Annotated in this window: 50 protein-coding genes and 2 pseudogenes (2 of these 52 only partly in view); 26 read left to right on the forward strand and 26 right to left on the reverse strand. The window is 61.9% G+C overall.

Going from position 1 to position 57,671, the window contains the following annotated elements; translation table 11 throughout:
* Positions 1-303, reverse strand: partial view of a LysR family transcriptional regulator gene (locus tag QIW53_RS04995; RefSeq protein WP_371048553.1) — the 5' portion only. Its footprint begins 570 nt before the window's first position; only the first 303 of its 873 coding nucleotides appear in the window; it begins with the start codon at positions 301-303; its stop codon lies off the left edge, out of view.
* Between the two features lie 99 nt (positions 304-402).
* Here QIW53_RS04995 and gstA point away from each other — a divergent pair, with 99 nt between their 5' ends.
* Positions 403-1,005, forward strand: a complete 603-nt coding sequence (gene gstA, locus QIW53_RS05000; RefSeq protein ID WP_371048554.1) for a glutathione transferase GstA — start codon at positions 403-405, stop codon at positions 1,003-1,005.
* 91 nt (positions 1,006-1,096) lie between these two features.
* Here the strand turns inward: gstA and QIW53_RS05005 are convergent, their stop codons facing one another.
* From QIW53_RS05005 to QIW53_RS05020, 4 genes are all read right to left on the reverse strand, one after another.
* Entirely contained in the window at positions 1,097-2,110 is a 1,014-nt protein-coding gene (locus QIW53_RS05005; protein WP_371048555.1) for an ABC transporter substrate-binding protein, read from the reverse strand.
* Positions 2,107-2,634 (reverse strand): sigma-70 family RNA polymerase sigma factor, encoded by a 528-nt coding sequence (locus QIW53_RS05010; RefSeq protein WP_371048556.1) that lies wholly within the window; start codon positions 2,632-2,634, stop codon positions 2,107-2,109. The genes QIW53_RS05005 and QIW53_RS05010 overlap by 4 nt, the downstream gene beginning before the upstream one ends.
* 221 nt (positions 2,635-2,855) lie before the next feature.
* Complete coding sequence (locus QIW53_RS05015) at positions 2,856-3,647, reverse strand: phosphate/phosphite/phosphonate ABC transporter substrate-binding protein (RefSeq protein WP_371048557.1); 792 nt, start codon at positions 3,645-3,647, stop codon at positions 2,856-2,858.
* Between the two features lie 49 nt (positions 3,648-3,696).
* On the reverse strand, positions 3,697-4,638 hold the full coding sequence (locus tag QIW53_RS05020; protein ID WP_371048558.1) for a fatty acid desaturase: 942 nt from the start codon (positions 4,636-4,638) through the stop codon (positions 3,697-3,699).
* 343 nt (positions 4,639-4,981) lie between these two features.
* Here QIW53_RS05020 and QIW53_RS05025 point away from each other — a divergent pair, with 343 nt between their 5' ends.
* Positions 4,982-5,404 carry a GNAT family N-acetyltransferase gene (locus tag QIW53_RS05025; RefSeq protein ID WP_371048559.1) on the forward strand — a complete coding sequence of 141 codons (423 nt, stop codon included), beginning with the start codon at positions 4,982-4,984 and terminating at the stop codon, positions 5,402-5,404.
* Between the two features lie 47 nt (positions 5,405-5,451).
* On the opposite strand, the gene def is transcribed toward QIW53_RS05025, so the two are convergent.
* The 3 genes from def to QIW53_RS05040 form a co-directional block, all read right to left on the reverse strand.
* On the reverse strand, positions 5,452-5,991 hold the full coding sequence (def, locus tag QIW53_RS05030; protein ID WP_192305660.1) for a peptide deformylase: 540 nt from the start codon (positions 5,989-5,991) through the stop codon (positions 5,452-5,454).
* On the reverse strand, positions 5,988-6,944 hold the full coding sequence (locus QIW53_RS05035) for a YihY/virulence factor BrkB family protein (protein WP_201193405.1): 957 nt from the start codon (positions 6,942-6,944) through the stop codon (positions 5,988-5,990). Before QIW53_RS05035 ends, def begins: the two co-directional genes overlap by 4 nt.
* Before the next feature lie 163 nt (positions 6,945-7,107).
* On the reverse strand, positions 7,108-7,299 hold the full coding sequence (locus QIW53_RS05040) for a CsbD family protein (protein ID WP_201193407.1): 192 nt from the start codon (positions 7,297-7,299) through the stop codon (positions 7,108-7,110).
* A gap of 201 nt (positions 7,300-7,500) precedes the next feature.
* On the opposite strand from QIW53_RS05040, the gene QIW53_RS05045 reads away from it, so the two are divergent.
* The gene (locus tag QIW53_RS05045) at positions 7,501-7,878 is read left to right on the forward strand and encodes a hypothetical protein (protein WP_192305656.1); all 378 of its coding nucleotides are present in this window, start codon (positions 7,501-7,503) and stop codon (positions 7,876-7,878) included.
* A gap of 40 nt (positions 7,879-7,918) precedes the next feature.
* Here QIW53_RS05045 and fadD1 read toward each other — a convergent pair whose 3' ends face one another.
* Together fadD1 and fadD2 are read right to left on the reverse strand one after the other, a co-directional pair.
* On the reverse strand, positions 7,919-9,619 hold the full coding sequence (fadD1, locus tag QIW53_RS05050; protein ID WP_371048560.1) for a long-chain-fatty-acid--CoA ligase FadD1: 1,701 nt from the start codon (positions 9,617-9,619) through the stop codon (positions 7,919-7,921).
* 284 nt (positions 9,620-9,903) lie between these two features.
* Positions 9,904-11,592: a long-chain-fatty-acid--CoA ligase FadD2 gene (fadD2, locus tag QIW53_RS05055; RefSeq protein ID WP_371048561.1), complete on the reverse strand. Its 1,689-nt coding sequence runs from the start codon at positions 11,590-11,592 to the stop codon at positions 9,904-9,906.
* A 239-nt stretch (positions 11,593-11,831) separates the two neighbouring features.
* Between fadD2 and QIW53_RS05060 the strand changes: the two genes are divergently transcribed.
* Complete coding sequence (locus QIW53_RS05060; protein WP_371048562.1) at positions 11,832-12,776, forward strand: alpha/beta hydrolase; 945 nt, start codon at positions 11,832-11,834, stop codon at positions 12,774-12,776.
* A 43-nt stretch (positions 12,777-12,819) separates the two neighbouring features.
* On the forward strand, positions 12,820-13,290 hold the full coding sequence (locus tag QIW53_RS05065; protein WP_020295762.1) for a MaoC family dehydratase: 471 nt from the start codon (positions 12,820-12,822) through the stop codon (positions 13,288-13,290).
* Positions 13,291-13,415: 125 nt separating this feature from the next.
* Here QIW53_RS05065 and QIW53_RS05070 read toward each other — a convergent pair whose 3' ends face one another.
* Entirely contained in the window at positions 13,416-13,883 is a 468-nt protein-coding gene (locus QIW53_RS05070; RefSeq protein WP_371048563.1) for a ferritin-like domain-containing protein, read from the reverse strand.
* Between the two features lie 203 nt (positions 13,884-14,086).
* On the opposite strand from QIW53_RS05070, the gene QIW53_RS05075 reads away from it, so the two are divergent.
* Positions 14,087-14,323: a DUF3820 family protein gene (locus QIW53_RS05075; RefSeq protein ID WP_003213031.1), complete on the forward strand. Its 237-nt coding sequence runs from the start codon at positions 14,087-14,089 to the stop codon at positions 14,321-14,323.
* A gap of 9 nt (positions 14,324-14,332) precedes the next feature.
* Positions 14,333-15,523, forward strand: coding sequence for an aminotransferase class V-fold PLP-dependent enzyme (locus QIW53_RS05080; protein WP_371048564.1), 1,191 nt, complete (start codon positions 14,333-14,335; stop codon positions 15,521-15,523).
* 209 nt (positions 15,524-15,732) lie between these two features.
* Here QIW53_RS05080 and QIW53_RS05085 read toward each other — a convergent pair whose 3' ends face one another.
* The 3 genes from QIW53_RS05085 to zwf are packed head-to-tail and all read right to left on the reverse strand — an operon-like array spanning position 15,733 to position 18,585.
* Positions 15,733-16,398: a bifunctional 4-hydroxy-2-oxoglutarate aldolase/2-dehydro-3-deoxy-phosphogluconate aldolase gene (locus QIW53_RS05085; RefSeq protein ID WP_371048565.1), complete on the reverse strand. Its 666-nt coding sequence runs from the start codon at positions 16,396-16,398 to the stop codon at positions 15,733-15,735.
* A gap of 17 nt (positions 16,399-16,415) precedes the next feature.
* The gene (pgl, locus tag QIW53_RS05090; RefSeq protein WP_371048566.1) at positions 16,416-17,129 is read right to left on the reverse strand and encodes a 6-phosphogluconolactonase; all 714 of its coding nucleotides are present in this window, start codon (positions 17,127-17,129) and stop codon (positions 16,416-16,418) included.
* Positions 17,116-18,585: a glucose-6-phosphate dehydrogenase gene (zwf, locus tag QIW53_RS05095; protein WP_371048567.1), complete on the reverse strand. Its 1,470-nt coding sequence runs from the start codon at positions 18,583-18,585 to the stop codon at positions 17,116-17,118. The genes pgl and zwf overlap by 14 nt, the downstream gene beginning before the upstream one ends.
* Before the next feature lie 225 nt (positions 18,586-18,810).
* Here zwf and QIW53_RS05100 point away from each other — a divergent pair, with 225 nt between their 5' ends.
* Positions 18,811-19,671 carry a MurR/RpiR family transcriptional regulator gene (locus tag QIW53_RS05100; protein ID WP_191623047.1) on the forward strand — a complete coding sequence of 287 codons (861 nt, stop codon included), beginning with the start codon at positions 18,811-18,813 and terminating at the stop codon, positions 19,669-19,671.
* Positions 19,672-19,789: 118 nt separating this feature from the next.
* On the opposite strand, the gene QIW53_RS05105 is transcribed toward QIW53_RS05100, so the two are convergent.
* The 11 genes from QIW53_RS05105 to edd form a co-directional block, all read right to left on the reverse strand.
* Positions 19,790-20,644 (reverse strand): D-hexose-6-phosphate mutarotase, encoded by an 855-nt coding sequence (locus tag QIW53_RS05105; protein WP_371048568.1) that lies wholly within the window; start codon positions 20,642-20,644, stop codon positions 19,790-19,792.
* 116 nt (positions 20,645-20,760) lie between these two features.
* The gene (locus QIW53_RS05110) at positions 20,761-22,107 is read right to left on the reverse strand and encodes a carbohydrate porin (protein ID WP_371048569.1); all 1,347 of its coding nucleotides are present in this window, start codon (positions 22,105-22,107) and stop codon (positions 20,761-20,763) included.
* Positions 22,108-22,295: 188 nt separating this feature from the next.
* A complete protein-coding gene (locus tag QIW53_RS05115; RefSeq protein ID WP_371048570.1) occupies positions 22,296-23,456 on the reverse strand; it encodes an ABC transporter ATP-binding protein in 1,161 nt (386 codons plus the stop codon).
* Between the two features lie 4 nt (positions 23,457-23,460).
* Positions 23,461-24,306, reverse strand: a complete 846-nt coding sequence (locus tag QIW53_RS05120) for a carbohydrate ABC transporter permease (RefSeq protein WP_371048571.1) — start codon at positions 24,304-24,306, stop codon at positions 23,461-23,463.
* Positions 24,299-25,207 carry a carbohydrate ABC transporter permease gene (locus QIW53_RS05125; protein ID WP_371048572.1) on the reverse strand — a complete coding sequence of 303 codons (909 nt, stop codon included), beginning with the start codon at positions 25,205-25,207 and terminating at the stop codon, positions 24,299-24,301. The genes QIW53_RS05120 and QIW53_RS05125 overlap by 8 nt, the downstream gene beginning before the upstream one ends.
* Before the next feature lie 156 nt (positions 25,208-25,363).
* Positions 25,364-26,656, reverse strand: a complete 1,293-nt coding sequence (locus tag QIW53_RS05130) for an ABC transporter substrate-binding protein (RefSeq protein ID WP_371048573.1) — start codon at positions 26,654-26,656, stop codon at positions 25,364-25,366.
* 118 nt (positions 26,657-26,774) lie between these two features.
* Entirely contained in the window at positions 26,775-28,034 is a 1,260-nt protein-coding gene (locus QIW53_RS05135; RefSeq protein ID WP_371048574.1) for a D-mannose isomerase, read from the reverse strand.
* A 257-nt stretch (positions 28,035-28,291) separates the two neighbouring features.
* Entirely contained in the window at positions 28,292-29,761 is a 1,470-nt protein-coding gene (locus QIW53_RS05140) for an ATP-binding protein (protein ID WP_371048575.1), read from the reverse strand.
* Positions 29,751-30,482, reverse strand: a complete 732-nt coding sequence (locus QIW53_RS05145; RefSeq protein WP_371048576.1) for a response regulator — start codon at positions 30,480-30,482, stop codon at positions 29,751-29,753. The genes QIW53_RS05140 and QIW53_RS05145 overlap by 11 nt, the downstream gene beginning before the upstream one ends.
* Before the next feature lie 181 nt (positions 30,483-30,663).
* Positions 30,664-31,614 carry a glucokinase gene (locus tag QIW53_RS05150; RefSeq protein ID WP_371048577.1) on the reverse strand — a complete coding sequence of 317 codons (951 nt, stop codon included), beginning with the start codon at positions 31,612-31,614 and terminating at the stop codon, positions 30,664-30,666.
* Positions 31,611-33,437 (reverse strand): phosphogluconate dehydratase, encoded by a 1,827-nt coding sequence (gene edd, locus QIW53_RS05155; protein WP_371048578.1) that lies wholly within the window; start codon positions 33,435-33,437, stop codon positions 31,611-31,613. The genes QIW53_RS05150 and edd overlap by 4 nt, the downstream gene beginning before the upstream one ends.
* A 231-nt stretch (positions 33,438-33,668) precedes the next feature.
* Here edd and gap point away from each other — a divergent pair, with 231 nt between their 5' ends.
* The 9 genes and pseudogenes from gap to QIW53_RS05200 all read left to right on the forward strand — a co-directional run bounded on the left by gap (position 33,669) and on the right by QIW53_RS05200 (position 44,409).
* Positions 33,669-34,670, forward strand: a complete 1,002-nt coding sequence (gap, locus tag QIW53_RS05160; protein ID WP_371048579.1) for a type I glyceraldehyde-3-phosphate dehydrogenase — start codon at positions 33,669-33,671, stop codon at positions 34,668-34,670.
* A 292-nt stretch (positions 34,671-34,962) separates the two neighbouring features.
* Positions 34,963-35,481: an RNA polymerase sigma factor gene (locus tag QIW53_RS05165; RefSeq protein WP_371048580.1), complete on the forward strand. Its 519-nt coding sequence runs from the start codon at positions 34,963-34,965 to the stop codon at positions 35,479-35,481.
* Between the two features lie 73 nt (positions 35,482-35,554).
* A complete protein-coding gene (locus tag QIW53_RS05170) occupies positions 35,555-36,520 on the forward strand; it encodes a FecR family protein (RefSeq protein ID WP_371048581.1) in 966 nt (321 codons plus the stop codon).
* A 122-nt stretch (positions 36,521-36,642) separates the two neighbouring features.
* Positions 36,643-39,234, forward strand: coding sequence for a TonB-dependent receptor (locus QIW53_RS05175; protein ID WP_371048582.1), 2,592 nt, complete (start codon positions 36,643-36,645; stop codon positions 39,232-39,234).
* A gap of 113 nt (positions 39,235-39,347) precedes the next feature.
* The gene (locus QIW53_RS05180) at positions 39,348-39,950 is read left to right on the forward strand and encodes a biliverdin-producing heme oxygenase (protein ID WP_371048583.1); all 603 of its coding nucleotides are present in this window, start codon (positions 39,348-39,350) and stop codon (positions 39,948-39,950) included.
* Positions 39,951-40,110: 160 nt separating this feature from the next.
* Positions 40,111-40,500: a YbaN family protein gene (locus QIW53_RS05185; RefSeq protein WP_371048584.1), complete on the forward strand. Its 390-nt coding sequence runs from the start codon at positions 40,111-40,113 to the stop codon at positions 40,498-40,500.
* Between the two features lie 523 nt (positions 40,501-41,023).
* Positions 41,024-42,031, forward strand: a pseudogene (locus QIW53_RS05190) (PDC sensor domain-containing protein); the annotation flags it as partial.
* Between the two features lie 333 nt (positions 42,032-42,364).
* Positions 42,365-42,889 (forward strand): annotated as a pseudogene (locus QIW53_RS05195) (methyl-accepting chemotaxis protein); the annotation flags it as partial.
* Between the two features lie 170 nt (positions 42,890-43,059).
* Positions 43,060-44,409, forward strand: a complete 1,350-nt coding sequence (locus QIW53_RS05200) for a CoA transferase (RefSeq protein WP_371048585.1) — start codon at positions 43,060-43,062, stop codon at positions 44,407-44,409.
* A 134-nt stretch (positions 44,410-44,543) separates the two neighbouring features.
* Here QIW53_RS05200 and arcD (QIW53_RS05205) read toward each other — a convergent pair whose 3' ends face one another.
* On the reverse strand, positions 44,544-45,971 hold the full coding sequence (gene arcD / locus QIW53_RS05205) for an arginine-ornithine antiporter (RefSeq protein WP_371048586.1): 1,428 nt from the start codon (positions 45,969-45,971) through the stop codon (positions 44,544-44,546).
* A gap of 460 nt (positions 45,972-46,431) precedes the next feature.
* On the opposite strand from arcD (QIW53_RS05205), the gene arcD (QIW53_RS05210) reads away from it, so the two are divergent.
* From arcD (QIW53_RS05210) to QIW53_RS05250, 9 genes are all read left to right on the forward strand, one after another.
* Entirely contained in the window at positions 46,432-47,859 is a 1,428-nt protein-coding gene (gene arcD / locus QIW53_RS05210; RefSeq protein WP_192305597.1) for an arginine-ornithine antiporter, read from the forward strand.
* Between the two features lie 28 nt (positions 47,860-47,887).
* Positions 47,888-49,144, forward strand: coding sequence for an arginine deiminase (gene arcA, locus QIW53_RS05215; protein ID WP_371048587.1), 1,257 nt, complete (start codon positions 47,888-47,890; stop codon positions 49,142-49,144).
* Positions 49,145-49,160: 16 nt separating this feature from the next.
* Positions 49,161-50,171, forward strand: a complete 1,011-nt coding sequence (locus QIW53_RS05220; protein ID WP_192305593.1) for an ornithine carbamoyltransferase — start codon at positions 49,161-49,163, stop codon at positions 50,169-50,171.
* Positions 50,172-50,357: 186 nt separating this feature from the next.
* Positions 50,358-51,287 (forward strand): carbamate kinase, encoded by a 930-nt coding sequence (arcC, locus tag QIW53_RS05225; protein ID WP_371048588.1) that lies wholly within the window; start codon positions 50,358-50,360, stop codon positions 51,285-51,287.
* Between the two features lie 12 nt (positions 51,288-51,299).
* Positions 51,300-51,662, forward strand: a complete 363-nt coding sequence (locus QIW53_RS05230; protein ID WP_371048589.1) for a DUF5064 family protein — start codon at positions 51,300-51,302, stop codon at positions 51,660-51,662.
* A gap of 195 nt (positions 51,663-51,857) precedes the next feature.
* Positions 51,858-53,366: a sigma-54-dependent transcriptional regulator gene (locus QIW53_RS05235; protein WP_371048590.1), complete on the forward strand. Its 1,509-nt coding sequence runs from the start codon at positions 51,858-51,860 to the stop codon at positions 53,364-53,366.
* A 340-nt stretch (positions 53,367-53,706) separates the two neighbouring features.
* A complete protein-coding gene (gene gcvH, locus QIW53_RS05240) occupies positions 53,707-54,090 on the forward strand; it encodes a glycine cleavage system protein GcvH (protein ID WP_371048591.1) in 384 nt (127 codons plus the stop codon).
* An 11-nt stretch (positions 54,091-54,101) separates the two neighbouring features.
* Positions 54,102-56,954: an aminomethyl-transferring glycine dehydrogenase gene (gene gcvP / locus QIW53_RS05245; RefSeq protein ID WP_371048592.1), complete on the forward strand. Its 2,853-nt coding sequence runs from the start codon at positions 54,102-54,104 to the stop codon at positions 56,952-56,954.
* A gap of 197 nt (positions 56,955-57,151) precedes the next feature.
* A protein-coding gene (locus tag QIW53_RS05250; RefSeq protein ID WP_371048593.1) for an L-serine ammonia-lyase crosses the window boundary here: on the forward strand, positions 57,152-57,671 show its start. The gene runs 857 nt beyond the window's last position; the window shows 520 of its 1,377 coding nt (coding positions 1-520); the start codon lies at positions 57,152-57,154; the stop codon falls past the right edge of the window.

Raw genomic sequence — 57,671 nt, forward strand, 5'->3', positions numbered from 1 at the left:
CATGGGAAAACTGGCCAGGCGAATCGTCCCGCGCTGGACGCCTTTGGCGGCGTCGACGGTTTTGCGGATGTTCTCCAGGGCGCCGAGCATGGCGCGCGCGTGTTCGATGACCGGCAGGCCGATGGCGGTCGGCAAGGTCTGGCGGTTTTCCCGGCTGAACAGTTGCACGCCCAGGGTTTCCTCGATCAGTGCCAGCGCCTGGCTGGCCCCCGACTGGGTCATGCCGATCCGCTCGGCGGCACGGGTGATGTTGCCGGTATCGGCCACCGCCACGACCATTCGCCAATGCATCAGGTTCATCATGGCAGTAGCTTTCCTTATGGCAACGTTCTGGAAGATTAATTTTACCGAGGGTGCCGCGCACTATGACACTGGCGCCAATCACTCACCAGAGACCTGCCGATGAAGCTGTATTACGCCCCCCAGGCCTGCTCGCTGGCGCCGCACATTGTGTTGCGCGAATTGGGCCTGCCCTTTGAATTGATCCGCATCGACAACCGCAGCAAACAGACTGACAGCGGCGAAGACTTCTTCGCCATCAACCCCAAGGGCTACGTTGCCGCACTGCAACTGGACGATGCGCACGTGCTGACCGAAGGCCCGGCGATCCTGCAATACCTCGCCGACCTGCGCCCCGACACCCGCCTGGCGCCAGCCCCCGGGACGTTCGAACGGGTGCGCTTGCAGGAGTGGCTGAACTTCGTGTCGACGGAGATTCATGGCGGGTTGGGCTGGCTGTTCAGCGAGCGGTTTACCCAGGACGTGAAAGCGCAGATCAAGGAGAAGCTGTTCAAGCGCTTTGTGGTGTTGTGCCAGACGCTGGAGCGTCAGGATTATCTACTGACGAGCGGCTTCAGCGTTGCCGACGCGTACCTGTTCACGGTGCTGCGTTGGACGCCGTGGTTTGACATTGATCTGGATCGCTGGCCGGCGTTGGCGAGGTTTCAGGCGAGGGTGGGAGAGCGCCCGAGCGTAGCAGCGGCGTTGGCTGTGGAACTGGCGTAGGGCTTGAGCCCCTTCGCGGGCAAGCCCGCTCCCACCGGGAAACCCATTCCATCGTGGGAGCGAGCCTGCTGGCGATAACCAGCTTCTATATCTACAGGCTGGAACTGACTTTTTCAGCCACCTCCCCCGGCACCCAGCCCTTCCACACCTGCGGCTGATCACGCAAAAACGCCTGCGCAACCTGGCGCGGTGGCTGGCGTTTCTCGGCCATCTGCGCCAGGGTCTGGTTCAGCAGGTCGATGGGGAAATCGACTTTCTCGAAGAACGCCACCAGGTCCGGATACTGCGCCTTGAACGGTGCGGACACGCCAATGGCCAGGCTCGCCGGCATCGAGCGTGTGCCCTTGGGGTTTGGATGATTGGCATCGGACAGGGTTTTCCAGGCGTCGGCGTCAAACGGCGGCTCCTCGAGTTTCACCAGTTTGTAACGTCCCAGCAAAGGTGTCGGCGACCAGTAGTAGAACAACACCGGTTTGCCGCGACGAATCGACGACGCCACTTCGGCATCCAGCGCCGCCCCGGAGCCGGTACGGAAGTTGACGAAGCTGGTGGTCAGGTCGTAGGCCTTGAGCTTTTGGCTATTGACGATCTCCGACGTCCAGCCGGTCGGGCTGTTGAGGAAGCGTCCCCGGCTCGGGTCCTCGGGGTCGCGGAACACATCCTTGTAGCGCGCCAGGTCGGCCACCGACTTCAGCTCCGGCGCCAGCGGTTTGAGACCGCGTTCAGGGTCGCCCTTGATCACGTATTCCGGCACCCACCACCCCTCGGTGGCCCCTTTGACAGTGTCGCCCAAGCCAAACACTTTGCCTTCGGCGGCGGCCTTGACCCAGGCAGGGCTACGCCCGGCCCATTCTTCACCGATTACCTGGATGTCATTTTTGGCCAGGGCGGCTTCGAGGCTGACGGTGCTGCCGGGCAAGGTGTCGGTCGGGTAACCGTAGCCTTTTTCGACGATCAGCCGCAGGACTTCGGTAATCAGGCTGCCGCTTTCCCAGGTGATGTCGCCGAAGTGGATCGGCGCGGTTTTTTCGGCGGCGGGGACGTGGCTGGCCACCAGGCTCAGGGCCAGCAGCGAACCGCCGAGCAGACTTTTGATCGATTTCATGCGGACCTCTGATGCAAGGGTTCATTGGCGCTGTGCGGGGCGCATAACGCGTGGGAGCGGGTCATGTAGACGCTGACCGAGCGTTGGGAAATGCCCAGCTCGGCCGCGATCTGCGGGTACGTCAGGCCATCGATCCGCGACAGCAGGAACGTCGCCCGGACCTTGCCTGGCAGTCGCTCCAGGGTGCGGTCGAGGCCCTGCAGGGTTTCGCTCAGTTGCAGCAGAACCTCGGGCGAGGTCACGGCTGGCGGATCGAGGTGTTGCAGGTGTTCGCGGTGCCGGCGCTCGAGGTCACGGCGCCGCCAGAGCTGATAAATCAACCGCTGGGCGATAGTGGTGAGCAAGGCACGGGGCTCGCGAATCGGCGTCAGGCCGGGCGATTCGAGCAGTTGCGCAAAGGTTTCCGCGGCGATGTCTTCGACGCTGGAATGGATACCCAACTGCTGACGCAGGCGGGCGCACAACCAGGGGTAATGGGCGCGGAACAATCCGCCCACGGCGTGACGATGGTCGGTGCCGGACATAGAGGCTCCAGGGGTTAGGGTCGCTGAATGTCCGGTGGCCCGGTGAGGCGAATCCTAGCAAGGAGCCTTATTCATTAATAATACTTAAAATTCATTTTTATATTCGATAGAGGAATTTATGCGCAGCATCGCGAGCAGGCTCGCTCTCACAGGGATCCAGGGTACTGTGGGAGCGAGCCTGCTCGCGATGGCAATGGCGCCGACGCCACTGGTTCTCCCGCCTACCGCACCCGCCCATACCCCAAGCCCTGCGCCTCTCGCTGATAATCGAGCAGCACCTGATAATCCTCCTCGCCGGCCGGCAACACCTCGCTTAAACCGAGCACTGCAGCGACCTCAGGCAACTCGCCCAACGTCTCGTTCATGACTCTGCGCAACGCTGTGACCTGCTCGTCACTGGCCGTCACGGCGGTGATGTACGGCAAGGTCGGGCTCGACGCACTGCGCTCCACCACGCGCAACCCCCTCACTTCCTGCTCGGCGTGCCGCGCCAGGTAGGCGAAGGTCACGCTGTCGATGGCGGCGAGGTCGGCCAGATCGTCGCGCAGCCAGCGCAGGCTCTCGCGATGGCTGCCGCTGATGCCGACACGAGTGAAGAACTGCCCGTCGCTGTGCAGCGGCGCCAAACGCTGGCGCAACAGGTTCATCCCGCTGTTGGAGTCTTCGCCGTTGATCACGCCGCGACTGTTGAAGAAGTCAGGCAGCGTCCGGCGAGGATCATCGGCGCGGCTCAACAACAGGCTGCAATGATTGCCGCCACTGGCCTCCGGCAGCTCATAGCGGGGTCGGCCGACCACCCGCACCTGACCGCGCAATGCCGTCATCAACGGGTAGCCGCAGGTTTGCGTCAGTAACAGATCCGGCGCCCGCCACAGCTCAAGCAGCGACAAACCACCAGCGCCACGACGCGTGCTGCCGAGGCGCTCGAGAATCCGCGCCAACCAACGCTCGTTGGCCTGTTGGATGGGTTCGGGGGCGACGTACATGAGTAATTCGGCAATCTGTCGGGTCATCGGAAAATCGTCCCTGCACATCATTGAACGGTGGGAGTACTGACTGGAATCAGTGGAATGGATGTCGTGGGCTGTCGATCGCCTTTATCCCATTCTCGCGCCACAACTGGCCATAACCGCGCACCAGAAACCCGCCGCTGCGCGCCAGCCATTGTTCGCGGCGCGCGTGGTAGACCCGGGGCAGGTCGTACCAGGGCAGGCCCGGCAGGTCGTGATGCACCAGATGGAAATTGAGGTTGAGGAACAGCCAGCGCCATGGCCAGGCTGCTTCGTTGAGTACCGTACGCTGCTCGGGTTGCGCGTGGGGACGATGCTCGTAGTAAGAGCGGATCATCGCAATCGACAGCGCCGGCACACTGATCAGCAACAGGTAATGCCACACCGGCAACACGCTGTAGCGGGCGATGAACAGCAACATCAACAAGGTCAGCGTGCCGTGGCTCAGCCACATCAACCAGGCCTGGCGCTCACCGGCCTGCAGCCGTTGCAGCTCTTCCCGCGCCAGCCCCAGCAGCGCCAGGGGCGCACCCAGGAGGAAGCGACCGAGCACGGTTTTGTTCAACCAGTGCAGGCTCTGCCCGAACAGTGAACGGTCCTGCCATTGCCGCGCACTCAGATAACGGCTTTCAGGATCGATGCCGGGCAGCGTCAGGTCTTCGTCGCGGTGATGCCGCAAGTGGCTGTCGCGATACAGGGTGTAGGGGTACCAGACGGCGAACGGCGCATAGCCGAGGATTTTGTTCAGCGTGGTCCAGCGGGTCGGATGGCCATGCAGTAATTCGTGCTGCACCGATAACCAGAGCACCAGCAGCACGATCAATGCCAGCGTGCTCCACCCAAGGCCCAATCGGGCGCTGCCCAGCACCAGGCTGAACCAGCCGACGTACACGGCGACAAGCAGCAACCAGGTCGGCCACTCGGTGCGAGCCGTCAGGCGTTGGCGCAGGGTTTCGATTTCTTCTCGATGGGCACTATCGAAGTAATGGGGCATGGCGTTGCTCGGATCAGGGACCAGTCCCCTTCTGTGCAACAGCGCCTGGAAATCTTGCAGAATATTTTTTTCGAAGCGGCGGCGATCATTCCCACACCCTGCGCGGGAATGATCTTCCTGCGTGTGGCGTCAGTGACCGAACACGTCCACCTTCTTGGCCTTCTTGTCCGCACGCTTTTCATCGGCGGTCTTTGCCGGTTTCTTCTTTGCCGCTTTTTTTGAATCCATGCCTTTGGCCATGATACTGACTCCACTCATACGGGATGTACGATCAGGTATACACCTATCCCCGGCCACGCGTTCTTTTATAATTGCCCGCTTTGCCCAGCGACAGATCCGCGCCATGCCCGAAACCCGGTACACCCAGCTCGACGAGCCGTCATGGCCGTTGATGAACAAGTTTTATCGCGCCCACCAATCGTCGATGAAAGCGGTCCGCGAGGCTCGCCTCTGGGTCGCCCGGCGCGAGCAGATCATCGGTGCGCTGTGCCTGCGGCCGGTGTCGGGGGGACATTGGTTGACCGGTTTGTTCATCGACCCGAGCTGCCGCAACCAAGGGGTGGCGGCGGCGCTGATCGGCGCAGCGGTCGAAGGCCTCGAACAACCGGTGTGGTTGTTCTGTCATCCGGACCTGCGCGGTTTCTACGAGCGTTGCGGCTTCAGGTTCGACCCGCAAATGCCTTACGCGATGGTCGAACGCCTCAGTCGTTATGCGCGCAGCAAGCCGATGATTGCGATGGGGTTGGAGCCGTTCGGGACGGCTTGAAGAGCCCCTTGTGGGGACGAGCGGGCTCGCTCCCACAAGGACCCGGATCAATCGTCAGCGTTGGGATCGAGATCGGGAAACATCACTTCGGTAAAGCCGAACTTGCTGAAATCGGTGATCCGCGACGGGTACAACCGGCCGATCAGGTGATCGCATTCGTGCTGCACCACCCGCGCATGAAAGCCTTCGGCGATGCGCACGATCGGTTCGCCCTTGGGGTCGAAACCTTCATAACGGATCTGCTGGTAACGGTCCACCGCGCCCCGCAGGCCGGGCACCGACAGGCAACCTTCGAACCCCTCCTCCATCACCGGGCTCAACGGGGTGATCAGCGGGTTGATCAGGATGGTCTGCGGCACGGCCTCGGCATCGGGGTAGCGTTCGCTGTGCTCGAAACCGAAGATCACCAGTTGCAGGTCGACGCCGATCTGCGGTGCGGCCAGGCCGACCCCGCCAACGCTTTCCATGGTCTGGAACATGTCGTCGATCAGTTGCCACAATTCCGGGCTGTCGAACATCTGCGCCGGGACCGGTGGCGCGATGCGCAGCAGGCGCTCGTCGCCCATTTTCAGGATTTCACGGATCATTGGATGGCTTCGTCAGTGTTCGGTTTGATCGAGTGGTCCCGACCCAGTCCCGAAACGTGTTGTTTGGGGGTTTCGTCGAGCTCGCCGGGGACCTTCTCGCCAGGGTCCTTGCCTTCGCTGGACATGTGCTCGATCACCGCGTTCATCTCCGCGCCGAGCAACAACACCGCCGAGGAAATATAGAAATACAGCAACAGCACGATGATCGCACCGATACTGCCATACATGGCGTTGTAGTTGGCGAAGGTCTTGACGTAGAACGCGAACCCCAGGGACGCGATGATCCACACCACCACCGCCAGCACCGAGCCCGGGGTGATGAAGCGAAACTCCTGGCGCACGTCCGGCATGACGTAATAGATCAGTGCGATAGCGATCATCATCAGCACCACGATCACCGGCCAGCGGGCAACGGTCCAGACCGTGACGATGAAGTCTTCCAGCCCGACCTGCGCGGCAATCCAGCCCATCACCTGCGGCCCGAGCACCATCAACGCAGCGGCGACCAGCAACATGCCGGCGATACCGATGGTGTAGAAGATCGACAGGGGAAAACGCTTCCACAGCGGACGACCTTCCACCACATCGTAGGCGGCGTTCATCGCGCTCATCATCAGGCGCACGCCGGCCGAGGCCGTGTACAGCGCAATGACGATACCGACCGAGAGCAAGCCGCCCTTGGATTGCTGGAGCTGGTCGATCACCGGGTTCACCTGTTCCAGCGCCTGGGGCGGCAGGACCAGTTCCGATTGCAGGCGCAGCCACGAGAAAAAGTCCGGCAGGTGCAGGAAACCGATCAGGGCGATCAGGAACAGGATGAAGGGAAACAGCGAAAACAGCATTTGATAAGCCAGCGCCGAGGCGTAGGTCGACATCTCGTCGTCGACGAACTCCTTGACCGTGCGCACCATCACTCGGTGGAGGGGCAAGCCTTTCATGTCGGGGAAAATCATGAGCGTCTCCTTTCGCCGCAAATCGCTTGAAGTCGTGGCGACTCAGGGGCCGTTTTCTACCATCAAATTAGCCTACTTGGCGATTTTGATCTTGTTCAAGTAAAGGCCGACGCAAAAACGGCCATCCGCGGATGGCCGTTTCGGTCGTACGTCAAAGGCTGGATCACGCCTTGTCGACACCTTTTTTCACCGCATCCTTGGCTTTGCCGACCGCTTGCTGTGCTTCGCCTTTCTTTTCCTGCACCACGCCCTCGGCGCGCATCTTGTCGTTGTCGGTCGCCTTGCCAACGCCTTGCTTGACGTTGCCGACGGCTTCGTTGGCCATGCCTTTTACTTTATCGCCAGTGCTGCCCATGGTGATTCTCCTGTGAACAATTGAACGCATTGAGTCGTTACACAAGGATTGACCGGAGGGGTTTGTGCAGAGTTTCATTTATTTTGCCCAACGACATTTCATCGCCGGCTGCAGGTTGGGCTTTATGTTTGCCGGCCAACCCCCGAGAATGCGCAACGTATTCAGGCCATGGCGCTGAAGATCCAACCCCGTAGGAATGTTATGAAACTCGATAAAAAGCAGGCCATTGCCCGCAGAAACCAGGAACTTGGCGGAGCTGTGCTGGGTGTCAACAACTGCCACTTCACCGAATTGAACCGCAACCGCAACATCTGGTGGTTCGATATTCCGGTGTCGCGCCTGGCCGTGGGTCAGTACGAATGGATTCACCTGCTGATGCACACCCCGGCCACCGACGAACTGCTGCACCTGAAGGTGCCAACGGTGTTCCTGCGCGAGAAGCTCGAAGGGCTGGTGGTGCGCAACGAAGGCAAGCGCAAGGCAGCGCTGAGCCTGGAATTGAGTGCAGACAAGGATTCATTCCTGCAGGACATGCGCCCGTCCGGGACCAACGTCAACTTCGCGCCGTTTCGGCAGTAACAAAAAACCCCGCATCTGCGGGGCTTTTTGTTGATCCGGCTTATGCCGTCGCTTTCTTCGCGTTGACCTTCTTCAGCTCTTCATCGCGCAACTCGCGACGCAGGATCTTGCCGACGTTGGTGGTCGGCAGCGCGTCGCGGAATTCCACGGAACGCGGGACCTTGTAGCCGGTGACGTTCGCACGCATGTGCTCCATCACCTGCTCCTTGGTCAGGGTCACGCCCGGTTTGGCGACGATGAAGATCTTGATCGCCTCGCCCGACTTCTCGTCCGGCACGCCGATGGCTGCGCATTGCAGCACGCCCGGCAGGGTCGCCAGCACGTCTTCGAGCTCGTTGGGGTACACGTTGAAACCGGAGACCAGGATCATGTCCTTCTTGCGATCGACGATGCGGATGTAGCCATCCGGCTGGATCACCGCGATGTCGCCGGTCTTCAGCCAGCCGTCGCTGCCGAGCATCTCATCGGTGGCTTCCTGACGCTGCCAGTAGCCCTTCATCACCTGAGGACCTTTCACACAGAGCTCACCGATTTCGCCCAACGGCAATTCCACACCGGTGTCGTCGATGACCTTGCACAGGGTCGAAGGCACCGGAATGCCAATGGTGCCGATCTGGGCGTGCTGAATCGGGTTCACCGTCGCCACCGGGCTGGTTTCGGTCATGCCGTAGCCTTCGCAGATGCCACAGCCGGTGACCGCTTTCCAGCGCTCGGCGGCGGCCAGTTGCAGGGCCATGCCGCCGGACAGGGTGACTTTCAGCGCCGAGAAGTCCAGCTTGCGGAAGCCATCGTTGTTGCACAGGGCAACGAACAGGGTGTTCAGGCCGACAAAGCCGCTGAACTTCCACTTCGACAACTCCTTGACCATCGCCGGCAGGTCACGCGGATTGCTGATCAGAATGTTGTGGTTGCCGATCAGCATCATCGCCATGCAATGAAAGGTGAAGGCATAGATGTGGTACAGCGGCAGCGGCGTGATCAGGATCTCGCAACCTTCATTGAGGTTGGAGCCCATCAGCGCCTTGCACTGCAGCATGTTCGCCACCAGGTTGCGGTGTGTCAGCATCGCGCCCTTGGCCACACCCGTGGTGCCGCCGGTGTATTGCAGCACCGCCACGTCCCCACTGGCCGGGCTGGCTTCCGCCACCGGCTGGCCCTGGCCCTTGCTCAGCACGTCATTGAACTTGATGGCCTTGGGCAAGTGATACGCCGGGACCATCTTCTTCACGTACTTGATGACGCTGTTGATCAGCAGGCGCTTGAGCGGCGGCAGCAGGTCGGCCACTTCGGTGACGATGACGTGCTTGACGCCGGTCTTGGGCACGACCGTTTCGGCCAGGTGCGCCATGTTGGCCAGGCACACCAGGGCCTTGGCACCGGAATCATTGAACTGGTGTTCCATCTCCCGCGCGGTGTACAGCGGGTTGGTGTTGACCACGATCAGCCCGGCGCGGATGGCGCCGAATACCGCGACCGGGTATTGCAGGACGTTGGGCAATTGCACGGCGATTCGATCGCCCGGCTGCAAGTCGGTATGCTGTTGCAGGTAAGCGGCAAAGGCCCCGGACAATTCGTACAGTTCACCGTAGGTGATTGTCTTGCCCAGGTTGCTGAAAGCCGGCTTGTCGGCGAAGCGTTGGCAGGACTGCTTCAACACTGCCTGAATGTTCGGGTATTCGTCCGGATTGATGTCCGCAGCAATCCCGGCAGGGTACTTATCCTTCCAGAAGTCTTCGATCATGGAAGCCCACTCCTCAGCAACGCGAATTCAAATACCGCATTCGATGCGATTATTATTGGTGTTGGATTATTGGTGAGTCTGGCTTTTTGGAAGGCCGAGAGGTCACAAAACGCGCCGAGAGTAGCAGCTTTGCCGAGGGTCGACTAGGGCCAAACGTGGCCCCTACAGTCATTTTAGTGACTCAAGAATAACAAGCAGTCATTTTAGAGCAAAGAACCTATATGTCGCGGAAAGGCCTGTAGTCCGGGGCCTACAGGCCAATCGCAATCGCGAGCAATCAACACTTACGCAATATCCCGCAACTCCCGCCGCAGAATCTTGCCCACCGGCGTCATGGGCAGCGAGTCGCGCAATACGATGTGCTTGGGCACTTTGTACGCCGTGAAGTTTTCCTTGCAGTACGCCTTCAGCTCTTCGAGGCTGACCCCCGACTCCCGCGCCACCACGAACAGCTTGACCGCCTCGCCGGAGCGCTCGTCCGGCACACCGATGACCGCGCAGTTGGCGACTTTCGGGTGAGCCATCACCACGTCTTCGATTTCGTTGGGGTACACGTTGAAGCCCGAGACGATGATCATGTCTTTCTTGCGGTCGACGATGCGCACGAAACCGTCCGGGTCGATCACCCCGATGTCGCCGGACTTGAACCAGCCCTCGGCGTCCAGCACCTCGGCGGTGGCATCGGGCTTCTGCCAATATCCCTTCATGATCTGCGGACCCTTGATGCACAGCTCGCCGCGCTCGCCCAGCGGCTGCTCGACGCCGTCATCGTTGATGATTTTCAGCGTGGTGCCCGGCACCGGCAGGCCGACGGTGCCAATCCGCGACTTGTCGCCGTAGGGGTTGGTGCACGCCACCGGCGAGGTTTCAGTCAGGCCGTAACCTTCGGTGATGCGGCAACCGGTCAGTTGCTCCCAGCGCTCGGCGGTGGCCTTGACCAGCGCGGTGCCGCCAGAGTTGGTCAGCTTGAGGCTGGAGAAATCCAGGGTCTTGAAATCCGGATGGTCCATCAAGGCGACAAACAGGGTGTTGAGCCCCAGCAGGCACGAGAACCGCCATTTCTTCAGTTCTTTTATGAAACCGCCAATGTCCCGTGGATTGGTGATCAGCACGTTGTGGTTGCCGGTCACCATCATGCACATGCAATTCGCCGTGAAGGCATAGATGTGGTACAGCGGCAGCGGTGCAATCATCACTTCCTGGCCTTCGCGCAGCAGCGGCTGACCATCGTCGCCGTATTGCCCGAGGCAGCCGCGCGCCTGTTGCATGTTGGCCACCAGGTTGCCATGGGTCAGCATCGCGCCCTTGGCCAGCCCCGTGGTGCCGCCGGTGTATTGCAGCACCGCGATGTCATGGAGCCCGACGCTCAACGGTTTGATGCCCTGGCCGCGGCCCATGCGCAGGGCGCTCTTGAAGGAGATGGCTTGGGGCAAGTGATAGTCCGGGACCATTTTCTTGACCTTGCGCACCAGCGTGTTGACCAGCCAGCCTTTGGCGGCGGGCATCATGTCGCCCATCTTCGCTTCGATCAGGTACTGCAGATCGGTGTCGGCCAGCACTTCCTGAACCTTCTGCCCGAACATGTTGAGGTAGACCAGCGCCCGGGCACCGGAATCCTTGAACTGGTGACGCATTTCCCGTGCGGTGTACAGCGGATTGGTGTTGACCACGATCAGCCCGGCGCGCATCGCACCGAATACGGCAATTGGGTATTGCAGGACGTTGGGCATCTGCACCGCAATGCGATCCCCCGGCTCCAGGTCGGTGTGGGCTTGCAGGTAACCGGCGAACGCCGCGCTCTGGCGTTCGAGTTCGGCGTAGGTCAGGGTCACGCCCATGTTGCTGAAGGCCGGGCGGTCCGCAAATTTCTTGCAGGAACGCTCGAACACCTCGATCACCGACTTGTAGGCGCCTTGATCGATGTCCAAAGGCACGCCGGCCGGGCGTTTGTCATTCCAGAAATCAGGTTGCATTGTTCTTGTCCTCTTGACCTGAACCTATCCGGGGCCGCTTTTGTGTCCTTGCTTTCCATCCCCTCCAGGCAGAAAGCAAAAAAGCGGAGCTTCACGGACACTAGCAGCAATGGCCAATCAGGCAAATATGGCAACAGCCGACATTGATCGTATGAATCTTGGTGCCATGGTGTGGGCTGATCGGACGGCGGCCGAAGGATGCGCTATACAATGCAACGTGCCCATGCAAAGGAATCGCCATGATCCACGACACCTTCTGGCTGACCGCGAGTGACCGCAGCCGCCTGTTCGTCAACCAGTGGTTGCCGGACGCGCCGTTGAAAGCCGTGATCCTGCTGGCCCATGGCATGGCAGAACACAGCGCTCGTTATGCCCGTCTGGCGCAGGAATGTTGTGCTCAGGGCTACGGCGTGTATGCGCCGGACCAGCGAGGGCATGGCAGAACGGCCGACGGCGGGACCCTCGGTCACTTCGCCGACGACGATGGCTGGTGCAAGGTGGTTGGCGACCTGGCCAGCCTCAACCAGCACATCGGCCAACAGCACCCCGGGGTGCCCATCGTGTTGCTTGGCCACAGCATGGGCAGCTACATCGCCCAGGCGTATCTGCTGCACCACAGCGCCAGCCTGCACGGCGCGGTACTCAGCGGCTCGAACTTCCAGCCCGTGGCGCTTTATCGCGCGGCGCGCCAGATCGCTCGCCTCGAACGCCTGCGCCAAGGTCCGAAAGGCCGCAGCGCCTTGATCGAATGGTTGTCGTTCGGTTCGTTCAACAAGAAATTCAAACCGGCGCGAACGCCCTTCGACTGGCTCAGCCGCGACCCCGCTGAAGTCGACAAGTACGCCAACGACCCGCTTTGCGGCTTTCGCTGCACCAACCAATTGTGGATCGACCTGCTCGGCGGCTTGCAGCAGATCAGTAAAGCGTCCAATCTCGCGCAGATCGACCCGGGCCTGCCATTGCTGGTGATCGGCGGAGAATGTGATCCGGTGAGCGAAGGCAAGCGTCTGAAAGATCTAGCCGACGCACTGCGCGCCGCCGGCTGCCAGAACCTGCAATTGAAGATTTACCCGCAGGCCCGGCACGAACTGTTCAACGAGTGCAATCGCGATGAAGTGACGGCCTATGTACTGGGCTGGATTGCCCACGCCCTCAGCCACCGCCGCCCGCCCAGATCCGAATAGTTGTTTTTTGTGTTTTTTTATTTGTTACAGGAATTCAAAACCGATGACCCAGGTGACCAACACTCCTTATGAAGCCCTCGAAGTCGGGCAGACCGCCAGCTACAGCAAGACGGTCGAAGAGCGTGACATTCAATTGTTCGCCGCGATGTCCGGGGACCACAACCCGGTGCACCTGGACGCCGAGTTCGCTGCCGCCACCATGTTCAAGGAGCGCATCGCCCACGGCATGTTCAGCGGCGCCTTGATCAGCGCGGCCGTGGCCTGCGAGTTGCCTGGCCCGGGGACGATCTACATCGGCCAGCAGATGAGCTTCCAGAAGCCGGTGAAGATCGGCGACACCTTGACGGTGCGCCTGGAGATTCTCGAGAAGCTGCCAAAGTTTCGCGTACGCATCGCCACCCGCGTGTTCAATCAGCGCGATGAACTGGTGGTGGACGGCGAAGCGGAAATCCTCGCCCCGCGCAAGCAACAGACCGTGACATTGCCGACGTTGCCGGCGATCAGTATCGGCTGATGCAACGGCACAAAAACCTGTAGGAGCGAGCTTGCTCGCGATAGCGTCATGTCAATCAACATCAAAGTTGAATGCCAGACTGCAATCGCGAGCAAGCTCGCTCCTACAGGGTTCAGCGTTGTCGCTTACGAACGAGCGCGAGCCTGGTTACGCAGGGCTTTCACCTGATCGTGATTGCGTTGCACGCCGTGGTATTGACGTTCAACCAGGTCACGAATGCCTACGAGGTTGTGCTTGTTGATCTTCTCGATCGCTTCGCGGTAAGCCTTCAGCGCGTGGTCTTCACCGCGCTCGGCTTCATTCAGCACGGCTTCCTCGTCCTTGCCGGTGAACATCGCTTTCACGTCGACCCAACGACGGTGCAAGTCACCGCTGACGCTGGTGGAGGTTTCCGGATCGCCGCCCAGGGAACGCACGGCAGCTTGCAGTTCCGACGCCGCTGTCGCGCAATCGGCGGAGCGCTGAGTGAACAGCGATTTGAGTTCCGGATGCTTGATGTCTTCGGCGCAGGTCTTGAACCCTTCCTGACCGTCCTTGCTGGTTTCGATCAGGTCGTTGAGTACAGAGACGGCTTCTTTATTCATGTCGGTCATTTTTCAATTCCTCACGGGTTGATGAAAGATGCAATAGCTATTGCAGCCGACATGCCAGCTTTCACATTGCAATTTATCCCTTTATTTTCAATAACTTAGACTTTAAGCTGAAATCTGTATCCGCTTTTTTTGCATGATCTGTCATTTGGCCTGCATGCAGAATGCCTGTATTTTTCAAGTGGTCGAATCAAGACGAGCCACTGATGAACCCTGAAAAGCTGGAACTGCTGATTACCCGCGAAATGCCCTTTGGCAAATACAAGGGTCGCATCATTGCCGACCTGCCCGGCCCCTACCTCAACTGGTTCGCCCGGGAAGGCTTTCCCCATGGCGAATTGGGCGGGTTGCTGGCCCTGATGCAGGAAATCGATCACAACGGCCTGTCGGAGTTGCTCGAGCCGTTACGTGCCAAACATGGCAAACCCGCCCCTCGCCACTGAGTTGTCCTTATGCCCGATAACACCCGCCGCGCCCGTGATGAACTGTTCTGGAAAACCTTCGCCGATCGCTACGCCGTCGAGTCCGGTCCGGTCAATCTGGAAAACGGCTACTTCGGCCGCATGTCGCGTACGGTGGTCGAGGAGTACCAGCGCAACATCGAACTGATCAACCGCAGCAACTCGGTGTATGTGCGCCAGCGCTTCGAAAAGGCCGACGGCGTGAGGATCCGCGCCCGGCTCGCCGAGCTGATCGACGTGCCGGTGGACAGCGTTGCCTTTACCCGCAACGCCTCGGACGCCCTGCAGTCGCTGATCCGCAATTACAATCGCCTGCAACCGGGCGACCAAGTGCTGATCTGCGACCTGGAGTACGACACGGTCAAGGGCGCGATGCGTTGGCTGGCACGCCATCGCGGCGTCGAAGTGATCGAGATCGAGCACACGCACCCCGCCAGCTTCGACAGCCTGCTGGAGACCTATCGCGACGCCTTTGCGCGTCATCCCAGACTCAAGCTGATGGCGCTGACCCACGTCACCCACCGCACCGGGCTGGTGATGCCGGTACAGGCGATCGCCGCTGCCGCGAGGGAGCATGGCGTCGATGTGATCCTGGACGGCGCCCATGCCCTCGGGCAGATCGAGTTCGACCTCGCTGAACTGGGCATCGAGTTTGCCGGGTTCAACCTGCACAAGTGGATCGGCGCGCCGCTGACCCTGGGCTTCCTCTACATCGCCCCCCATCGCCTGGCCGACATCGACCCGGACATGGGCGAACTGCATTTCCCGGTCACCGACATTCTAGGGCGCACACCCTACAGCACCCCCAACATTCCGGCGTTGCTGACCCTGCCGCTGGTGTTCGAGGAACACAGAGCCATGGGCGGAGCCGCCGCCAAGGGCACCCGACTCAACTACCTGCGCGACCTGTGGGTCCGCGCGGTGCGCGAGCTGCCGGGCATAGAGGTCCTGACCCCGGACGATCCCCGACTGTATTGCGGCATCACCTCGTTGCGCTTCACCGCGCAGGCCGATCAGCAGGTAATGGTCGAGCGGCTGCTCAATGACTTCAACCTGTTCACCGTGGTGCGCAGCGGCGCGGCGTGCGGCCCGTGCATTCGGATTACGCCGGGGCTGACCACGACGGCTGGGCATATGAGGCAGTTGGTGGCGGCACTGACACAATTGGCGGAACGATATTGATTCTGTAGGAGCGAGCATGCTCCGGGCGGCGTTCCGACGATGGTCGTCAACGATGATGTTGGCAACCTGACACCCCTCGGTGTTGATGATTCCATCGCGAGCATGCTCGCTCCTACAGGGGGGGGCGGTGCTTTTACACGGGCAAAAAAAAGGTGCGCCGACCAAGCGCACCCAAAAGCCGTAGAACACACAACGAAGTGTCAGGTCGATCAGTCCAGCAGCGCCAGGGCCTCGGCGGTGCACTCCTGAATGCGGGCCCAGTCGCCGTTCTTGATCCACTCGGGATCCAGCATCCAGCTACCGCCCACGCACATGACGTTTTTCAGCGCCATGTAGCTCTTGATGTTGGCAGGTCCCACGCCACCGGTCGGGCAGAATTTCACTTCGCCGAACGGACCGCCGAGGGCCTTGATGGCCGCGACGCCGCCGCTGACTTCCGCCGGGAACAGCTTGAAGCGGCGATAGCCCAGGCCATAACCTTCCATGATGCCCGACGCATTGCTGATGCCCGGCAGCAGCGGGATCGGGCTGTCGACGCTGGCTTCCAGCAGGTCACGGGTAATGCCCGGGGTCACGATGAATTGCGAACCCGCCGCTTCGGCAGCCGCCAGCATCTGCCGATCGAGCACGGTACCGGCACCGGTCACCAGTTCCGGCCGCTGCTCGCGCAGGATCTGGATCGCCTTGAGGCCGAACTGCGAACGCAGGGTCACTTCCAGGGCGGTCAGGCCACCGGCGGCCAGGGCATCGGCCAGCGGCAGGACGTCCTGTTCACGAGCGATGGTGATCACCGGCAGGATCCGCGCCTTGGCGGCGAGGCTGTCGATCAGGGCAACTTTATCCGCCATGGAAACGGTCGGGGATGGGTTTTTCATAGCGGCTGTTCCTTGGCTCATGGGCACCAGTAAATCTCTAACGTAGGTTGCAGAAATGCGCGAATCGGCAGTGCGGCGACATCGTCACCGGCCAGTGCGGTGTTCAGGGTGGTCAGCTTGGACTGACCGGAAATCGACAGAATCTTGTGTTTGGCCGATGCCAGCAGCGCGCGACTCATGGTCAGACGTTGATGCGGCACGGTCGGCGCCAGCATCGGATAGCATCGACGCGTGCCGTCGGCCTTCAAGGCCTCGGCGAGGTTCGGGCTGTTGGGGAACAGCGAAGCCGTATGCCCGTCGTCGCCCATGCCCAGCACCAGCACGTCGATCACCGGCAATTCGGAAAGCAAACGGTCGGCGTGCTCGGCGGCCTGTTCCAGATTGGCGCTGGCGCTGTACAGGCTGAGGAACTGCGCCTTGGCTGCCGGCCCCTGCAACAGGTATTTCTTGAGCAGGCCGGCATTGCTGTCGGCGTGCTCCACCGGCACCCAGCGCTCGTCCGCCAGGCTGACCACGACGTTCGACCAGTCCAGCGACTGCTTGGCCAAGTGCTGGAAAAACGCCACGGGGCTGCGACCGCCGGAGACCACCAGCGTCGCGGTGCCCTGGGTGTCGATCGCCGCACTCAATTGCTTGGCCACGTTCAGTGCCAGACTCTCGGCCAACAGCACCGGGCTCTTGAACGCATGGGCGCTGACGCCCTGCGGCAGTTTCAAATCAGATATCGCCATACCACGACCTCCCGTCCCGCGTGATCAGTGCAATGGAGCTCATTGGCCCCCAGGACCCGGCCGCGTACGGCTTGGGCGCATCGCCGGACTTTTTCCACCCGGCGATCAACTGGTCACACCACTTCCACGCGGCTTCGATTTCATCTTTGCGAACAAACAGGTTCTGATTGCCGCGCATCACTTCCAGCAACAACCGCTCGTAGGCATCGGGAATCCGTGCGCTGCGCCAGGTGTCGGAAAAATTCAGTTGCAGCGGACCGCTGCGCAGTTGCATGCCCTTGTCCAGGCCCTGGTCCTTGGTCATCACCCGCAAGGAAATGCCTTCGTCCGGTTGCAGACGGATAATCAGCTTGTTGCTGATTTGCAGGCGCTGCTCCGGGGCGAAGATGTAGTGCGACGGTTCCTTGAAATGGATGACGATCTGCGACAGTTTCTGCGGCATGCGCTTGCCGGTGCGCAGGTAGAACGGCACGCCGGCCCAGCGCCAGTTACGAATGTCGGCACGCAGGGCGACGAAGGTTTCGGTGTCGCTCTGGGTGTTGGAATTAGGTTCTTCGAGGTAGCCCGGCACCGGCTTGCCTTCGCTGTAACCGGCGATGTACTGGCCGCGTACCACCTGGGTGGTCAGGCCTTCGGGGCTGATCGGCGCCAGGGCCTTGAGCACTTTGACTTTCTCGTCACGGATGCTGTCGGCGGACAGGTCGGCCGGCGGGTCCATGGCGATCAGGCAGAGCAATTGCAGCAGGTGATTCTGGATCATGTCCCGCAGCTGGCCGGCCTTGTCGAAGTAACCCCAGCGGCCTTCGATCCCGACCTTCTCGGCCACGGTGATTTCCACGTGGGAAATGTAGTTCTGGTTCCACTGGGTTTCGAACAGGCTGTTGGCGAAACGCAGGGCGATCAGGTTCTGGACGGTCTCCTTGCCCAGATAGTGGTCGATGCGGTACGTGCGGTTCTCCGGGAAGAACTGCGCCACGGCGTCATTGACCGTGCGCGAGGATTCGAGGTCCGAGCCGATGGGCTTTTCCAGCACCACGCGGGTGTTTTCCGCGAGACCGACCTTGGCCAGGTTCTCGCAGATCGCCCCGTAGACGGCGGCCGGCGTGGCGAAATAGGCAATCAGTCGCTGGGTGGTGCCGGCCAGTTCCGCCAGCGCCACGTAATCTTCAGGCTTGAGGAAGTCGACGTGCAGATAGGTCAGGCGCGCAAGGAAACGTTCGACCACCGCCTCGTCCAGCTCCTTTGCACCGACATAGCGACGCAGCTCGGAAGCGATGAACGTCAGGTGTTCCTGCTCGCTGCCGGGCTCACGGGCCAGCGCGATGATGCGCGTGTCCTCGTGCAGCAGGCCGGCGCCATCGAGCTGATACAGGGCAGGAAACAGCTTGCGCAAGGCCAGGTCGCCGAGGGCGCCGAACAGGGCGAAGGTGCACGGTTCAACCGTAATCGAAGGCATGATGTTTGTTCTTTTATCAAGTTAAGCTACAAATACCTTTTTTCAAGGCATCACTCAAGGGAAAATGTAGTAATAACCACAACATTTCCGCAAAATACAGATTCCGAGTGGTGGTCGGTCGGAGCCATCAGTAGGATAGGCCACCGTTACGGGCCCCATCAAAGGCCCTTTTTGCATAGCCGTGCGCTTATCCGCGCAGGTGTCAAGGATACTTATATGGACCGCGTGCGAAATTTACTGGAGCAGATCCAGAATCGCCTTGAAGAGCTGAACAAGGCCGAGCGCAAAGTCGCCGAGGTGATCCTGCTCAACCCACAGCAGGCCACCCGGTTCAGCATCGCCGCCCTCGCCCAGGCCGCTTCGGTCAGCGAACCGACGGTCAACCGCTTCTGCCGTTCGTTCGGCGTCAGCGGCTACCCCGAGCTCAAGCTGCAACTGGCCCAAAGCCTGGCCAGCGGCGCGGCCTATGTCAGCCGCGCGGTGGAAGCCGACGACAACCCGGAAGCCTACACCAAGAAGATTTTCGGCAGTGCCATTGCCTCCCTGGACAGCGCCCTGCAAGCCCTGGACCCGAGCCTGATCAGCCGCGCCGTCGACCTGTTGATCCAGGCCCGGCAGATCCACTTCTTCGGCCTTGGCGCCTCGGCTCCCGTGGCGCTGGACGCGCAGCACAAGTTCTTCCGCTTCAACCTGGCCGTCACCGCCCATGCCGATGTGCTGATGCAGCGCATGATCGCCTCGGTGGCCCACACCGGGGAATTGTTCGTGATCATTTCCTACACCGGCCGCACCCGCGAACTGGTGGAAGTGGCACGCATCGCCCGGGAAAACGGCGCTTCAGTGCTCGGCCTGACCGCCGAAAACTCACCGCTGGCCAAGGCCAGCACCCTGAGCCTGAACATTCCGCTGCCCGAAGACACCGACATCTACATGCCGATGACCTCGCGGATCATTCAACTGACGGTGCTGGACGTCCTGGCCACCGGCATGACCCTGCGCCGTGGCGTGGATTTCCAGCCGCATCTGCGCAAGATCAAGGAAAGCCTGAATGCGAGCCGGTATCCGGTGGGGGATGAGTTCAACTAACTCAAAACCTTCATCGCCTGCCAGGCCCTCTTCGCGAGCAAGCCCGCTCCCACATTGAAATGGGTGTCCCTGTGGGAGCGGGCTTGCCCGCGAAGGCGCCAACTGCGACGCCGCACAGTCAAACCCCCACCCGCGCCTGCAAACTCAAGTGCGCCCGCTCTCCAGGCTTGAGGCAAAGGCTATCGGTGCCACCGCTGGCGGCTTCCACGCAAACAAACTCCGAAACTTCGTCCCAGCTCACCCCCAGCAACGGCCGCGAGCCCGGATGCCAGACCACCGTATCGGCGGTTTCGCCAGTGTCGATGCACAATTGGCGCTGCCAGGCATGGTCCTTGAGCTGCAATTCACCCTCGTGCTGGAACACCCGCTGACAGCCGCCTTCCACCCGTAATTCGCCGTCCTGCTGGCAAGCCTGGCGGTTGAGCTGGTCGTAACCCTGCGCGCCTTCGAGCCCAGACAGCGCTACCTCACCGACATCACCAATACGCCAGTAGGCGTGCAACGCCTGGCTCAACTGACACGGCAGGCTGTCCTGATGCTCGGTGCTCAGGCGCAAATCCATGCGTTCACCCAGGTGCGCATGCAGGTCCACCTGCCAGTCACACAACTCCAGGCGCCAGTGCAGGCGAACGCCGTCGTCGTCATGGCGGCTGTCGAGCAGTTTCCAGTCCAGCAAACGGGCCCAGCCATGGGACGGCCAGGCGTTTTCGCTCGGATGCCGGCCGTACCATGGCCAGCACACCGGCACGCCACCACGAATGGCGCCCACGTGTGGCCATCTCGACGCGCACCAGAGCCAGGGTTTCTGCCCCCTCGGCTGAAAGTGCAGCAGTTGCGCGCCTTGCCGGCTGAACACCGCCTGACACAGCGGGTGATCGATCACCAGCACATCGCGCTTCTGATAGCGCTCCCAGGCAAACACCGGACGTTCGCGCAAGGATTTGAAGAAGCGTTGTAGCGGATGCTCATGCATGTGCCACGGTCCTGAAATTCATCTGCCACCGGGGTGCGCCGCCCTCCCAAAAAAAAGCGGACAGCCTGGGCCGTCCGCAAAAATGCGCACATAGAGAGGAGCTTATCGCAACAGCGTTAGAACACCGACTGAATTTTCAGGCCGGCGACCAGCGCGTTGTCGACTTCATCCACACCACCCGGGTGCGTGATGTATTGCAGGTTGGGGCGCACGGTCAGCCAGTTGGTGACGTGGAAGCCGTAGTTGATTTCGTAGTTGTACTCGGTGTTGCGCAGCGGCGAGAACAACGGGTCCTGGTAATCGCTGACGCCATTGGCCGCGTTGACCAGCTCGGCGTTCTTCTTCACGTCGTCGTTGACATGGATGCGGGCGAAACCGATACCCACGTCATCCTTCGGACGCGCATCGAACGGGCCCTTGTACACGAACATCAACGACTGGTAGTTGTCGACGACGTTGGTGTCCTTGTCGTGGAACGTGGCGTTGGCCGCGATGTTCAGGCCGCGCGAGGCATCACCGTTGTGGCTGGTGAGCTGCTGCTGCGCCACGAACCAGTAGCCGGACTTGCTGCTGTGGCTGCGGTAAGCGTTGCCGCTGGTGGCCGCATCGGCGCCGTTCTCGTCTTCACGGACATCATCGGCCTTGGCCGTGCTCTTGTAGTAACCGACACGGTACTCGCCCGGCAGGTTGCCCGGGTTAGGCAGCCACACCAGTTCCACCGGCAGCACGGTACCCTTGGTGCCGCTGCCGCTGAGCTTGAAGCCATTGCCGTGTTCCAGTTGCGACGGATTCTGGTTGTACGCGCCGATCTGCGCATACCACTCAGGCGAGAAATTGTACTTCACGCGGATGGCCGCCTGGCTGACCGGCCAGTTGTACCAGATGTTGGTGGCCCAGTTACCCACCTGGGAACCGCAGAACGCCAGGTTCTGGAATTCGCACGGGAAGCTGTTGAAGTCTTCGCCTTCACCGAAGTAACCGGCCTTGACGTCGAGTTTGCCGTCGAGGAACTGATGCTTGATCCACAACTGGGTCAGACGCACCATGTGCCCACGACCGTAGACTTCCTGGGACGAACTCAGCGTGCCGGCACGCGGATCACCCACGCGGTCGTTGGAGATGTTCTGGCCGTTGCGGTTAGTCAGCTGGATCTTGGCCTGGGTGTTATCCCAGCCCAGCAGCTTTTGCAGGTCCAATGCCGCACCCAGGCCGAACTGGTCGGAGTAACGCGCCGTCTTGTCGTTGTTGTAGCCGCCGTGCAGGTTGCCGCCCACTTCGCCGACGTAATCCATTTTGATGTCGATGCCCTGCTCAAGCAGCCGGGTCCGCTCACCACCCCAGTCACCGGTCATCCATTCGGAGTCGGCGGCAAAGGCATCAGCCGCCTGGACGCTACCGGCCAGCATCATTGCTGCGACTGCCGACAACTGGCAGATCAACTGGGCGTTCTTGTTCTTCTTCATCCCTACATCCTCGTTTTATTGTTATTAACTTTGTTTAACGCGGTTACAGCAGTGCGGTCGTGTAGGAGCGAGCATGCTCCGGGCGGCGTTCCGACGATGGACGTTAACGATGACGCTGACGCTGACAGCCTGACACCCCGCGGTGCCTGGTCTTCCATCGCGAGCATGCTCGCTCCTACAGGTGATCTTCAGCGGCCTTTGAACTGGGTCACGTTGGGCGCTCGGGTTTCGCTCTGTGGCTGGCCGGCAGCGCCCAGCCGCTCCCCGGTCTTTGCATCGAACAGCAGCACTTTCGATGGATCGAACTGCAAGGTCAGGGTCTCGCCCACTGCCGGCGCCACGTCGGGGGCCAGGCGGCAGCAGACCTTGGTGTCGTTCAGGTTGACGAACACCAGGGTGTCGGGGCCGGTCGGTTCGGTGACTTGCACCTCGGCGCGAATGGTCGGCAAACCATTGCTGTCGCTGGCCGCCAGTGCGATCTGCTCCGGGCGGATACCGAGGATCACTTCGCGGTCTTCGAGGCCGGCGTCCTGCATGCCCAGCGGCAACTCGCAGCGTGCCTGGCCGCTGTCGAGCAGCGCCAGCAGACGGCCGTCCTTGCGCTGCAGGCGCAGGGGGATGAAGTTCATCGGCGGCGAACCGATGAAGCTCGCCACGAACAGGTTGGCCGGGTTGTTGTAGATGTCCTTCGGCGTGCCGAACTGCTGGATGATGCCGTCCTTCATCACCGCCACCTTGTCGCCCAGGGTCATCGCTTCGATCTGGTCGTGGGTCACGTAGACCGTGGTGGTTTTCAGGCGCTGGTGCATCAGTTTCATTTCGGTGCGCATCTCGACCCGCAGCTTGGCATCGAGGTTGGACAGCGGTTCGTCGAACAGGTAGATCTTCGGCCGCCGCGCCAGGGCGCGGCCCATCGCCACGCGCTGTTGCTGGCCACCGGAGAGCTGGCCGGGCTTGCGGCTCAGCAGGTGTTCGATCTGCAACAGCTTGGCGACACGGGCGACTTCCTCGTCGATCTCGGCGGTCGGCATCTTGCGGATCTTCAGGCCGAACGCAATGTTGTCGCGCACGCTCATGGTCGGGTACAGCGCGTAGGACTGGAACACCATGGCGATGTCCCGGTCCTTCGGGCTCATGCCGCTGATGTCGGCGCCGTCCACCAGGATCGCCCCGCCGCTGATGGTTTCCAGGCCGGCGATGCAGTTCATCAGCGTGGATTTGCCGCAACCCGAAGGCCCCACAAGAATCAGGAATTCCCCGTCATCGATCTTCAGCTCGATGTTTTTCAGGGTGTCCGGCAAACCGGCGCCGTAGGTCTTGTTGACGTTGCGTAATTCGAGAGTTGCCATGTTTCTACCCCTTGACCGCGCCGGACGTCAGCCCACGCAGGAAATACTTGCCAGCGAATATGTAGACCAGCAGTGTCGGCAGCCCGGCGATCATCGCGGCGGCCATATCAACGTTGTATTCCTTGGCCCCTGTGCTGGTGTTGACCAGGTTGTTGAGGGCCACGGTAATTGGCTGGGCATCGCCGCTGGCGAACACCACGCCGAACAGGAAGTCGTTCCAGATCTGGGTGAATTGCCAGATCAGGCAGACCATGACGATCGGAATCGACATCGGCAGCAGGATCTTCCAGAAGATGGTGAAGAAGCCCGCGCCGTCCAGGCGAGCCGCCTTGACCAGCGCATCTGGAACGCTCACGTAGTAGTTGCGGAAAAACAGCGTGGTGAACGCCAGGCCGTAGACCACGTGCACCAGCACCAGGCCCGTGGTGGTGTTGGCCAGACCGAACTTGCCCAGGGTGAACGACGCCGGCAGCAGCACGGTCTGGAACGGCAGAAAGCAACCGAACAGCAGCAGACCGAAGAACAGTTGCGAACCACGGAAGCGCCACATCGACAGCACGTAGCCGTTCATCGCGCCAATGAAGGTGGAGATCAGCACCGCCGGCACGGTGATCTTCACCGAGTTCCAGAAGTAGCCGCCGACCACGTCCCAGGCCTTGATCCAGCCGATGCCGTCGATCACCGCCGGCCAGCTCAACAGGTTGCCGGTGCGGATGTCTTCCGGGGTCTTGAAGCTGGTGAGCAGCATCACCACCAGCGGGATCAGGTACACCGCCGCCGCCAGCAGCAGCGTGGTGTAGATGGCGATGCGGCTGAGGCTCAGCGCCGGTTTGCCGAGTTGATCAGTCATGGCGTTTGCCTCGCAGCTCGGAATACAGGTACGGCACGAGGATGGTCAGCACGGCACCGAGCATCAGCATGGCGCTGGCCGATCCGATGCCCATCTGGCCACGGCTGAAGGTGAAGGAATACATGAACATCGCCGGCAGGTCGGACGAGTAGCCCGGGCCGCCCGCCGTCATCGCTGCCACCAGGTCGAAACTCTTGATCGCGATGTGCGCGAGGATCATGAAGGCACTGAAGAACACTGGGCGCAGGCTCGGCAACACGATCTTCAGGTAGATGGTCGGCAGGCTCGCCCCGTCGACTTGCGCGGCGCGGATGATCGACTGGTCGACACCGCGCAGGCCGGCGAGGAACATCGCCATGACGAAGCCCGAGGCTTGCCACACGGCCGCGATCACCAGGCAGTAGACCACGCGATCCTGATCCACCAGCCAGTCGAGGCGAAAGCCTTCCCAGCCCCAGTCACGCAGCATCTTGTCCAGGCCCAGGCCCGGGTTGAGCAGCCATTTCCAGGCGGTACCGGTGACGATCATCGAGAGCGCCATCGGGTACAGGTAAACGGTGCGAATGAAGCCTTCCTTGCGAATGCGCTGGTCCAGCAGCACCGCGAGGAACACGCCGAGGATCAGGCTGATGCCGATGAACATGCCGCCGAAGACCGCAAGGTTCTTGCTCGCGACCCACCAGCGGTCGTTGTCCATCAGACGCATGTATTGCTGCAGGCCGACCCACTTGTAGCTCGGCATGAAGCTGGAATTGGTGAAGGACAGAATGAACGTCCAGATGATGTAACCGTAGAAACCAACCAACACGATGACCATGCTCGGCGCCAGTACCAACTTGGGTAACCAGCGCTGCAACGCATCGAACGGTGAGGCTTTGCTGAAAACCGCCACAGAGCTCATCGGGATAATCCAGAGAAGAGAAAATAATCGCCACACCGATCCAGTGTGGGAGCAGGCTTGCTCGCGAAAGCGGAGTGTCAGTCAACACATGTGTTGAAGTTGGAACCGCTTTCGCGAGCAAGCCCGCTCCCACATTTGGGTGGGGTATGTCAGGGATTACTGCGCCGCCTTGACCGCCGAAGCCAATTGCGCGCTGGCCTTGGCCGGGTCGGCGTCCTTGTCGTTCATGAAGTTGGTGACCACGTCGAAGATCGCGCCCTGTACGGCCAGGGAAGTGGCCATGTTGTGCGCCATGCTCGGTTGCAGGCCGCCGGTCTTGTCGTCTGCCAGGAAGTCCTTGGCGGCGGTTTGCGCGCAGGAGTCGAAGCCCAGCTTGTCCATCTCGTTCAGCATGTCGGTGCGGACCGGGATCGAGCCTTTGTTGATGCTGAAGACTTTCTGGAAGTCGGTGCCCAACGCGACCTTGGCCAGGTCCTGTTGTGCGGCGATGTCACCCTTGCGATCGGCCTTGAGCTTGAACACCGCCAGGGAATCGATGTTGTAGGTGAAGGATTTGTCGGTGCCCGGGAACGCGACGCACTGATAGTCCTTGCCGGCGACTTTCTTGGCCGCCGTCCATTCGCTCTTGGCCCAGTCGCCCATCATCTGCATGCCGGCCTTGCCGTTGATCACGTCGGCGGCAGCGATGTTCCAGTCACGACCGGCACGGTTGGGGTCCATGTAGGTGGTGATTTTCTTCAGCTCGGTGAACGCCTTGGTCATGTCGGCGCCGGCCAGGGTTTTCTGGTCCAGGTCCACCAGGGCTTTCTTGTAACCGTCGGCGCCCATGACCGAGAGCACCACGTCTTCGAACACGGTGCTGTCCTGCCACGGCTGGCCCCCATGGGCGAGCGCGATGAAGCCGGCAGCTTTGAGCTTGTCACCGGCGGCATAGAATTCTTCGAGGGTGGTCGGGGCTTTTTCGATCCCGGCTTTCTTGAACACTTGCGGGTTGATCCACAGCCAGTTGACGCGGTGGATGTTCACCGGCACGGCCACGTAGTCGCCTTCGTACTTGACGGTGTCGGAGACTTTCTTCGACAGCAGGCCGTCCCAGTTTTCCGCCTTGGCGACGTCCTTCAGGGTGTCGGTGCTGAGCAGGCCGGTGCTGCCCCACTCCTGGATGTCCGGGCCCTTGATCTGGGCAACGCCTGGCGGGTTACCGGCCACGGCGCGGCTCTTGAGAACGGTCATGGCCGTGGAGCCGCCGCCGCCTGCGACGGCGCCGTCCTTCCAGGTGAAACCGTCTTTTTCGACTTGAGCCTTGAGCACATCGACCGCTGCCTTTTCGCCACCGGACGTCCACCAGTGAACGACTTCCACGGAACCTTTGGAAGCGTCGGCAAGGGCACTGAGGGGAAACAGGGAGGCGATGGAAATGACAGTAGCGAGGCGAGAAATCGCATTCATCTGGAAGTACCTTTCTTGTTGTTATGCATTGCAAGTCTGGTGCTTGCGCTGCATGGGATTTTAAACAGGCGCGATCCCCTCGCAGGTAACGAAGGGACGCGTGAATGTCACCGCATGGTTACATGGAAATGCTCTGGGACAACCCGGCCAGGGCACTGGCCATGCTCGGCGCCAGCGGCAGGCGCGGAATCAGCACGGCTTGCCAGGCATGATACAGATCGGGTTTGCCGCCCCAGATATCGGCGCTGGGCCGGTTTTGCGGGTTGAGTTCATGGTGCCAGCTGCCGTCTTCGCGATCGATGAAATACTGCTCGCAAAAGTCCCAGAAACGTCGGTACCAGGTCTCGTACTGCGCCTCGCCCGTGCGTTTGAACAAGGCACTGGCGGCGGCGCTGGCTTCACAATGGGTCCAGTGCAGACGGTGACGCACCACCGCCTTGTTGCCCCAGTCCAGGGTGTAGACGATGCCCGGCAGGCCATCGATGCCCCAGCCGTGACGGCAATTATGTTCGAACAGTTGTTGCGCATCGCCTACCAGCCAGCCCGGCGTCAGCATGCCGGCCTGCCCGCGCGCAGCCTCGAGGTGCAGCACCAGCCGCGCCCATTCGAAGCCGTGCCCCGGGGTGGTGCCGTAGGGGCGGAAGCCGTCGGCGGGGTTGTCGCGGTTGTAGTCGCGCAAGGGCTGCCAGTCGCGGTCGAAATGCTCGACCACCAAATAATCGTTGGCGGCCGCGTGACCATGAATCACCCGCTCGACAATGCGTTGCGCGCGATTCAACCAGCGGGTGTCGCCGGTGACATCGGCCAACGCGAGAAACGCTTCGGTGGCGTGCATGTTGCTGTTGGCGCCGCGATACGCTTCTTCGTCACGCCAGTCGCGACTGAAAGACTCGCGCATGGCGCCTTCTTCCTCGCTCCAGAAATGCGTGTCGATGATGTTGATGGCGTCATCGAGCAAAGCCTGGGCGCCGGGGCGCTGCGCGACCACGGCGGAGCTGGCGGCCAGGGCCACGAACGCATGCAGGTAAGCGGCCTTGCCGGTGTTGCCATCGAGGTGATGAGCGCTGGCGAACCAGCCGCCGTGCGCGGCATCCCGCAACGGGCCGCTGAGGGATTTCACGCCGTGATCGACCAGTTCGGCAAACCCCGGCAGGCCCTGGATATGCGCCATGGCAAAGCTGTGGGTCATGCGCGCGGTGTTCATGGTTTCGGCCTGGGCACCGACGGGCAGCCGGCCCTTTTCATCCAGGTTGCCAAAACCGTCGGCCAGCTTCGAAGCCTTGGCGAAGCCCAGCAGACGCAGGCCTTCGGCGGCGAGCCATTGTTGATGAGCCGGAGTCTCCAGCCAATTGCCGGGAGCAGGTGCAGAGGTGTGCATGGGCGGCCTTTCTTGTTGTTATGACTGGAGGGCAGTCTAAACAACGGGCGCCGGCGGGCTTGTAACGAAGGGGGTGGGTTATGTCACTGGGTGGTGACATTCAGCTTGATGGATGTGTTGACTAGGCTGACGCCATCGTCGGAATGCCGCCCAGACCAAGCCCGCTCCTACAGGTTTTTGTGGTGCTCACAGATGTTGTGATCCACACAGGACCCTGTGGGAGCGGGCTTGCTCGCGATAGGGGCGACTCGGTCTTGCTATTCAGCGCTGCGAGGCAACTGCAACGTCACTCGCAACCCACCCTCACGCAGATTCTGCAGGCTGACCTCACCGCCATGGCTATGGGCAATGTTGCGGGCGATGCCCAGGCCCAGGCCATAACCCTGCTGTTGCCCGGCCAGGCGGAAGTGCGGTTCGAACACCTGTTCCAGCCGTTGCTCCGGCACGCCAGGCCCTTCGTCATCGACGTGCAGGACAAAGGCGTTCTCGTCGTCGTCGATGTGCAGATGCGCGTTCTGCCCATACTTCAAGGCGTTGTCGATCAGGTTGCCGATGCAGCGCTTGAGCGCCAGGGGCTTGCCGGGATACGCCGCCAGCGCCCGACCATCCTGGGTGACGCGGCCGTTGCCGTGCGGTGCCAGGTAGGGTTCCACCAGGCAGTCGAGCACGTGATTGAGGTCCACCGGCTCGATGTTTTCGTGGATGTCGGTGTCTTTCACGCATTGCAGCGCGCCTTTGACCAGCAACTCCAGTTCATCCAGATCACGACCGAACTTGGCTTGCAGCTTCTCGTCTTCGAGCAGCTCGACGCGCAGGCGCAAGCGGGTGATCGGCGTGCGCAGGTCGTGGGAAATCGCGCTGAACAATTGGCTGCGTTCGGTGAGGTAACGGCTGATGCGCTCGCGCATGGCGTTGAACGCACGGCCGACTTCCACCACCTCACTGCCGCCGCCCTGCGCCACCGGCTCGACGTCCGCCCCCAGCGACATTTCCCGCGCCGCCCGCGCCAGGCGCTTGAGCGGACGGCTTTGCCAATGCACCAGCAGGCCGATGAACAGTAGGAGAAAGCCGCTGGTGAGGACAATGAACCACACTTGCTGCGCCGGCAGGCCCTGTTCTTCCAAACTGGTGTAGGGCTCGGGCAACAGCGAGGCGATGTAGAGCCATTCGCCCGGCGCCATCTGGATCTGCGTGACCAGCACTGGTGGGTTCACCGGCTCCAGGGTCAGCGCATAGTGCGCCCAGGAGCGCGGCAACTCGTCGAGCTTCAGACCGCCATTGAAGATGCGCAAATCCTCGGGGCTGACGAACGACACCGAGATGTCCGTGTCCTGCCCCAGGGATTGGCGCAACACGCCATCCACAGCCTTCATCACCGCCAGCTTGCGCGGCGTGATCGGCAGCACTTCCATGCCCAGGGGCTTGTCGTTGAGGGTCACCACGAACCGCGTGCCACCCATGCTGCGCAACTGGTCGAGCACCAGCGGGCGGTAGGCCACCGGCAACGAGCGCAGGTAACTGACGCTGGCCGTCATCGAATGCGCCAGGCTGCGGGCACTGGTGACCAGGCCTTCGAGCTGCGTGGCGCGCAGTTGCGAGACCCAGATCACGCTCGACAACGCCTGGGCGAACAGCACCGCCAGCAGCGTCAGCAATAACATCCGTCCGAGCAGCGAGCGTGGGACCGGCACCTTGCTGGCAAGCTTGCGGAAAAACTCAGTGACCATTGCCGGCAACCACGTTGGCCGCCAGCTGGTAGCCACTGCCGCGCACGGTGCGGATCAGCCGTGGCGGTTTTTCGGTATCGCGCAGGCGTTGGCGCAAACGGCTGACCGCCATGTCGACGATGCGATCCAGCGGCATCAGGTCGCGACCCCGGGTGGCATTGCCGATGGTGTCGCGGTCGAGGATTTCCTGGGGATGATCGAGGAACAGTTTCAGCAAGGCGAAATCGGCGCCGGAGAGAATCACTTCCTCGCCGTCGGTGTGAAACAGCCGATGACTGACCATGTCCAGTCGCCAGTCGTCGAAGGCCAGCACTTCGCCGCCGGAGCGTTCCTGGCCGAACTGCGCGCGACGCAACAAGGCCTTGATGCGCGCCTGCAATTCACGGGGGCTGAAGGGTTTGCCCAGGTAATCGTCGGCGCCCAACTCCAGACCGATGACCCGGTCGGCTTCATCGGAGCTGGCGGTGAGCATGATGATCGGCACCTGCGCCTGGCGCGGGTGCTGGCGTACCCAGCGGCAGAGGCTGAAGCCGTCCTCGTCGGGCAGCATCACATCGAGGATCACCAGATCACTCGGCGCCTCGTTCAAGGCCTGGCGAAAACCGGCGCCGTCGGGCGTGGTCCGTACCTGGAACCCGGCACGGGTCAGGTAGGTGTCCAGCAACTCGCGTATCTCTTGATCGTCATCGACCAACAATATCGACTTGTTGACTGAGCTCACGGCGCGGCGTCCTTGTGGTTTGAATTGGGGCGGATTATGCCTCAAGCGCTGGAGATGCAAACACCACATGATCCATGTGGGAGCGGGCTTGCTCGCGAATGCGGTGTGTCAGCCGACACAACGTTTAATGACGCACCGCATTCGCGAGCAAGCCCGCTCCCACAGTTGATCGCATTTCAACTCAGGATTGATCGAGCGCCACACCCGCGCCCACCAGCCCGGAATACGGCGCGGTTACCAGCCACACCGGGATGCCCTTGAAGTAATCGCTCATGCAGCCCTTGTCGGCAAAGCAGCGGGCGAAACCGCTTTCGAGGAAGAAATCGGCAAACCGTGGAATGACCCCGCCGACGATGAACACACCGCCGCGCCCGCCCGTGGTCAGCACGTTGTTGCCCGCCACGCGGCCCAGCCAGCAGCAGAATTGTTCCAGCACTTCCAGGGCGACCGGGTCGCCTGCCAGGCCAGCGGCCGTGATCGACTCCGGCGTATCCAGCACCGGCTCATGCCCATCCACCGCGCAGATCGCCCGGTAGACGCGCGGCAAGCCACCACCGCTCAGCGCCGTTTCCGCACTGACATGACCGATCTCGTTGAAGATGTGTTGCCACAGCTGAGTTTCCCGCGGGCTGCTCAGGGGCAGATCGACGTGACCGCCCTCCCCCGGCAGCGCGGCAAAACGACCCTGCCCCAGATCCAGCAAGGTGCCGACGCCCAGGCCGGTGCCCGGACCGATCACCACCGCCGGGCGCAACGGCTCCGGCGTGCCCTCGCAGACCACACGGAATTCGCCGGGCTGCAAGCGGGTCATGCCCAGCGCCATCGCCGAGAAGTCGTTGACCAGCAGCAACTGCTCCACTTGCAGGGCCTGGCAGAACGCCTTGCGGCTCAGGCGCCAGTGATTGTTGGTGAACTTGAATTCATCGCCGCTCACCGGGCCGGCCACCGACAGGCACACCGAACCGATCGACCCCGGCTTCAGGCCCAGCCCGCTGAGGTACAGGCTGATCGCCTCCTCGGGGCTGGCATGATCGGCCGTCGGCAGGACCTCGACCGACTCCAGTTGCTGGTTTTTCCACAACGCGAAACGTGCGTTGGTCCCACCGATGTCACCGACCAGAGCCAGTTTCAATTAAGCGTCTCCAGGGCAGAAGTAAAGGCGCTGGCGCCCTGCTCTGCGGAGCTGAACGCCATGCGCATGAAACCGAACAGCTCGCGCCCCGTGCCGATGTTGTTGCCCAGAAGCCCCTTGGCCGGGGTGCGCGCTGCAAATTCCTCGGCGTCCACCTTAAGCTCCAGGGTGCCTTTGACGCCATCGACGCGGATGATATCGCCCTCTTGCACGCGCGCCAAAGCGCCGCCCACATACGCTTCGGGGCTGACGTGAATGGCCGCCGGGATTTTCCCCGAGGCACCGGACATGCGCCCGTCGGTGACCAGCGCCACCTTGAAGCCGCGGTCCTGCAGGACGCCAAGGAACGGCGTCATCTTGTGCAGTTCCGGCATGCCGTTGGAGCGCGGGCCCTGGAAGCGCATCACGGCGACGAAATCCTTTTCCAGCAGACCGGCCTTGAAGGCATCGGCCAGGTCCTGCTGATCCTGGAACACCATGGCCGGGGCTTCGACGATCTGGTTTTCCAGCGCCACGGCGGAGACCTTCATCACCCCACGACCGAGGTTGCCCTCCATCACCCGCAGGCCGCCCTCTGCCGAGAACGCACGGGCCACCGGACGCAGGATGCTTTCGTCGAGACTCTCGGTCACGCCTTCGCGCCAGACCAGTTCGCCGTTGTCGAGGAACGGCTCCTGGGTGTAGCGGCTCAGGCCATGGCCCAACACGGTGTTGACATTCTCGTGGAGCAACCCGGCGTCCAGCAATTCGCGGATCAGGAACGACATGCCGCCCGCTGCCTGGAAATGGTTGATGTCGGCTTTGCCGTTCGGGTAGACGTGGCTCAGGGTCGGCACGACTTCGGAGAGGTCGGCCATGTCCTGCCAGGTCAGTTGAATGCCCGCCGCCATGGCGATGGCCGGCATGTGCAGGGTGTGGTTGGTCGAACCGCCAGTGGCGTGCAGAGCGACGATGGAGTTGACCAGCGAACGCTCGTCGACGATTTCGCCGATGGGCATGAAGCTGCCGTTCTGCTGGGTCAGGCGCGTGACCTGATGCGCCGCTTCGCGGGTCAGGGCGTCGCGCAGGGGTGTGTTCGGGTTGACGAAGGAGGCGCCCGGCAAGTGCAGGCCCATGACTTCCATCAGCAACTGGTTGGTGTTGGCGGTGCCGTAGAAGGTGCAGGTGCCGGGGCTGTGGTAGGACTTCATTTCCGATTCGAGCAGCTCTTCACGCGTGGCCTTGCCTTCGGCATAACGCTGGCGCACATCGGCTTTCTGCTTGTTGGAAATCCCCGAGACCATCGGCCCGCCGGGCACGAACACCATCGGCAGGTGACCGAAGCGCAGCGCGCCCATCATCAGGCCCGGCACGATCTTGTCGCAGATGCCAAGCATCAGCGCGCCGTCGAACATGTTGTGGGACAGCGCAACCGCCGTGGACAACGCGATCACTTCGCGGCTCGGCAGGCTGAGTTCCATGCCTGGCTCGCCCTGGGTCACGCCATCGCACATGGCCGGTGTGCCGCCGGCGAACTGACCGACCGAGCCGATCTCGCGCAGGGCCTTCTTGATCAGTTCCGGAAAGACTTCGTACGGCTGGTGCGCCGAGAGCATGTCGTTATATGACGAAACAATTGCGATGTTCGCGGCGTTCATCATCCGCAGGCTGTGCTTGTCCTCACTGCCGCAACCGGCCACGCCATGGGCGAAGTTGGCGCATTGCAGCTTGCCGCGCATCGGGCCGTCGCTGGCGGCACCGCGAATGAGCGCAAGGTAGGCCTCACGGGTGGCACGACTGCGAGCGATAAGCCGTTCGGTGACCTCAAGGACGCGGGGATGCATGTGTAGAACTCCAGGCTAACGGATGTGGCGACCCGATTGTCTATGCTGACCCATTAGCTGACCAAGCACCGGTGTCGATGGAATGACAGACGGTGTTCTTGATCATTCGGACCAGTTGATTCAGGTCACTCGTTGTAGATTGAATAAAATATTGCCACTAAAAAGGCTTGTTTTCTATTTTTTTGCGAATAATCTTGTAATTCCAACAACAAATCGACGGCGGCCCTGTTAATGACTCTTCGAATCGCAATCAATGGTTTTGGCCGCATCGGCCGCAACGTCCTGCGCGCACTGTATACCCAGGGCTACCGCCAGGATTTGCAGATCGTGGCCATCAACGACCTGGGCGACAGCGCGATCAATGCTCACTTGCTCAAGTACGACACCGTTCACGGCACGTTCGACGCCGAGGTCCAGCACGATCAGGAAAGCTTGACCGTCAACGGTGACCGTATTGCGGTCAGCGCCATTCGCAACCCGGCCGATCTGCCCTGGGCTGCGGAAAAAATCGACGTGGTCTTCGAATGCACCGGCCTGTTCACCGACCGGGCCAAGGCCGCCGCGCATATTACGGCCGGTGCGCGCAAAGTCATCATCTCGGCCCCGGCCAAGGGCGCCGACGCCACGGTGGTCTACGGCGTCAACCACGACATCCTGCGCCAGTCCCACCAGGTCATTTCCAACGCGTCGTGCACCACCAACTGCCTGGCCCCGGTGGCCCAGGTGCTGCACCGCGAACTGGGGATCGAAAGCGGCCTGATGACCACGATCCACGCCTACACCAACGACCAGAACCTGACCGACGTCTACCACACCGACCCGTACCGCGCCCGTTCCGCGACCCAGAACATGATCCCGAGCAAGACCGGCGCCGCCGAAGCGGTCGGCCTGGTGCTGCCGGAACTGGCGGGCAAGCTGACCGGCATGGCAGTGCGTGTGCCGGTGATCAACGTGTCGCTGGTGGACCTGACCGTGCAACTGAAAAAGGAAGCTAGCGCAGAGGAGGTCAACGAGTTGCTCAAGCAGGCCAGCCAGCACTCGAAAATCCTCGGGTACAACACCCTGCCGCTGGTCTCCAGCGACTTCAACCACAACCCGTTGTCGTCGATTTTCGACGCCAATCACACCAAGGCCAACGGCAAGCTGCTCAAGGTCTTGGCCTGGTACGACAACGAATGGGGCTTCTCCAACCGCATGCTCGATAACTGCCTGGCGTTGTGCAACGCCGAGTAACGCACGCCCCGGGATGGACATTTCGGGTGGATGCAAAGGTTGTGTTCAGCCCCGCCAACTGTGGGAGCGGGCTTGCTCGCGAAGACGGTTTTCCAGCCGACAACGTTGTCGCCTGACCCTACGCTTTCGCGGGCAAGCCCGCTCCCAAAGGGATTTTCGGTGGCTGCAAAGCGGGCATTCATCCGCTCCCACGGATTTTTCGACAGCATTACACGACGAGCGACAATCAACACTTGACCACATGCGTAGATGATAAGCATTATCATCTGATCGAAATGGATCAGGTCTTCCCGTGAGTCAATCGCGCTTCAATCACGTCTTCCTCGCCCAGCGGGTCTCGCTGCTGCGCACATTGGAGCGGATGGTCAACAATCACAGCACTGCCGAAGACCTGTTGCAGGAAACCTACCTGCGCGTGACCCGGGCCCTCAGCGAGCGGGCCATCGATCACCTGGAACCCTTCGTTTTCCAGACCGCCCGTAACCTGGCGCTGGACCACCTGCGGGCGCGACGCATCCAGTCGCGCACGATGCTCGACGACGTACCGCCGGACGTGGTGGAAAGCGTCGCCGCGCCGGCCAGCAGTGCCGAGGACGCCGCCCATGCCAAACAATTGCTGGAGCGTTTGAACGTGAGCCTCAGTCAACTCAGCGACCGGCAACAGCAGATCTTCATCCTCAGCCGCTTGCATGGGCACAGTTATCTGGAGATTGCCGAGAAGCTCGATGTGTCGCTGAGCACCGTGCAGAAGGAGCTGAAACTGATCATGGCCATCTGCGTCGGGGTCGCCGAACGGTTGAACAACGACTGAGAGCCCCGGCTTTGGTACCCTTGGCCACTTCAGAACATAAAACAGCCGTGCTCAGACACTGCGAGGAAACACCGTGACGGACATCCACCAATCGCCTGCTGCCCCTGGGGCGCAGGACCCGACAAGCGCGATGGACCAGGCCCTGGACTGGTTGATCGTGATGGACAGTCCGAGCGCGGAACAAAGCCAGGCGTTCAACGAGTGGCTGCAGGCCTCTGACCTGAATGCCGAAGCCTACGCCAAGGCCCGGGCGATCTGGGAGGGTCCACAGGTGGCGGAGTGCGCACAACACCTGGCGGCGCGGCCAGCGAAAGTCACCGTGCTCGCACGCCTGCGCCCGCACTGGAAACCCCTGGCCACGGCGGCCGTGCTGATCCTCGGCCTGTTCAGTTTCAGCAACCTGCCCATGCGCCTGCAGGCCGACCACCTGACCGTGGTCGGCGAGCGCCAGCGCGTGCAACTGGAGGACGGCTCGAAAGTCCTGCTCAATACCAACTCGGCGTTTTCCAGCACCTTCAACGATCGCCAGCGCGTGGCCCGCCTGTATCAGGGCGAAGCGTTTTTCGAAGTGCCCGCCCATCTCGGCCAGCCGCTGGAAATCGATGCCGGACCGGTCAAGGCCAGCGTGCACGATACCGCCTTCGCGGTGCGCTACCTCGATGGCGTGGCACAGGTGCAGGTGCAGCGCGGCGATGTCGACTTGCGCGCGACCCGTAACGATGCGCGAATCCGCCTGTCTGCCGGGGAAAGCATCCGCATCGGCCCCAACGGCTTCGATCGCCCGGCCAAACTCGATGCCGCCACCGAACTGGCCTGGGTCCAGGGCCGACTGGTGTTCGAGAACTGCCCGCTGAATCAGGTGCTGGCCGAACTGCGTCGCTACTACCCCGGCTGGATCATCAACACCAACGAGCAGTTGGCCGACGTCACCGTGACCGGCAATTATCGTCTCGACCAGCCATTGGACGTGGTCCGTTCGCTGGCCCACATCACCTCGGCGCGGCTTCAGGAATTCCCGAAGCTGGTGATCCTGAACTGAATGAGAATTATTTTTACTCGATAGCCGAAGCCCGTACGTCTCGTTATAGCCAATGCAATTGATTCGCATCTACCGATGCCGATCTGCACCTATAACAACCCGTGCGACACGGAGCACTATCGATGTCTTCTCGCCTTACTTGCGCCTCCTCCTCACCGTCCCGCGTGCTTTCCCTGCTGACCGCCGCCATCCTCATGGCTGGCAGTGCGCCGTTGCTCGCGGCGACCGTCGCCGAGCAACCGCCCCGCAACATGGGCGATTACAGCTTTGCCATCGCACAGCAACCGCTGGTCTCGGCCCTCAATGCCTTCACCACGGTCACCGGCTGGCAGGTAGGCTTTTCGGCAGAACTGGCCCAAGGCGTGTCTTCGCCCGGCGTACGCGGCTCGCTGCCGCCGGAAAAAGCTCTGGAGCGCCTGTTGGTGGGGACCAACCTGAGCTATCGCAAACTCGGTAACAACAACATCGTGCTCGAACGTCGCACCAGCGCCGGCGCCCTCAATCTGCAACAGGTGACCATCAGCGCCACCCGTAACGAGCAGAACGTGAACAGCGTACCCAGCACCGTCTCGGTTCAGACCCGCGAAGAGCTGGATCGCAACAACGTCAACAACATCCGCGACCTGGTGCGCTATGAGCCCGGCGTCTCGGTCGGCGGCACCGGCACCCGTGGCGGCATCAGCGGCTACAACATCCGTGGCATCGACGGCAACCGCATCCTGACCCAGGTCGACGGCGTGGAAATCCCCAACGGTTTCTTCAACGGACCTTACGCCAAGAGCCAGCGCAACTATGTCGACCCCGAGATCATCAAGCGTGTGGAAATCCTTCGCGGACCCGCCTCGGTGCTCTACGGCAGCAACGCCATCGGCGGTGCCGTCAGCTACTTCACCCTCGACCCGGATGACATCATCAAGCCAGGCAAGGACGTCGGCGCTCGCCTGAAAACCGGCTACAGCTCGGCCGACGACAGCTGGCTCAAGTCCGCCACCGTCGCCGGGCGTGCCGACCCGTTCGACGGCCTGCTGCACTACAGCCAGCGCGACGGTCATGAAATCGAATCCTACGGCAGTCACAACAGCACCGGCCTGAGCCGCACCGCCGCCAACCCGGAAGACGTGCGGACCTACAACGTGCTGGCCAAGGCCGGCTGGAACTACAACGAAGATGCGCGCCTGGGCCTGGTCTACGAAAAGTACAAGGACGACCGCGACACCGATCAGAAAAGCGCCTACGGCGGCCCGTACTTCCAGGGCGCACCGACCATTCCGTCCAGTGTGCTGCCCGGCGGCATGTACCAGTGGCGCACCGGTAACGACGCCATCAGCCGTGAACGTTTCGGCCTGGAGCACAGCTTCGCCCTCGACAGCCTGCTGGCCGACAACGCCAAGTGGAGCCTCAACTATCAGATCGCCAAGACCGATCAGAGCACCGAAGAGTATTACTACCCCATCACCCGTCGAGTGATCCGCACTCGCGAAACCCTCTACGAAGAAAAGCAGTGGGTGTTCGACGCGCAGCTGGACAAGGCTTTCAGCATTGCCGACACCGACCATCTGCTGACCTACGGCACCACCCTCAAACAACAGAAAGTCACCGGGTCGCGCAGCGGCAGCGGCACCTGCCTCGCGGTGGGCGTGCGCTGCACAGCCGCAGGCGCCATCAGCCCGGCGGATGTGCTGAACAAATCCAGCGACTTCCCCGACCCGACCATCAACACCTACAGCCTGTTCGCCCAGGATCAGATCAGCTGGGACAAATGGACCTTCCTGCCTGGCGTGCGCTATGACTACACCGAGCTCAAGCCCGATATCACCCAGGAGTTCCTCAACACCGTGGCCGCCGACGGTCGGGGCACCGTCAGCAACAAGAAAAAAACCTGGAACCGCGTCTCGCCGAAATTCGGCCTGACCTACGCCCTGACTGATGAGTACACCTGGTTCGGCCAGTACGCCGAAGGCTTCCGCACCCCGACCGCCAAGGCGTTGTACGGACGGTACGACAACACCACCGCCGGCTACAGCGTGCAACCCAACCCGGACCTCGAGCCGGAAACCAGCAAAGGCATCGAAACCGGGCTGCGTGGCAACTTCGAATCGGGTTCGTTCGAGGTCGCGGTGTTCTATAACAAGTACCGCGACTTCATCGAGGAAGACGCCGTCACCCCCGGCTATACCGACCTGACCTTCCGCAGTGCCAACATCAAGCACGCGACCATCAAGGGCACCGAGCTCAAGGGCCGCCTGAACCTCGACGCGTTCGGTGCACCACAGGGCCTCTACACCCAGGGCTCGGTGAGCTACCTCTACGGCCGCAACAACGACACCGGCGAGCCGATCAACAGCGTCAACCCGCTGACCGGCGTCTTCGGCCTGGGCTACGACGCCGACCACTACGGCGCCTTGCTCAGCTGGACACTGGTCAAGAACAAGGATCGCGTCGATGACACCCGTTTCAAATCGCCGGACGGCGTCAGCACCCAGTTCAAGACGCCAGGCTATGGGGTGCTCGACCTGACCGGTTTCTACAAAGTCACCGACGACCTCACCCTCAACGCCGGCCTGTACAACCTGACCGACAAAAAATACTGGCAGTGGGATTCCGTGCGCGGGTACGACAACGTCGGCGAAGCCTCGGTGACACAGCCGGCCAACCTCGACCGCCTGACTCAGCCGGGTCGCAACTTCGCGGTCAATCTGGTCTGGGACATCTGATCCTGCACACCTCGCCGTGCGGTTTTATCGAACCGCGCGGTGAGATTTTTTTACGCTCAGGCGTCTTCTTGTTCGTCTCGTTACCAAGCGTCTCTCTTCTTCAAGGATTTCTCATGACCACCCCGGATACCGCTCAACGCCCTGCCCTGCGTTCGCAACGCTTGAACCAGATCACCCACGAGCCCCATAGCAGACTCGACGCCCTGGTCAAAGCCCACGCGCCCTTCGAGACCCCGGCCAATTTCGCCCGCTTCGTGGTCGCGCAGTACCTGTTCCAGTCGGAACTGGTGGCGCTGTACAACGACCCGGAACTGGTGGCGCTGGTCGGCGACCTGCCCGCGCGTTGCCGCGCCGAGGCGGCCAAGGCCGACCTGGCGGACCTCGACACCGAAGTGCCAGCACCGGTCGCCGGTGCGGTGAACAACCCGAGCAAGGCCGAGGCACTGGGTTGGCTCTTCGTCTCCGAAGGCTCGAAACTGGGCGCGGCATTCCTGATCAAGCGCGCCGTGGGCCTTGGCCTGAGCGAAACCTTCGGCGCCCGCCACCTCGGCGAACCGGCCGGCGGTCGTGCGCAAGGCTGGAAAACCTTCGTCAAGACCCTGGATGAGCTGGAGCTCAGCGCCAACGAAGAAGCCGAACTGGACAAAGGCGCCATCGACGCGTTCAACCGCTTCACCGTATTGTTGGAACAGGCTTACGCCACCGAACTTGCCTGAACCACCTCCCTGTAGGAGCGAGCATGTCGAGGCGTCGAACCGTCGCGATGGTCGTCAACTATAACGCTGGGCATCTGACACCCCATGGCGGTATTGAGACCATCGCGACGGTTCGACGCCTCGACATGCTCGCTCCTACAGGTATCGAGTCTGAGCACTAATGCCCACACCCTCCAAAATCTCCCGCCTCCTCTACGGCGCCCTCGCCTACACCAGCCTCGCCATCGGCCTGATCGCGATTGTCGTGCCCGGCCTGCCGACCACCGAATTCATCTTGCTGGCCGCCTGGGCCGCCACCCGAAGTTCACCGCGCCTGAGTGCCTGGCTGGAAAACCATCGGTTGTTCGGCCCCATCCTGCGTAACTGGCGCAATGGCAAGATCATCGCGCGTCGCGCCAAGGTCAGCGCCACCCTGAGCATGCTGCTGTGCGCCGGTTTGATGCTGGTCATGCTCGACCATGGCTGGCCGATCTACCTCGCCATCGCCGGCATCGGCCTGGGCAACCTGTGGATCTGGTCGCGGCCGGAATCCTTGCCGCAAGCCTGCTGAACACCGCCGTGTGGCGTCATGACCAATCACCGCCGCTGCTTTTTCCACCGAAAGCACACCGCGTTTTTTCCCGTTTTTACTGTCATTTTCGGCAGTATTTTTCGCGCAAACGTTTAACCGCGACCGTCCGTCGGGGCCACCATCATGCAATTTCGGCCAACGCCGATGAGCAGGGATCAGCGCTGAAGGGATTTGGCGAACAGGGTCGGCGTAGACCCTGCCAACACTTCATTGCCTGCGAGTTCGCCCCATGTTCAACGCCCTGTCCATTCGCCTGAAATTCGTCCTGCTCTCAGGTCTTTGCCTGTTGGGGGTGGTTGCGCTGATCGTTGGCATGAACTTCTACCAGACCGATCAGAACGACGAACTGGTCAGCGCGTCCAGCAGCCGGATGCTCACCGCCAGCGTGCAGGAATTGCTGCAGGCCAAGGCCGCTGAACAGGCGGTTCGGGTCCAGAAGACGTTCGGCGAAAGCCTGTTGGTGGTCACGGCCCTGGCCGACCAGATCAAGGACATGCGCCACATGGCCGCCAAGCGTTCGCTGCCCGCCGCCGCCCTGCGTGAAGAGTTGAACCAGAGCCTGAAGACCGCCTTCGAACGCAACACCGGCGTGCTGGGTATCTGGTTGGCGTTCGAGCCCAATGGCCTGGATGGCCAGGACAGCGAGTTCGTCAATGACGCCGCTCGACAATCCAACGAAATCGGGCGTTTCGCCACGTATTGGAGCCGTGCCGGCGGCGCAGGCGCCAACACGATCATGGTCGAAGACGACATGACCAAGACCACGCAGAACATCAACGGCACGCCCTACAACAGCTGGTACACCTGCCCTCGCGACAACCGGCGCACCTGCCTGCTGGACCCCTATGCCGATACGGTCAACGGCAAGGAAATGCTGATGACCACCATTTCCCTGCCGCTGCTGGTGGACGGAAAAGCCATTGGTGTCGTCGGTATCGACATCGCCCTCGATGCCCTTCAAGCGGCCGCGGTCGGGTCCCAGCGTGAACTGTTCGACAACGCCGGGCACATGCTCATCGTTTCCGGCAGTGGCGTGCTCGCCGCGTACGGCGCCGACGCGAACAAGGTCGGTAAAAACATCGGCGACACCCTCGGCGCCGAGGGCAAGGACATCCTGCAACTGCTCGGCGCCGGGGCAGCGAAAACCCTCGAACAGGGTGACCTGATCCGCGCGGTGTACCCGGTGAGCCCGATTCCCGACGCCAAGACCTGGGCCGTGGTGATCGGCTTGCCAAAACAGGTGCTGCTGGCCGACTCGGTGAAGTTGCAGGCGGTACTCGATGACGCGCAGCAAAGCGGCACCCTTCAGGCGGTGCTGGTGGCCGTCGTGGCCGGCCTGGTCGGCCTGCTGTTGATCTGGCTGACGGCGTCGGGTGTGACCCGGCCGATCAACAGCGTGGCGCAGATGCTCAAGGCCATCGCCAGCGGCGACGGTGACCTGACCCAGCGCCTGCACTACAGCAAGAAAGATGAGCTGGGTGAACTGGTCGGCTGGTTCAACCGTTTCCTCGACAAACTGCAGCCGACCATTGCGCAGATCAAGCAGAGCATCACCGACGCCCGGGGCACCGCCGACCAGTCTTCGGAGATTGCCCGCCAGACCAGCGAAGGCATGCAGGTGCAGTTCCGTGAAATCGATCAGGTGGCCACCGCGTCCAACGAAATGAGCGCCACCGCCCACGACGTCGCCAACAGTGCCTCCAACGCCGCCAACGCCGCCAAGGGTGCCGACCAGTCCGCCCGCGATGGCCTGTCGATCATCGAGCGCAGCACCCGCGACATCAACCAACTGGCCGACGAAGTCAGCAAGGCGGTGACCGAAGTCGAGGCCCTGGCGGTCAACAGCGAGCAGATCGGCTCGGTGCTGGAAGTCATCCGCAGCATCGCCGAACAGACCAACCTGCTGGCACTCAATGCGGCCATCGAAGCAGCGCGTGCCGGCGAGAGCGGTCGTGGCTTTGCCGTGGTGGCCGATGAAGTGCGCAACCTGGCCAAGCGCACCCAGGACTCGGTGGAGGAAATACGCCTGGTGATCGAACGCATCCAGACCGGCACCCGGGGCGTGGTCGCCACCATGCACTCGAGCCAGACCCAGGCCCACAGCAACGCCGGGCAGATCCAGCAAGCGGTGCAAGCGCTGGGCAAGATCAGCGACGCGGTCACGGTGATCAGCGACATGAACCTGCAAATCGCCAGCGCCGCCGAACAACAGAGCGCCGTGGCCGAAGAGGTCAACCGCAACGTCTCGGCGATCCGCACCGTCACCGAAACCCTGACCGGCCAGGCCACCGAATCGGCGCAGATCAGCAGCCAGCTCAACGCCCTGACCACCCACCAGATGAAGCTGATGGATCAGTTCCGGGTGTAGGCAACACCGACGATCCCTGTGGGAGCGGGCTTGCCCGCGAAAGCGGTTGATCAGGCGATAGAGGTGTTGAAGGTCAGGGCCTCTTCGCGGGCAAGCCCGCTCCTACAGGTTTCATCCAGCGCAATAGCTCTTTTGATCTATGATCGGGCCCTCACACCGGAGGGCCTTCGATGACTGGTTTACTCACGTCCATTCAAGCCGCACTCGGCTTGCCCCGCACCCCGATTGCGTTCACGTCCGAGGGCGCCCTGCCCTCTGCGTTTGCCGTCACCGACCTGGCCAGCGCCAGCATTGCAGCCGCCGCTCAAGCCGTCAGCGAGCTGTTGTGTCAGGAACATGGGCGCCTGCCCCAGGTTGAAGTCGATCGGCGTCTGGCCTCGTTCTGGTTCGCCACCTCGATCCGCCCCACCGGCTGGAGCGTTCCGCCGCTGTGGGACCCGGTTGCCGGCGACTATGCGACCCGGGACGGCTGGATTCGCCTGCACACCAACGCCCCCCATCACCGGGCTGCCGCCGAAAGCGTGCTCGGTGCCTGTGCCGATCGCGCCGCGATGGCAAAACAGGTGGCCGGGTGGAACAAGACCGAACTGGAGCACGCGGTGGTCGCCGCCGGTGGCTGCGCTGCCGAAATGCGCAATTGGGCGCAATGGCAGGCCCATCCCCAGGGCCAGGCCGTGAACAGCGAGCCGCTGATCGCATTCACCGAAGGCAACCGCCAGCCCACCCAACCTTGGCCAGGTTCGGTGGCGCGACCGTTGTCCGGGCTCAAGGTGCTGGACTTGACCCGCGTGCTCGCCGGCCCTGTCGCCAGCCGTTTCCTCGCGGGGCTCGGCGCCGACGTCTTGCGCCTCGACCCGCCGACCTGGAACGAACCGGGCGTGGTCCCTGAAGTCACCCTGGGCAAACGTTGCGCGCGCCTGGACCTGCACGACAAGGCTGATCGCCTGCTGTTCGAAAGCCTGCTCAAGGACACCGACATCCTGCTCCATGGTTACCGTGCCGATGCCCTGCAGCGCCTGGGTTACGGGCCCGCCGAGCGCGAGGCGCTCGCGCCCGGCCTGATCGACGTCTGCCTGAACGCCTACGGCTGGAGCGGCCCGTGGCAGAACCGTCGCGGCTTCGACAGCCTCGTGCAGATGAGCAGCGGTATCGCCGAGGCCGGTCAGCGGTGGCAACAGGCGGACAAGCCCGTGCCCTTGCCGGTCCAGGCACTCGATCATGCAACCGGCTACCTGATGGCGGCTGCGGCGATCACCCTGTTGACCAGGCGCCTGGGCACCGGTCAGGGCGGCACGGCGCGGTTATCCCTGGCGCGCACCGCCAAGTTGTTGATCGAGCACGGCGCAGGCCCCGATCAACCGTTGCGCCCCGAGGACGGATACGATCAGGGACTGGTGGTGGAACAGACCGCGTGGGGCCCGGCGCATCGGTTGCAGGTGCCGCTGAAAATCACTGGCACACCCTTGCAGTGGGCCATCCCCGCCGGAGAACTGGGCGCACATCGCGCGCAGTGGTGGTGACCGCAACTGACCTGTAGGAGCGAGCATGCTCGCGATGGACGTCAACGATAACGCTGGGAATCTGATACCCCGAGGCGTTCTTCCGACCATCGCGAGCATGCTCGCTCCTACAGGAATCCCCAGACCAGCATCAGTCAAAGCGCCAACAACCCACTGTACAAGCCATAGGCCGCCAACCCGGCGCCGATGATCACGCAGGTGAAAATGCCTTTTTCAATGTGGGTGAACAGCGGTTCGCCCTGCTCGTGTTTGGCCTTGGCAAACAGAATCACCCCCGGCGCGTACAGCAGCGCCGACAGCAGCAAATACTTCATCCCGCCGGCATACAACAGCCAGACCGCGTACCCCAGGGCAATGCCGCCGATCATCAGGTCCTTGGTGCGTTCCGCCGACGCATGCTCGTAGGTTTCCCCCCGCCCGCTCAACAACACGGCATAGGCCGCCGACCACAGGTACGGCACCAGGATCATCGAGGATGCGAGGTAGATCAGGCTGGTGTAAGTACCGGCGGAGAACAGCGTGATCAGCAGGAAAATCTGGATCATCACGTTGGTCAGCCACAGCGCATTGACCGGCACATGGTTGGCATTTTCCTTTTTCAGGAACGCCGGCATGGTCTTGTCCTTGGCGGTGGCGAACAGAATCTCGGCGCACAGCAGCGCCCAGGACAACAGCGCGCCCAGCAGCGAAATCGCCAGGCCGACGCTGATCAGCAACGCGCCCCAGGGCCCGACGATGTGTTCCAGTACCGCCGCCAGCGAAGGGTTCTGCAGGTTGGCCAGTTCCGGTTGGCTCATGATGCCCAGCGACAGCACGTTCACCAGCACCAGCAGCGCCAGCACCCCGAGAAAACCGATGACCGTCGCCCGCCCGACATCCGCGCGCTTTTCCGCCCGCGCCGAATACACGCTGGCGCCTTCGATGCCGATGAACACGAACACGGTCACCAGCATCATGTTGCGCACCTGGTCCATCACGCCGCCAAAATTCGGATTGCTGCGCCCCCAGATGTCACGGGTGAAGACCTCGGCCTTGAAGGCGACCGCAGCGATGACGATGAACATGATCAACGGGACGATCTTGGCCACGGTGGTCAGCTGATTGATGAAGGTCGCCTCCTTGATTCCGCGCATCACCAGAAAATGCACGGCCCACAGCAACACCGACGCGCAGCCGATGGCGACGGGCGTGTTGCCCTGGCCAAACACCGGGAAGAAATAGCCCAGGGTGCTGAACAGCAGAACGAAGTAACCGACGTTGCCCAGCCAGGCACTGATCCAGTACCCCCAGGCGGACGAGAAACCCATGTAGTCGCCAAACCCCGCCTTGGCGTAGGCGTAGACCCCGGAATCCAGTTCGGGCTTGCGGTTGGCCAGGGTCTGGAACACGAAGGCCAGGGTCAGCATGCCCACGGCGGTGATCGCCCAGCCGATCAGGATCGCACCGGCATCGGCGCGGGCGGCCATGTTCTGGGGCAGGGAAAAGATCCCCCCGCCAATCATCGAACCCACCACCAGCGCGATCAGCGCGCTCAGGCGGAGCTTTTGCGTCGGTTGCGACATGCCTGCGTCTCCATTTTCCCGATCGAGCCGGGAGATTAACCATGATCGAGAAACCGTCACATGATGGGATTTAACTAAATAGGGACAGGGTAATAACGTTTATTGAATAACGCCAAAGTTCGCCTCTTATTTATAGCCAATGATTCTATAAGCGTTGGCGAAGAGCGTGATTTTGTCGGTTGATTTTTACAAAGCGTTTCAAAATCCAAAAAGCCCGACAAAATTTGCACAAAACGGAAAAAGAACTAGCTTAAAAGTTCGGGTTAAACGCTGTTGTTTCCATTTTATTTGACCAAGGCCTCTGGACAGGGCTTCTCCGGCGATTCCCCCTTATGCCCTGGAAGGTTTCATAAGCGCTTCATTATCAATGGAATGTACCCATGCACTGATCTATGTCAGACGATTGAATTGCTAACAGATTTATTCTGTTGTCTCTCTTCTCCTGCACTGGAGTCATGCGATGTCTGAAGCTCCCGGAAAACTGAAACTTGGTGCACTTGTTGCGTTGGTTGTTGGCTCGATGATCGGTGGCGGGATCTTTTCCCTGCCGCAGAACATGGCGGCCAGTGCCGATGTCGGTGCCGTGCTGATCGGGTGGGCAATCACTGCGGTTGGCATGCTGACCCTGGCCTTCGTGTTCCAGACCCTGGCCAATCGCAAACCCGATCTGGACGGCGGTGTCTATGCCTACGCCAAGGCCGGATTCGGCGACTACATGGGTTTCTCGTCCGCCTGGGGGTACTGGATCAGCGCCTGGCTGGGCAACGTCGGTTACTTCGTTTTGCTGTTCAGTACCCTGGGCTACTTTTTCCCGGTGTTCGGGGAGGGCAACACCCCGGCCGCGGTGATCGGCGCCTCGGTGCTGTTGTGGGCCGTGCATTTCCTGGTGCTGCGCGGGATCAAGGAAGCGGCGTTCATCAACCTGGTGACCACCGTCGCCAAGGTCGTGCCGCTGCTGCTGTTTGTCCTGATCGCGCTTTTCGCCTTCAAGCTGGACATCTTCACCGCTGACATCTGGGGCGTGAAAAACCCCGACCTGGGCAGTGTGATGAACCAGGTGCGCAACATGATGCTGGTCACCGTCTGGGTGTTCATCGGCATCGAGGGTGCAAGCATTTTCTCGGCCCGCGCGGAAAAACGCAGCGACGTCGGTAAAGCCACCGTGATCGGCTTCATCACCGTACTGCTGTTTCTGGTGCTGGTGAACGTGCTGTCGCTGGGCATCATGACTCAGCCGGAACTGGCCAAACTGCAGAACCCGTCGATGGCGGCCGTGCTGGAACACGTGGTCGGGCATTGGGGGGCGGTATTGATCAGCGTCGGCCTGATCATCTCGCTGCTGGGTGCGCTGCTGTCGTGGGTGCTGTTGTGTGCGGAGATCATGTTCGCTGCCGCCAAGGACCACACCATGCCGGAGTTCCTGCGCAAGGAAAACGCCAACCATGTGCCGGTCAATGCCCTGTGGCTGACCAACGCCATGGTGCAGCTGTTCCTGATCATCACGCTGTTTTCGGCCAGCACCTACCTGTCGCTGATCTACCTCGCCACCTCGATGATCCTGGTGCCTTACCTGTGGTCGGCCGCGTATGCATTGCTGTTGGCGGTGCGTGGCGAGAGTTACGAGAACGCGGCGTCCGAGCGCAGCAAAGACCTGTTCATCGGCGCTGTCGCCCTGATCTACGCGATCTGGCTGATCTACGCCGGTGGCGTCAAATACCTGCTGCTGTCGGCCTTGCTCTATGCCCCCGGCGCGATCCTGTTCGCCAAGGCCAAGCTTGAAGTCAACAAACCGGTTTTCACCAACGTCGAGAAGCTGATCTTCGCGGCAGTCATCGTCGGCGCCCTGGTGGCGGCGTACGGGCTGTACGACGGTTTCCTGACCCTGTAACGATTGTTTTGTCTGGAGGATCACTGTAATGACCACGGAAAAAGTTAAGTACGGCGTACATTCCGAAGCCGGCAAACTGCGCAAAGTCATGGTTTGCTCCCCCGGCCTGGCCCACCAGCGGCTGACCCCGAACAACTGTGACGAACTGCTTTTCGATGATGTGCTGTGGGTGGCCCAGGCCAAGCGTGACCATTTCGATTTCGTCACCAAAATGCGCGAGCGCGGAATCGATGTGCTGGAAATGCACAACCTGCTGACCGACATCGTCGCCATCCCCGAAGCGCTGGACTGGATCCTGGAGCGCAAGGTCACCGGCAACTCGGTCGGCCTGGGCCTGATCAATGAAGTCAAATCGTGGCTGAAAAGCCTGGAACCGCGCAAAGCGGCGGAATTCCTGATTGGCGGCGTGTCCGCCGATGACCTGCCGGACAGTTTCGGCGGCGAGACCATCAAGATGTTCCGCGACTTTCTCGGTCATTCCAGCTTCATCCTGCCGCCGCTGCCCAATACCCAGTTCACCCGCGACACCACCTGCTGGATCTACGGTGGCGTGACGTTGAACCCGATGTACTGGCCGGCGCGTCGCCAGGAAACCCTGCTGACCACCGCCATCTACAAGTTCCACCCGCAGTTCACCAACGCCGACTTCGAGATCTGGTACGGCGCCCCGGACCAGGACCACGGCAGCGCCACCCTCGAAGGCGGTGACGTGATGCCGATCGGTAACGGCGTGGTGCTGATCGGCATGGGCGAACGCTCGTCCCGCCAGGCCATCGGCCAACTGGCATTGAACCTGTTCAAGAACAAGGCGGTGGAACGCGTGATCGTCGCCGGCCTGCCCAAATCCCGCGCGGCGATGCACCTGGACACCGTGTTCAGCTTCTGCGACCGCGACCTTGTGACGATCTTCCCCGAGGTGGTGAACCAGATCGTCGCCTTCACCCTGCGCCCTGACGAAAGCAAACCAGGGCACATCGATATCCGCCGCGAACAAAGCAACTTCCTCGATACCGTGGCGGCCGCCCTCAACCTCAAGGCGTTGCGCGTCGTGGAAACCGGCGGCAACAGCTTCGCCGCCGAACGCGAGCAATGGGACGACGGCAATAACGTGGTCGCCGTCGAGCCCGGCGTGGTGATCGGCTATGACCGCAACACCTACACCAACACCCTGTTGCGCAAGGCCGGGGTGGAAGTCATCACCATCAGCGCCGGTGAACTGGGACGTGGACGTGGCGGTGGCCACTGCATGACCTGCCCGATCATCCGCGACCCGATCGATTACTGATTTCTGGAGATCCGACATGGCTTTCAATATTCATAACCGCAATCTGCTGAGCCTGGAACACCACACCCCTCGCGAATTGCGTTACCTGCTCGACCTGTCCCGCGACCTCAAGCGCGCCAAGTACACCGGCACCGAACAGCAGCATCTCAAGGGCAACAACATCGCGCTGATCTTCGAGAAAACCTCGACCCGCACCCGTTGCGCGTTCGAAGTCGCGGCCTATGACCAGGGGGCCAACGTCACCTACATCGACCCCAACTCTTCGCAAATCGGCCACAAGGAAAGCATGAAGGACACCGCCCGCGTCCTCGGGCGCATGTACGACGCCATCGAGTACCGTGGCTTCAAGCAGGAAATCGTCGAGGAACTGGCCAAGTTCGCCGGCGTGCCGGTGTTCAACGGCCTGACCGACGAGTACCACCCGACACAGATGATCGCCGACGTGTTGACCATGCGTGAGCACGCCGACAAGCCCATCCACGAGATCAGCTACGCCTACCTTGGTGATGCCCGCAACAACATGGGCAACTCGCTGCTCCTGGTCGGTTCCAAGCTGGGCATGGACGTGCGCATCTGCGCGCCCAAGGCTCTGTGGCCCCATGACGACCTGGTTGAGCGCTGCAACAAATACGCCGAGGAAAGCGGCGCGCGCATCACCCTGACCGAAGATCCGAAAGCGGCGGTCAAGGGCGTGGACTTCATCCACACCGACGTCTGGGTGTCGATGGGCGAGCCCGTCGAAGCCTGGGCCGAACGTATCCAGCAACTGCTGCCCTATCAGGTCAACGCCGAGTTGATGAAAGCCACCGGCAACCCGCGCACCAAGTTCATGCACTGCCTGCCGGCGTTCCACAACAGCGATACCAAGGTCGGCAAGCAGATTGCCGAGCAGTATCCGCACCTGAAGAACGGCATCGAGGTCACCGACGACGTGTTCGAGTCGCCGGCCTGCATTGCCTTCGAGCAGGCGGAAAACCGCATGCACACGATCAAGGCGATCCTGGTGTCGACCTTGGCTGATCTATAACGGCATCCCCGCTCTCACGGACGAAACACGGCCAATGTGGGAGCGGGCTTGCTCGCGAAGGCGATTGTTCAGGCGAAAAAATTGCGACTGATCCACCGCCTTCGCGAGCAAGCACGCTCCCACAGTCGATCCGGTTTCAATCGGAAGACGGGCGCATGCGAACTCACTGTTTAGAAGGACTGCATTATGCGTATCGTCGTAGCTCTGGGCGGTAACGCCCTGCTCCGCCGCGGTGAACCCATGACCGCGGACAACCAGCGTGCCAACATCCGCATTGCCACCGAGCAAATCGCCAAGGTCCACGCTGGCAATCAACTGGTCATCGCCCACGGCAATGGCCCCCAGGTGGGCCTGCTGTCGCTGCAGGCGGCGGCCTACACCTCGGTTTCGCCCTACCCGCTGGACGTGCTCGGCGCCGAAACCGAAGGCATGATCGGCTACATCATCGAACAGGAACTGGGCAACCTGCTGGACTTTGAAGTGCCCTTCGCCACCTTGCTGACCCAGGTTGAAGTCGACGCCAACGACCCGGCGTTCCAGAACCCGACCAAACCCATCGGCCCGGTGTACGCCAAGGCCGAAGCGGAAAAACTCGCCGCCGAAAAAGGCTGGGCGATTGCCCCGGACGGCGACAAGTTCCGCCGCGTGGTGGCCAGCCCACGGCCCAAGCGCATCTTCGAGATTCGCCCGATCAAATGGCTGCTGGAAAAAGGCAGCATCGTGATTTGTGCCGGTGGTGGCGGCATCCCGACGATGTATGGCGCCCAGGGCAAACTGCAAGGCGTCGAAGCCGTGATCGACAAGGACCTGTGCTCGGCGCTGCTGGCCGAACAGCTCGAGAGCGATCTGCTGGTGATCGCCACCGACGTCAACGGCGCGTACATCGACTTTGGCAAACCGACCCAGAAAGCCATCAGCTACGCTCATCCCGACGAAATCGAAAAGCTCGGTTTCGCCGCCGGCTCCATGGGCCCCAAGGTTCAGGCAGCCTGCGAGTTCGCACGCCATACTGGAAAAACGGCGGTGATCGGTTCACTGTCGGACATCGAGGCGATCGTCCAGGGCAGCGCCGGCACGCGCATCAGTACGGCGAAGCCCGGGATAACTTACCTATAAGGAGAAACGTCAATGGCAACGTTCGAGCCCGGTCACTTGCACATCGAGCGCCACGCGCTTACCGCTGACGACGTCAGCTACAACATCTGCATCGACTATGAGGTCACGCAGGATCCCAAGGAAGGCAAAGGGATGCTCTTCACCCTGCATGGCAGCATTCAAGGCAAGGACGTGAAGGAGTCGTTCTACCTGCCCAAGGACCAGGCTTACAACTTCGCCAGCAACGTGACGAAAATCGCCGAGAAATACGGCATTCCCAAAGTCCACAGCAGCATCGGCTCGATCCATAAACACTACGACGCAATGTTCGAGGACGTGCGCGTGCAACTGAACATGAAATCCGGCGACCCGGTCAAACCCGAGCACCTCGAATAACGCCGCCCCCCTGTAGGAGCGAGCATGCTCGCGATGGAGTATCAGGCACCGCGGGGCATCAGGATGCCAGCGTCATCGTTGACGACCATCGCGACGGTTCGACGCCTCGACATGCTCGCTCCTACAGGGATTTCACCAATCCCCCGCCCCAAGGCATACTTGCCACCCTCCGCTCGTCAGATTGAAAACCGCCCCATGCGTATCCACGTCAGCTTCATCGACCGCGTCGGCATTACCCAGGAAGTCCTGGCCTTGCTCGGTGGGCGCAACCTCAATCTGGATGCGGTGGAAATGGTGCCGCCCAACGTGTACATCGACGCCCCGACCCTGAGCCCCGAAGTCCTCGAAGAGCTGCGCGACGCACTGCTCAGCGTGCGCGGCGTGCAGGCGATGACGGTGGTCGACATCCTTCCCGGCCAGCGCCGTCACTTGCAACTCGACGCCTTGCTGGCTGCCATGACCGATCCGGTTCTGGCCCTGGACAGTGCCGGCAAGGTGCTGCTGGCCAACCCCGCCCTGATCGCCCTGTACGGTCGTGAACCGGCCGGTGAAAGCGTGGCCGAGCTGTTTGCCGATCCGGCGCTGCTCGACGCCTTGCTGGAACAAGGCTTCCGCTTGCCGCTACGGGAGATCACGCTCAATGGCCAGACCCTGCTGCTGGACGCGACGCCCATCACCGACGCCGGCGCGCTGCTGACGCTCTACCAGCCGAACCGGATCGGCGAACGCCTGTCGGCGCTGCACCACGACCATGCCGAAGGCTTCGATGCGCTGATCGGCGAATCTCCGGCGATCCGCACCCTCAAGGCCCGGGCCCAACGGGTGGCGGCGCTGGATGCGCCGCTGCTGATCCAGGGGGAAACCGGCACCGGCAAAGAATTGGTGGCCCGCGCCTGCCACGCCATCAGCACGCGCCACAGTGCGCCGTTCCTCGCCCTGAACTGTGCGGCACTGCCGGAAAACCTCGCCGAGAGCGAGCTGTTCGGCTATGCCCCCGGCGCCTTCACCGGCGCGCAACGGGGCGGTAAACCGGGACTGATGGAGCTGGCGAACCAGGGCACGGTGTTTCTCGACGAGATCGGCGAGATGTCGCCGTACTTGCAGGCCAAACTGCTGCGGTTTCTCAATGACGGCAGTTTCCGCCGGGTCGGCGGCGATCGCGAGGTCAAGGTCAATGTGCGCATCCTCAGCGCCACCCACCGCGACCTGGAAAAGATGGTCAGCGAAGGCGCGTTCCGTGAAGACCTGTTCTATCGCCTCAATGTCCTCAACGTCGAGGTCCCGCCGCTGCGCGAACGGGGCCAGGACATCCTGTTGCTGGCCCGCTATTTCATGCAGCAGGCCTGTGCGCAGATCCAGCGCCCGGTCTGCCGACTGGCACCGGGCACGTATCCGGCGCTGCTGGGTAACCGCTGGCCGGGCAACGTCCGTCAATTGCAGAACGTGATCTTCCGCGCCGCCGCCATCTGCGAAAGCCCCCTGGTGGACATCGGCGACCTCGACATCGCCGGCACCTCCGTGGCGCGCCAGAACGACAGCGAAGTCGACAGCCTGGAACAGGCGATGGAAGCGTTCGAGAAGACCTTGCTGGAAAAGCTCTACGTCAGCTACCCCTCGACCCGGCAACTGGCCAGCCGCCTGCAAACCTCGCACACGGCGATTGCCCATCGGCTGCGCAAGTACGGGATTCCCAATAAGGCATAGGCCCGCTCCCGCAAGGGTATGCACAAGATTTTAGATAGTCCCAAAACGACATCCGCTGTACTGAAAGCGCTACAGCGGAACGATATCGCTACACCCATCCCCAATCAGCGCCGCGCAAGGCTTTGATCCCACTACGCTTTTATCCGCGCCCCTGCGTGTAGCGATTTCGCTACACATCGACCATTTTACGCGCCCCTCATAAAACATAACTCATTGTTTTATAACGATAAAAAAACATTGGCCGTGTTCTTGCTAAGTATCGTCCTTATTAAAAGCAGGGCTTTAGCCCCAAGCCTTTCCACTGCGTCCACCAGACGAGTCTGGCCCCTTAGGAGTTTCCATGAGCGAGTTGCGTTTTACTGAAGATCACGAATGGCTGCGCGCCGAAGCAGACGGCAGCGTTACCGTCGGCATCACGGCCTTCGCACAGAACGCCCTGGGCGACGTGGTTTTCGTACAACTGCCCGAGCTGCAGGCTTATGAAAAAGGCGCAGAAGCCGCCACCGTGGAATCGGTCAAGGCCGCCAGCGGCGTATACATGCCCCTCGATGGCGAAGTCCTGGAAGTCAATCCGGCGCTGGACAGCAGCCCTGAACTGGTCAACGAAGACCCGCTGGGCGAAGGCTGGTTCTTCCGCTTTCAGCCGGCCGACGCCTCGGCGGTGGCCAAACTGCTCGACCAGGACGCCTACGACCGCCTGATCAAAGCCAACGCCGAAGCCTGAGGAGCACGCACATGACTCAAGTCAACCTGAGCACCGCCAACGAATTCATCGCCCGTCACATCGGCCCGCGCTCCGGCGATGAGCAAGCCATGCTCAACAGCCTCGGTTTCGACTCGCTGGAAGCGTTGAGCGCCAGCGTGATTCCGGAAAGCATCAAAGGCACCAGCGTGCTCGATATGGATGACGGCCTTAGTGAAGCCGACGCCCTGGCGCTGATCAAGGGCATCGCCGGCAAGAACCAACTGTTCAAGACCTTCATCGGCCAGGGTTACTACGGCACCCACACGCCGGCGCCGATCCTGCGCAACCTGCTGGAAAACCCGGCCTGGTACACCGCGTACACCCCGTACCAGCCAGAAATTTCCCAGGGCCGCCTCGAAGCGTTGCTGAACTTCCAGACCCTGATCAGCGACCTCACCGGCCTGCCGATCGCCAACGCCTCCCTGCTTGACGAAGCCACCGCTGCCGCCGAAGCCATGACCTTCTGCAAACGCCTGAGCAAGAACAAGGGCAGCCACCAGTTCTTCGCTTCCGCCCATTGCCACCCGCAGACCCTCGACGTGCTGCGCACCCGCGCCGAGCCGCTGGGCATTGACGTGGTCGTCGGTGACGAGCGCGAACTGAGCGACGTGACGCCGTTCTTTGGCGCCCTGTTGCAGTACCCGGCGAGCAACGGTGACCTGTTCGACTACCGCGAACTGACCGAACGCTTCCACGCCGCCAACGCCCTGGTGGCCGTCGCGGCCGACCTGCTGGCCCTGACCCTGCTCACCCCGCCGGGCGAGTTCGGCGCCGACGTGTCCATCGGCAGCGCGCAACGCTTCGGCGTACCGCTGGGCTTCGGTGGCCCGCACGCGGCGTACTTCTCCACCAAGGACGCGTTCAAGCGCGACATGCCGGGCCGTCTGGTCGGCGTGTCCGTGGACCGTTTCGGCAAGCCGGCCCTGCGCCTGGCCATGCAGACCCGCGAGCAACACATCCGTCGCGAGAAAGCCACCAGCAACATCTGCACCGCACAAGTGCTGCTGGCCAACATCGCCAGCATGTACGCCGTTTACCATGGCCCCAAAGGCCTGACGCAGATTGCCCAGCGCATCCATCACCTGACCGCGATCCTGGCCAAAGGCCTGAGCGCCCTGGGCCTGGTCGTCGAGCAAGCCCACTTCTTCGATACCCTGACGCTGAACACCGGCGCGAACACTGCCCGCCTGCACGACAAGGCGCGCGCCCAGCAGATCAACCTGCGCGTGGTCGATGCCGAACGCCTGGGCCTGTCCCTTGACGAAACCTCGTCTCAAGCGGACGTGGAAACCCTGTGGGCCCTGCTGGCCGAAGGCAAGGCGCTGCCGGACTTCGCTGCGCTGGCTGCCACTGTACAAAGCAGCGTCCCGGCCGCGCTGGTTCGCCAGTCGCCGATCCTCAGCCACCCGGTGTTCAACCGTTACCACTCGGAAACCGAGCTGATGCGCTACCTGCGCAAGCTCGCCGACAAGGACCTGGCGCTGGATCGCACCATGATCCCGCTGGGCTCCTGCACCATGAAACTCAACGCCGCCAGCGAAATGATCCCGGTGACCTGGGCCGAGTTCGGCGCCCTGCACCCCTTCGCGCCGGCCGAGCAAAGCGCCGGATACCAGCAACTGACCGACGAACTGGAAGCGATGCTGTGCGCCGCCACCGGTTACGACTCGATCTCGCTGCAACCGAACGCCGGCTCCCAAGGTGAATACGCCGGCCTGCTGGCCATTCGTGCCTACCACCAGAGCCGTGGCGAAGACCGTCGCGACATCTGCCTGATCCCGTCGTCCGCCCACGGCACCAACCCGGCCACCGCCCAGATGGCCGGCATGCGGGTCGTCGTGACCGCGTGCGATGCCCGTGGCAACGTCGATATCGAAGACCTGCGCGCCAAGGCCATCGAGCACCGCGAGCACCTCGCCGCGCTGATGATCACCTACCCGTCGACCCACGGCGTGTTCGAGGAAGGCATCCGCGAAATCTGCGGCATCATTCATGACAACGGCGGCCAGGTGTACATCGACGGCGCCAACATGAACGCAATGGTCGGCCTCTGCGCACCGGGCAAGTTCGGCGGCGACGTCTCGCACCTGAACCTGCACAAGACCTTCTGCATCCCTCACGGCGGTGGCGGCCCGGGCGTCGGCCCGATTGGCGTGAAATCGCACCTGGCGCCATTCCTGCCGGGCCACGCGCAGATGGAACGCAAGGAAGGCGCGGTCTGCGCAGCGCCGTTCGGCAGCGCGAGCATCCTGCCGATCACCTGGATGTACATCCGCATGATGGGTGGCGCCGGCCTGAAGCGGGCTTCGCAGCTGGCGATCCTCAATGCCAACTACATTTCCCGCCGCCTCGAAGAGCACTACCCGGTGCTCTACACCGGCAGCAACGGCCTGGTGGCGCACGAATGCATCCTCGACCTGCGCCCGCTGAAAGACAGCAGCGGCATCAGCGTCGATGACGTGGCCAAGCGCCTGATCGATTTCGGCTTCCACGCCCCGACCATGTCGTTCCCGGTCGCCGGCACGCTGATGATCGAGCCGACCGAAAGTGAATCCAAAGAAGAACTGGACCGCTTCTGCGACGCCATGATCCGCATCCGCGAAGAAATCCGCGCGGTGGAAAACGGCACCCTCGACAAGGATGACAACCCGCTGAAAAACGCCCCGCACACGGCGGCGGAGCTGGTCGGCGAGTGGTCGCACCCCTACAGCCGCGAGCAGGCGGTGTACCCGGTTGCGTCGCTGATCGAAGGCAAATACTGGCCACCGGTCGGTCGCGTCGACAACGTTTTCGGCGACCGCAACCTGGTGTGCGCCTGCCCGTCGATCGAAAGCTACGCTTGAATGAATGAGGGGTCAGTCAGCTGACCTCGCATCACTGAAATGCCCCCCTGTGGGAGCGGGCTTGCTCGCCAAAGCGGGGTGTCAGTCCCATCTGCCTCAACTGACACACCGCTTTCGCGAGCAAGCCCGCTCCCACAGGGAATGTGCATCAAATTTCAAACGCGCCAATACCCATAACAAGAAACCGGAGAACAACCATGTCTTTAAGCGTGTTCGACCTGTTCAAGATTGGCATCGGCCCCTCCAGTTCCCACACCGTCGGCCCGATGCGCGCAGCCGCTCGCTTCGCCGAAGGGTTGCGGCGTGACGCCCTGCTGGCCGCCACCACCTGCGTCAAGGTCGAGCTCTACGGCTCGCTGGGCGCCACCGGCAAGGGTCACGGCAGCGACAAGGCCGTGTTGCTGGGCCTGGAAGGCGAACACCCGGATACCGTGAACACCGAAACCGTTGCCGCCCGCCTGCTGGATATTCGCGGCAACGGTCGCTTGAACCTGCTGGGCGAACACAGCATCGCGTTCAACGAAAAAGAACACCTGGCGATGATCCGCAAGCCGCTGGCCTATCACCCCAATGGCATGATCTTCCGTGCATTCGACGCGGCGGGCCTGCAGATTCGCAGCCGCGAATACTACTCGGTCGGGGGTGGCTTCGTGGTCGATGAAGACGCTGCCGGTGCCGACCGCATCGTCGAAGACGCCACTCCCCTGACCTTCCCGT

Origin of the sequence: Pseudomonas fluorescens (assembly GCF_041354075.1) — a bacterium.
Classification (GTDB): domain Bacteria; phylum Pseudomonadota; class Gammaproteobacteria; order Pseudomonadales; family Pseudomonadaceae; genus Aquipseudomonas; species Aquipseudomonas fluorescens_CE.

Bases quoted from the DNA above. Each gene is read 5' to 3' on its own strand.
- QIW53_RS05005 (WP_371048555.1), bottom strand. From the start codon at position 2,110: ATGAAATCGATCAAAAGTCTGCTCGGCGGTTCGCTGCTGGCCCTGAGC.
- QIW53_RS05185 (WP_371048584.1), top strand. From the start codon at position 40,111: ATGCCCACACCCTCCAAAATCTCCCGCCTCCTCTACGGCGCCCTCGCC.
- QIW53_RS05010 (WP_371048556.1), bottom strand. From the start codon at position 2,634: ATGTCCGGCACCGACCATCGTCACGCCGTGGGCGGATTGTTCCGCGCC.
- edd (WP_371048578.1), bottom strand. From the start codon at position 33,437: ATGCATCCCCGCGTCCTTGAGGTCACCGAACGGCTTATCGCTCGCAGT.
- zwf (WP_371048567.1), bottom strand. From the start codon at position 18,585: ATGCCTTCGATTACGGTTGAACCGTGCACCTTCGCCCTGTTCGGCGCC.
- arcD (WP_192305597.1), top strand. From the start codon at position 46,432: ATGTCTGAAGCTCCCGGAAAACTGAAACTTGGTGCACTTGTTGCGTTG.
- QIW53_RS05230 (WP_371048589.1), top strand. From the start codon at position 51,300: ATGGCAACGTTCGAGCCCGGTCACTTGCACATCGAGCGCCACGCGCTT.
- QIW53_RS05200 (WP_371048585.1), top strand. From the start codon at position 43,060: ATGACTGGTTTACTCACGTCCATTCAAGCCGCACTCGGCTTGCCCCGC.
- QIW53_RS05075 (WP_003213031.1), top strand. From the start codon at position 14,087: ATGAACCCTGAAAAGCTGGAACTGCTGATTACCCGCGAAATGCCCTTT.
- QIW53_RS05015 (WP_371048557.1), bottom strand. From the start codon at position 3,647: ATGACCCGACAGATTGCCGAATTACTCATGTACGTCGCCCCCGAACCC.
- QIW53_RS05025 (WP_371048559.1), top strand. From the start codon at position 4,982: ATGCCCGAAACCCGGTACACCCAGCTCGACGAGCCGTCATGGCCGTTG.
- QIW53_RS05235 (WP_371048590.1), top strand. From the start codon at position 51,858: ATGCGTATCCACGTCAGCTTCATCGACCGCGTCGGCATTACCCAGGAA.
- QIW53_RS05085 (WP_371048565.1), bottom strand. From the start codon at position 16,398: ATGAAAAACCCATCCCCGACCGTTTCCATGGCGGATAAAGTTGCCCTG.
- QIW53_RS05070 (WP_371048563.1), bottom strand. From the start codon at position 13,883: ATGACCGACATGAATAAAGAAGCCGTCTCTGTACTCAACGACCTGATC.
- pgl (WP_371048566.1), bottom strand. From the start codon at position 17,129: ATGGCGATATCTGATTTGAAACTGCCGCAGGGCGTCAGCGCCCATGCG.
- fadD1 (WP_371048560.1), bottom strand. From the start codon at position 9,619: ATGATCGAAGACTTCTGGAAGGATAAGTACCCTGCCGGGATTGCTGCG.
- QIW53_RS05105 (WP_371048568.1), bottom strand. From the start codon at position 20,644: ATGCATGAGCATCCGCTACAACGCTTCTTCAAATCCTTGCGCGAACGT.
- gcvH (WP_371048591.1), top strand. From the start codon at position 53,707: ATGAGCGAGTTGCGTTTTACTGAAGATCACGAATGGCTGCGCGCCGAA.
- QIW53_RS05040 (WP_201193407.1), bottom strand. From the start codon at position 7,299: ATGGGCAGCACTGGCGATAAAGTAAAAGGCATGGCCAACGAAGCCGTC.
- QIW53_RS05115 (WP_371048570.1), bottom strand. From the start codon at position 23,456: ATGGCAACTCTCGAATTACGCAACGTCAACAAGACCTACGGCGCCGGT.
- def (WP_192305660.1), bottom strand. From the start codon at position 5,991: ATGATCCGTGAAATCCTGAAAATGGGCGACGAGCGCCTGCTGCGCATC.
- QIW53_RS05080 (WP_371048564.1), top strand. From the start codon at position 14,333: ATGCCCGATAACACCCGCCGCGCCCGTGATGAACTGTTCTGGAAAACC.
- fadD2 (WP_371048561.1), bottom strand. From the start codon at position 11,592: ATGCAACCTGATTTCTGGAATGACAAACGCCCGGCCGGCGTGCCTTTG.
- QIW53_RS05130 (WP_371048573.1), bottom strand. From the start codon at position 26,656: ATGAATGCGATTTCTCGCCTCGCTACTGTCATTTCCATCGCCTCCCTG.
- QIW53_RS05175 (WP_371048582.1), top strand. From the start codon at position 36,643: ATGTCTTCTCGCCTTACTTGCGCCTCCTCCTCACCGTCCCGCGTGCTT.
- QIW53_RS05110 (WP_371048569.1), bottom strand. From the start codon at position 22,107: ATGAAGAAGAACAAGAACGCCCAGTTGATCTGCCAGTTGTCGGCAGTC.
- QIW53_RS05125 (WP_371048572.1), bottom strand. From the start codon at position 25,207: ATGAGCTCTGTGGCGGTTTTCAGCAAAGCCTCACCGTTCGATGCGTTG.
- gcvP (WP_371048592.1), top strand. From the start codon at position 54,102: ATGACTCAAGTCAACCTGAGCACCGCCAACGAATTCATCGCCCGTCAC.
- QIW53_RS05180 (WP_371048583.1), top strand. From the start codon at position 39,348: ATGACCACCCCGGATACCGCTCAACGCCCTGCCCTGCGTTCGCAACGC.
- QIW53_RS05120 (WP_371048571.1), bottom strand. From the start codon at position 24,306: ATGACTGATCAACTCGGCAAACCGGCGCTGAGCCTCAGCCGCATCGCC.
- QIW53_RS05045 (WP_192305656.1), top strand. From the start codon at position 7,501: ATGAAACTCGATAAAAAGCAGGCCATTGCCCGCAGAAACCAGGAACTT.
- QIW53_RS05065 (WP_020295762.1), top strand. From the start codon at position 12,820: ATGACCCAGGTGACCAACACTCCTTATGAAGCCCTCGAAGTCGGGCAG.
- QIW53_RS05140 (WP_371048575.1), bottom strand. From the start codon at position 29,761: ATGGTCACTGAGTTTTTCCGCAAGCTTGCCAGCAAGGTGCCGGTCCCA.
- QIW53_RS05135 (WP_371048574.1), bottom strand. From the start codon at position 28,034: ATGCACACCTCTGCACCTGCTCCCGGCAATTGGCTGGAGACTCCGGCT.
- arcD (WP_371048586.1), bottom strand. From the start codon at position 45,971: ATGTCGCAACCGACGCAAAAGCTCCGCCTGAGCGCGCTGATCGCGCTG.
- gap (WP_371048579.1), top strand. From the start codon at position 33,669: ATGACTCTTCGAATCGCAATCAATGGTTTTGGCCGCATCGGCCGCAAC.
- QIW53_RS05220 (WP_192305593.1), top strand. From the start codon at position 49,161: ATGGCTTTCAATATTCATAACCGCAATCTGCTGAGCCTGGAACACCAC.
- arcC (WP_371048588.1), top strand. From the start codon at position 50,358: ATGCGTATCGTCGTAGCTCTGGGCGGTAACGCCCTGCTCCGCCGCGGT.
- gstA (WP_371048554.1), top strand. From the start codon at position 403: ATGAAGCTGTATTACGCCCCCCAGGCCTGCTCGCTGGCGCCGCACATT.
- QIW53_RS05035 (WP_201193405.1), bottom strand. From the start codon at position 6,944: ATGATTTTCCCCGACATGAAAGGCTTGCCCCTCCACCGAGTGATGGTG.
- arcA (WP_371048587.1), top strand. From the start codon at position 47,888: ATGACCACGGAAAAAGTTAAGTACGGCGTACATTCCGAAGCCGGCAAA.
- QIW53_RS05060 (WP_371048562.1), top strand. From the start codon at position 11,832: ATGATCCACGACACCTTCTGGCTGACCGCGAGTGACCGCAGCCGCCTG.
- QIW53_RS05020 (WP_371048558.1), bottom strand. From the start codon at position 4,638: ATGCCCCATTACTTCGATAGTGCCCATCGAGAAGAAATCGAAACCCTG.